This is a genomic window from Novipirellula caenicola, from assembly GCF_039545035.1.
In the GTDB taxonomy this organism is placed as follows: Bacteria; Planctomycetota; Planctomycetia; order Pirellulales; family Pirellulaceae; genus Novipirellula; species Novipirellula caenicola.
In genome coordinates, this window is sequence record NZ_BAABRO010000009.1 from 230,687 (window position 1) to 288,357 (window position 57,671).

At 56.2% G+C, this 57,671-nt stretch carries 43 protein-coding genes (2 of these 43 running past the window's edge); 21 read left to right on the top strand and 22 right to left on the bottom strand.

What is annotated here, in order from left to right; genetic code table 11:
* From ABEA92_RS18050 to ABEA92_RS18060, 3 genes are all read left to right on the top strand, one after another.
* On the top strand, positions 1-16 hold the 3' end of the coding sequence (locus ABEA92_RS18050; protein ID WP_345685241.1) for a transglutaminase family protein. Its footprint begins 3,320 nt before the window's first position; the window shows 16 of its 3,336 coding nt (coding positions 3,321-3,336); its start codon lies beyond the left edge, outside the window; it ends in the stop codon at positions 14-16.
* A gap of 369 nt (positions 17-385) precedes the next feature.
* Positions 386-2,944: a circularly permuted type 2 ATP-grasp protein gene (locus ABEA92_RS18055; protein ID WP_345685242.1), complete on the top strand. Its 2,559-nt coding sequence runs from the start codon at positions 386-388 to the stop codon at positions 2,942-2,944.
* Positions 2,945-3,038: 94 nt separating this feature from the next.
* Entirely contained in the window at positions 3,039-3,944 is a 906-nt protein-coding gene (locus tag ABEA92_RS18060; protein ID WP_345685243.1) for a transglutaminase family protein, read from the top strand.
* 41 nt (positions 3,945-3,985) lie between these two features.
* Here ABEA92_RS18060 and ABEA92_RS18065 read toward each other — a convergent pair whose 3' ends face one another.
* The 4 genes from ABEA92_RS18065 to ABEA92_RS18080 all read right to left on the bottom strand — a co-directional run bounded on the left by ABEA92_RS18065 (position 3,986) and on the right by ABEA92_RS18080 (position 7,355).
* Entirely contained in the window at positions 3,986-5,212 is a 1,227-nt protein-coding gene (locus tag ABEA92_RS18065) for a RimK family alpha-L-glutamate ligase (protein WP_345685244.1), read from the bottom strand.
* 73 nt (positions 5,213-5,285) lie between these two features.
* Positions 5,286-5,807: an ATP-dependent zinc protease family protein gene (locus ABEA92_RS18070; protein WP_345685245.1), complete on the bottom strand. Its 522-nt coding sequence runs from the start codon at positions 5,805-5,807 to the stop codon at positions 5,286-5,288.
* Between the two features lie 153 nt (positions 5,808-5,960).
* On the bottom strand, positions 5,961-6,314 hold the full coding sequence (locus ABEA92_RS18075) for a hypothetical protein (protein ID WP_345685246.1): 354 nt from the start codon (positions 6,312-6,314) through the stop codon (positions 5,961-5,963).
* Between the two features lie 117 nt (positions 6,315-6,431).
* Complete coding sequence (locus tag ABEA92_RS18080; protein WP_345685247.1) at positions 6,432-7,355, bottom strand: DUF1571 domain-containing protein; 924 nt, start codon at positions 7,353-7,355, stop codon at positions 6,432-6,434.
* 591 nt (positions 7,356-7,946) lie between these two features.
* Between ABEA92_RS18080 and ABEA92_RS18085 the strand changes: the two genes are divergently transcribed.
* Both ABEA92_RS18085 and ABEA92_RS18090 read left to right on the top strand, forming a co-directional pair.
* Positions 7,947-8,282, top strand: a complete 336-nt coding sequence (locus ABEA92_RS18085) for a DciA family protein (RefSeq protein WP_345685248.1) — start codon at positions 7,947-7,949, stop codon at positions 8,280-8,282.
* A gap of 205 nt (positions 8,283-8,487) precedes the next feature.
* On the top strand, positions 8,488-9,789 hold the full coding sequence (locus tag ABEA92_RS18090; protein ID WP_345685249.1) for a glycosyltransferase family 4 protein: 1,302 nt from the start codon (positions 8,488-8,490) through the stop codon (positions 9,787-9,789).
* Between the two features lie 15 nt (positions 9,790-9,804).
* Here the strand turns inward: ABEA92_RS18090 and ABEA92_RS18095 are convergent, their stop codons facing one another.
* The 4 genes from ABEA92_RS18095 to ABEA92_RS18110 form a co-directional block, all read right to left on the bottom strand.
* Positions 9,805-10,206 (bottom strand): TadE/TadG family type IV pilus assembly protein, encoded by a 402-nt coding sequence (locus tag ABEA92_RS18095; RefSeq protein WP_345685250.1) that lies wholly within the window; start codon positions 10,204-10,206, stop codon positions 9,805-9,807.
* 64 nt (positions 10,207-10,270) lie between these two features.
* On the bottom strand, positions 10,271-11,368 hold the full coding sequence (locus ABEA92_RS18100) for a vWA domain-containing protein (protein WP_345685251.1): 1,098 nt from the start codon (positions 11,366-11,368) through the stop codon (positions 10,271-10,273).
* Between the two features lie 2 nt (positions 11,369-11,370).
* The gene (locus tag ABEA92_RS18105) at positions 11,371-11,850 is read right to left on the bottom strand and encodes a TadE family protein (RefSeq protein ID WP_345685252.1); all 480 of its coding nucleotides are present in this window, start codon (positions 11,848-11,850) and stop codon (positions 11,371-11,373) included.
* Positions 11,851-11,855: 5 nt separating this feature from the next.
* The gene (locus ABEA92_RS18110; RefSeq protein WP_345685253.1) at positions 11,856-12,314 is read right to left on the bottom strand and encodes a hypothetical protein; all 459 of its coding nucleotides are present in this window, start codon (positions 12,312-12,314) and stop codon (positions 11,856-11,858) included.
* A gap of 560 nt (positions 12,315-12,874) precedes the next feature.
* On the opposite strand from ABEA92_RS18110, the gene ABEA92_RS18115 reads away from it, so the two are divergent.
* The 6 genes from ABEA92_RS18115 to ABEA92_RS18140 all read left to right on the top strand — a co-directional run bounded on the left by ABEA92_RS18115 (position 12,875) and on the right by ABEA92_RS18140 (position 22,406).
* On the top strand, positions 12,875-13,783 hold the full coding sequence (locus ABEA92_RS18115; RefSeq protein WP_345685254.1) for a cation diffusion facilitator family transporter: 909 nt from the start codon (positions 12,875-12,877) through the stop codon (positions 13,781-13,783).
* Positions 13,784-14,212: 429 nt separating this feature from the next.
* Entirely contained in the window at positions 14,213-16,642 is a 2,430-nt protein-coding gene (locus tag ABEA92_RS18120; protein WP_345685255.1) for a DUF1592 domain-containing protein, read from the top strand.
* 109 nt (positions 16,643-16,751) lie between these two features.
* On the top strand, positions 16,752-18,041 hold the full coding sequence (locus tag ABEA92_RS18125) for a DUF1552 domain-containing protein (protein WP_345685256.1): 1,290 nt from the start codon (positions 16,752-16,754) through the stop codon (positions 18,039-18,041).
* A gap of 72 nt (positions 18,042-18,113) precedes the next feature.
* A complete protein-coding gene (locus ABEA92_RS18130) occupies positions 18,114-19,568 on the top strand; it encodes a DUF389 domain-containing protein (protein WP_345685257.1) in 1,455 nt (484 codons plus the stop codon).
* A 454-nt stretch (positions 19,569-20,022) separates the two neighbouring features.
* Positions 20,023-21,597 carry a TolC family protein gene (locus tag ABEA92_RS18135; protein ID WP_345685258.1) on the top strand — a complete coding sequence of 525 codons (1,575 nt, stop codon included), beginning with the start codon at positions 20,023-20,025 and terminating at the stop codon, positions 21,595-21,597.
* A gap of 248 nt (positions 21,598-21,845) precedes the next feature.
* A complete protein-coding gene (locus tag ABEA92_RS18140) occupies positions 21,846-22,406 on the top strand; it encodes a hypothetical protein (protein ID WP_345685259.1) in 561 nt (186 codons plus the stop codon).
* A gap of 39 nt (positions 22,407-22,445) precedes the next feature.
* Here ABEA92_RS18140 and ABEA92_RS18145 read toward each other — a convergent pair whose 3' ends face one another.
* Positions 22,446-22,574, bottom strand: a complete 129-nt coding sequence (locus ABEA92_RS18145) for a hypothetical protein (RefSeq protein WP_345685260.1) — start codon at positions 22,572-22,574, stop codon at positions 22,446-22,448.
* Between the two features lie 123 nt (positions 22,575-22,697).
* On the opposite strand from ABEA92_RS18145, the gene ABEA92_RS18150 reads away from it, so the two are divergent.
* From ABEA92_RS18150 to ABEA92_RS18165, 4 genes are all read left to right on the top strand, one after another.
* Positions 22,698-24,197, top strand: a complete 1,500-nt coding sequence (locus ABEA92_RS18150) for an efflux RND transporter periplasmic adaptor subunit (protein ID WP_345685261.1) — start codon at positions 22,698-22,700, stop codon at positions 24,195-24,197.
* Positions 24,198-24,265: 68 nt separating this feature from the next.
* Positions 24,266-27,460, top strand: coding sequence for an efflux RND transporter permease subunit (locus tag ABEA92_RS18155; protein WP_345685262.1), 3,195 nt, complete (start codon positions 24,266-24,268; stop codon positions 27,458-27,460).
* Between the two features lie 156 nt (positions 27,461-27,616).
* On the top strand, positions 27,617-28,168 hold the full coding sequence (locus ABEA92_RS18160) for a hypothetical protein (RefSeq protein ID WP_345685263.1): 552 nt from the start codon (positions 27,617-27,619) through the stop codon (positions 28,166-28,168).
* A gap of 220 nt (positions 28,169-28,388) precedes the next feature.
* Positions 28,389-29,147 carry an anthrax toxin lethal factor-related metalloendopeptidase gene (locus ABEA92_RS18165; protein WP_345685264.1) on the top strand — a complete coding sequence of 253 codons (759 nt, stop codon included), beginning with the start codon at positions 28,389-28,391 and terminating at the stop codon, positions 29,145-29,147.
* 891 nt (positions 29,148-30,038) lie between these two features.
* Here ABEA92_RS18165 and ABEA92_RS18170 read toward each other — a convergent pair.
* Positions 30,039-33,158, bottom strand: a complete 3,120-nt coding sequence (locus ABEA92_RS18170; protein WP_345685265.1) for a PVC-type heme-binding CxxCH protein — start codon at positions 33,156-33,158, stop codon at positions 30,039-30,041.
* 354 nt (positions 33,159-33,512) lie between these two features.
* Between ABEA92_RS18170 and ABEA92_RS18175 the strand changes: the two genes are divergently transcribed.
* Positions 33,513-34,022 (top strand): lactoylglutathione lyase family protein, encoded by a 510-nt coding sequence (locus ABEA92_RS18175; protein ID WP_345685266.1) that lies wholly within the window; start codon positions 33,513-33,515, stop codon positions 34,020-34,022.
* Between the two features lie 87 nt (positions 34,023-34,109).
* Here the strand turns inward: ABEA92_RS18175 and ABEA92_RS18180 are convergent, their stop codons facing one another.
* On the bottom strand, positions 34,110-35,459 hold the full coding sequence (locus ABEA92_RS18180; RefSeq protein WP_425572457.1) for a PQQ-binding-like beta-propeller repeat protein: 1,350 nt from the start codon (positions 35,457-35,459) through the stop codon (positions 34,110-34,112).
* 142 nt (positions 35,460-35,601) lie between these two features.
* Positions 35,602-37,005, bottom strand: a complete 1,404-nt coding sequence (gene sthA, locus ABEA92_RS18185) for a Si-specific NAD(P)(+) transhydrogenase (RefSeq protein ID WP_345685267.1) — start codon at positions 37,003-37,005, stop codon at positions 35,602-35,604.
* A gap of 159 nt (positions 37,006-37,164) precedes the next feature.
* On the opposite strand from sthA, the gene ABEA92_RS18190 reads away from it, so the two are divergent.
* Both ABEA92_RS18190 and ABEA92_RS18195 read left to right on the top strand, forming a co-directional pair.
* Entirely contained in the window at positions 37,165-38,052 is an 888-nt protein-coding gene (locus ABEA92_RS18190) for a carbon-nitrogen hydrolase family protein (protein ID WP_345685268.1), read from the top strand.
* A 243-nt stretch (positions 38,053-38,295) separates the two neighbouring features.
* A complete protein-coding gene (locus ABEA92_RS18195) occupies positions 38,296-40,722 on the top strand; it encodes a TolC family protein (RefSeq protein WP_345685269.1) in 2,427 nt (808 codons plus the stop codon).
* A 24-nt stretch (positions 40,723-40,746) separates the two neighbouring features.
* Here ABEA92_RS18195 and ABEA92_RS18200 read toward each other — a convergent pair whose 3' ends face one another.
* From ABEA92_RS18200 to ABEA92_RS18210, 3 genes are read right to left on the bottom strand one after another with little or no spacing between them, the layout of a single operon-like run.
* Positions 40,747-41,811 carry a hypothetical protein gene (locus tag ABEA92_RS18200; protein ID WP_345685270.1) on the bottom strand — a complete coding sequence of 355 codons (1,065 nt, stop codon included), beginning with the start codon at positions 41,809-41,811 and terminating at the stop codon, positions 40,747-40,749.
* 38 nt (positions 41,812-41,849) lie between these two features.
* Positions 41,850-44,579, bottom strand: a complete 2,730-nt coding sequence (locus ABEA92_RS18205) for a hypothetical protein (RefSeq protein ID WP_345685271.1) — start codon at positions 44,577-44,579, stop codon at positions 41,850-41,852.
* Entirely contained in the window at positions 44,576-44,965 is a 390-nt protein-coding gene (locus tag ABEA92_RS18210) for a fluoride efflux transporter FluC (RefSeq protein WP_345685272.1), read from the bottom strand. Before ABEA92_RS18210 ends, ABEA92_RS18205 begins: the two co-directional genes overlap by 4 nt.
* Positions 44,966-45,257: 292 nt before the next feature.
* On the opposite strand from ABEA92_RS18210, the gene ilvB reads away from it, so the two are divergent.
* Complete coding sequence (gene ilvB, locus ABEA92_RS18215) at positions 45,258-47,033, top strand: biosynthetic-type acetolactate synthase large subunit (RefSeq protein WP_345685273.1); 1,776 nt, start codon at positions 45,258-45,260, stop codon at positions 47,031-47,033.
* A 120-nt stretch (positions 47,034-47,153) separates the two neighbouring features.
* On the opposite strand, the gene ABEA92_RS18220 is transcribed toward ilvB, so the two are convergent.
* Entirely contained in the window at positions 47,154-47,834 is a 681-nt protein-coding gene (locus ABEA92_RS18220; RefSeq protein ID WP_345685274.1) for a DNA-3-methyladenine glycosylase family protein, read from the bottom strand.
* A 359-nt stretch (positions 47,835-48,193) separates the two neighbouring features.
* Between ABEA92_RS18220 and ABEA92_RS18225 the strand changes: the two genes are divergently transcribed.
* Complete coding sequence (locus tag ABEA92_RS18225) at positions 48,194-49,099, top strand: fructose bisphosphate aldolase (protein ID WP_345685275.1); 906 nt, start codon at positions 48,194-48,196, stop codon at positions 49,097-49,099.
* A 325-nt stretch (positions 49,100-49,424) separates the two neighbouring features.
* Here the strand turns inward: ABEA92_RS18225 and ABEA92_RS18230 are convergent, their stop codons facing one another.
* From ABEA92_RS18230 to ABEA92_RS18255, 6 genes are all read right to left on the bottom strand, one after another.
* Positions 49,425-51,782, bottom strand: coding sequence for an FdhF/YdeP family oxidoreductase (locus tag ABEA92_RS18230; protein WP_345685276.1), 2,358 nt, complete (start codon positions 51,780-51,782; stop codon positions 49,425-49,427).
* 69 nt (positions 51,783-51,851) lie between these two features.
* A complete protein-coding gene (gene fdhD / locus ABEA92_RS18235) occupies positions 51,852-52,742 on the bottom strand; it encodes a formate dehydrogenase accessory sulfurtransferase FdhD (protein WP_345685277.1) in 891 nt (296 codons plus the stop codon).
* Between the two features lie 196 nt (positions 52,743-52,938).
* A complete protein-coding gene (locus ABEA92_RS18240) occupies positions 52,939-53,199 on the bottom strand; it encodes a DUF4404 family protein (protein WP_345685278.1) in 261 nt (86 codons plus the stop codon).
* A complete protein-coding gene (locus tag ABEA92_RS18245; protein WP_345685279.1) occupies positions 53,199-54,329 on the bottom strand; it encodes a Gfo/Idh/MocA family protein in 1,131 nt (376 codons plus the stop codon). The genes ABEA92_RS18240 and ABEA92_RS18245 overlap by 1 nt, the downstream gene beginning before the upstream one ends.
* A 64-nt stretch (positions 54,330-54,393) precedes the next feature.
* Complete coding sequence (locus tag ABEA92_RS18250; protein ID WP_345685280.1) at positions 54,394-55,419, bottom strand: sugar phosphate isomerase/epimerase family protein; 1,026 nt, start codon at positions 55,417-55,419, stop codon at positions 54,394-54,396.
* 55 nt (positions 55,420-55,474) lie between these two features.
* Complete coding sequence (locus ABEA92_RS18255) at positions 55,475-56,725, bottom strand: hypothetical protein (RefSeq protein ID WP_345685281.1); 1,251 nt, start codon at positions 56,723-56,725, stop codon at positions 55,475-55,477.
* 272 nt (positions 56,726-56,997) lie between these two features.
* Between ABEA92_RS18255 and ABEA92_RS18260 the strand changes: the two genes are divergently transcribed.
* Positions 56,998-57,671, top strand: partial view of an aldose 1-epimerase family protein gene (locus tag ABEA92_RS18260; RefSeq protein WP_345685282.1) — the 5' portion only. The gene runs 496 nt beyond the window's last position; 674 of the gene's 1,170 nt are visible here — the first part of the coding sequence; the start codon lies at positions 56,998-57,000; its stop codon lies off the right edge, out of view.

Below are 57,671 nucleotides of genomic sequence, written 5' to 3' on the forward strand. Positions count from 1 at the left end.
GCATGTTCGGGCTTGAGTAAACCCGCACAGATTGCCTAATTGCCAAAGGCGGCAGGGGGAATGCGGAAATGAACGATTCGCGTCCCACGCATGCGAACAACCATTCCCACGTCATAGCCGAGCCACGGCAAACCCGACTTTCCCAATGCGGCGGTCTAACCTATTGCTTTGCAACAGGTTAGGTGGGTTTATTTAAACGGCACGCCGAACGGCTCTGTGGCGGGGAAAGCAAGAAAAGCTGGTGGATTTGAGCAAGTCGGGATTGCGGATCAACCGAATGACGACAGGCATCGCTTGATATAGACTGTGGCGACTGAGCGGCGATTCGCGTTTCGCAAGAAAGGCTCGCGTCGCTGGATATTTCTTGCTCCCTACTGCGAGTCTGATGGTTTTGACATCGCCCGTTGCCTCCTCGCCCTCGCTCGGCGATTACGTCGCCACGCCAGAACGTTTTGACGAATGCAAAACGCCAGCGGGGAAGTTGCGCCCCCACTGGCAGCCAGTTGCCGATTACCTGCAATCGCTCGGCAACCAGGGGATGAATGAGCGGGTGGCCACCATTGATGAACTGGTTCACGAAAACGGAACCACGTTCAACGTCGACAGCGAAGAGGGGCGGTTGGTGCGTCCGTGGCGATTGTCTTCGATCCCGCTTGTGATCGATTCGGCGTCCTGGTCCAAGCTCGAAGCCGGGCTCGCGCAGCGAACAATGGTCTTGGAAGCCGTGTTGAACGATCTGCTTGGCGATCAGCGGTTAGTCAAAGAGAAGATCGTTCCGCCGGACGTGCTGTGGGCGAACCCTTATTTTCAGCGTGCCTATCATCAGATGCCTAGCTGTGGCGGCAAGCGGTTGCATATCACCGCCACCGACATCGCCCGCGCTACCGATGGAACATGGTGGGTGACAAGTGACCGTACGCGAGCGCCAAGCGGGTTGGGTTATTTGCTCGAAAACCGTATCGTCACCACGCGTGTGTTCCCGCAAGTGGTACGCCAGTGCAACACGCGGCGACTGGCTTCCTTTTTTGATTCGCTGCGGAACCATCTTCGTTCGCTTGCACCCCGAATGCGTGATAACCCGCGAGTCGCATTGTTGACGCCGGGGCATGACAGTTACCGTGAATTTGAAGACGCCTACTTGGCTCGTTATCTTGGTTTGACCCTGGTCGAAGGCACTGACCTTGCCGCTCGGGGTGGCCAATTGAATCTGAAAACCTTGGGTGGTTTGCTTCCGATCGAAGTGCTTTGGCGACACGTGTCCGATCGTAAAAGTGATCCATTGGAATTGGATCCTGATTCGACCGAAGGGGTGACCGGATTGTTGCGATCGGTTCGCGAGCAAAACGTTGCGGTGGTCAATTCGGTCGGCAGCGTGATGGCGCAAACGCCGGCGCTGTTGCCGTTCCTGCCGGCCGCCAGCCAATTGTTGTTGGGGCAGTCGTTAAGTTTGCCCAATGTGGCCACGTATTGGTGTGGTGGCAAAAAAGAGTGCGATTACGTTCTCAACAATCTTGAATCGTTGGTCATTCGGCCGGCGTTTGTGGTCTCGGGCGTTCCTCCGGTTGCTCCGTCGACATTGTCGGCTTCGGCGCGTGACGAGTTGGTCGCGGCGATCAAGGCCAAGCCACGCGAATTTGTCGCTCAACAGAAATTGGCGCATAGCACGACGCCGGTTTGGACCAACAACCAGCTCGAGCCTTGGTATTTGGCGCTGCGTTGTTTTCAGTTGCAAACCGCCAATGGGGTCGAGGTTTTGCCAGGGGCGCTTGCGCGAGTCAGCCCGCGCGAACAGGAGCTCGATCGATCACACGCCAGCGGTCATTTGACGATGGATTGTTGGGTTTCGAGCACCCAGCCGATCGATACCGAAACCACGCTGCTGCCACCGCCCGACGCCGAAATTGCACTCAAACGAAGCGGCGACGAGCTGCCCAGCCGGGTGGCAGAGCATTTGTTTTGGCTGGGCCGTTATGCTGAACGCGCCGAAGCGATCACGCGGTTGCTGCGGACGACGATCGTTCGCGTCGCAGGCGAAAACGAGCTACGCGATATGCCCGAGATTCCTCGCTTGTTGGCCGCGTTGGCGGCGATCGGGCAGATCGAACCGGGTTATGCGGTGACAGGGCTCGATGGCAACTTGCCTCGCGTCGAAGACATGTTGCCCAGTTCGATCATGGACCGCAACCAACCTCGCGGATTGCAGGCCACGATTGGATCGATGGTGATGAACGCACGCTCGGTTCGCGACCGGATCTCCATCGATGCGTACCGGATCATCCAGCGTATCGGTAGCGATTCAACCGAGAAAACATCGCATCCCGGCGAGAATATGGGACGGGTCATCGAGCGGCTGAACCTGCTGATCACCGATCTGTTGGCGTTTGCCGGGGTTGCAAGCGAAAGCACCACGCGGACGCATGCTTGGCGATTTTTGCAGCTCGGGCGACGCATCGAACGGGCGGACCAAACCGCCGAATTGCTAAACGCCATGTTGGTCAATCCGGTCGACCCTGAAGTGTCGGTATGCGAAGGGGTGTTGGACGCGCTGGACAGCATGATGACTTATCGCTCGCGATACCTGAACTTGGTTCGTCCCGCACCGACCATCGATTTGTTGGTTACCGACGAAACGAATCCTCGATCATTAAGTTTTCAGTTGCACGAGATTGCGACGCTGATTAGCCAATTGCCCACCGGGGCAAAAGTGGTCGGTTTGGGAGCCGATGAGAAAATCGCCAGCCGGATGTTGCACGCATTGCGGATCGCCGATCCGATACAATTAAGCGAAATTGGCGCAAATAAAAGTCGTCCTCATCTCGAACGTTTGCTTGAACAATTGATTCGCGGATTGCCGAGTTTGTCGGATGCGATCGCAGCACGCTACTTGATCCATACGGGAACGACGCAAATCTTAACCGGAGTCAGCGTGGCGGAGGCGGATTAGCGAGGTGGTTCCCGATACCGGCCTCTTGTGAGAAAATGCGGTGTCATGTGAAAGTTGTGAATCTGTGTCGTCCATGATCCAATGGCTTTGAACCGTGCCTGAGTCATCCATTCGTTATCGCATCATCCATCGAACTCACTATCGCTACAGCGATTCGGTGGCGGTTTGCCAGAATCAATTGCGGATGCAGCCGAGCACGCGGCCCGGCGTGACTTGCCACCGTTCCGAGATTGCCGTGTTGCCCGAGCCGATGACGGTGACCGAGCACACGGATTATTTTGGCAATTGCGTTTACTCGTTCGCAATCGAAACGCTGCACAAGGAGTTAACGGCGGTTGCTACCAGCGAAGTCACCGTGGACCCGCCGTCGGTGGTGGGTGAATCCGGCGCGATCCCTTGGAACACAATTGTGGGCCAACCGGGCGACATTCGGCAGAGTCGCTCAGGACGCTATGTCGACGAATTTTGTTTCGACTCGCCGCGTGGTCAGAAGGAATCCAAGTATGCCGATTACGCTCGGGTGTCGTTCACCGATGGACGTGGGATTGTCGAGGCGACGTTGGATTTGACCAAGCGAATCCATCACGATTTCCGTTATGACACCTGTGCAACCGAAGTCAACACGCCGACCGCCGACGCGTTCGCGCTGCGTGCGGGAGTTTGCCAAGACTTTGCCCATATCCAAATCGCTTGTTTGCGTTCGATTGGATTGCCCGCACGGTACGTCAGCGGTTATTTGCGAACGATTCCGCCGCCGGGTGAAGAACGCAAGATCGGCGCAGACGAATCGCACGCTTGGATCAGCGTTTATTGCGGTCCCGAATTGGACTGGATCGATTTCGATCCCACGAACGCTTGCCAATGCACGACCGATCATATCCCGATTTGCATCGGTCGCGATTACGGTGACGTCAGCCCGATGCGGGGCGTGATCTTGGGCGGCGGCCAAACCTGGCTAAAGGTCAGTGTGGATGTCGAGCCGATCCAGCCGCTTGTGTGATCTCTTGTCGGGTTTGCCAACACCGGCAAAGGAGGACGCGCTTATGTCAAATCGCGGTCCTGCGGATTGGCAGGGTGGGAACCGGAAATCTCGGTAGCAAGCTGTTTGACCTTGGGGCGACGTTTGCGGCGGGTTTTATCGGGAATCATCGCCCGCATCGCTTCGAGTTTGCCAAAGCAGAGCAAACGGTCACCGGGTTCCAGTGTTCGTTTCAGCCTTGGGTTCGGGATCACGCTTGCGCCGCGATACAGCGTCAATACGTTGATGTCTTGTTCGGGCAGCCCCGATTGATCGATCGTTTTGCCGCAGAACTCCGAGCCTTCGGGGACATGGATCTCGGTCACTCCGTAGCCTCGGCTGACCGTCAAACGTTGACGAACGTCGATTTCGGCAAAATCAACTTGGGCTGAAACGTAATCGATGATCGCACCGGCGATGTCGAGTTGGGTGCACGATTCGATGCCCTCGAGCCCCGGTGACGAATTGACTTCCATCACTTGGGGGCCGTCGCTGCCTTCGAGCATATCGACGCCAGCCACACGCAGGCCCATGATTTGGGCACAGCGGACGGCGGTTTCGCAATAGGCGTCGTCGAGTTCGACCAATTCGGTGCGGCCGCCGCGATGCACGTTACTGCGAAACTCTTGTCCCTGAGCCACGCGTCGCATGGCTGCAACAACACGGTCACCAACGACGAATGCACGAATGTCGCGGCCGCGGCTTTCCGAAACAAATTTTTGCACTAACACGTTTTGCCGGGTGCTTTGCAGCGTTTCGATGATCGCTTCGGCCGTCTTGACCGATTCAGCCAAGATCACGCCGACGCCCTGTGTGCCTTCGAGCAATTTGATGATGATCGGTACGCCGCCGACACGTTCGATCGCCGGCAACACGTCTCGCTTTTCGCGTACGAAGGCGGTTTCGGGAATCCCGATGTGATGACGACTCAGAATTTGTAAACAACGCAGTTTGTCACGCGCGTTGGTGATCCCCGCCGAGCTGTTGGTGGTGAACACATCCATCTGTTCGAATTGACGAACCACGGCGGTTCCATAGAACGAGATCGACGAACCGATCCGAGGAATCACCGCGTCGTAGTCGCTGAGCAGTTTAGAACGAAAATAGAGATCGGGTTCGCCTTGCTTCAGATCGATCGAAAAGCGGAGCGTATTGAGCACCTTGGCTTGATGGCCACGTGACAATGCCGCCTCTTTTAGACGCTGCGTGCTGTAGCAGTTTGGGCTGCACGAAAGGATCGCCAACTTCATAAAAAGGGTCTCGAGGCAAAAATTTTAAGAGGGCTAGGTGATTTTGGCGTTCCAATGGGGCGGTGGCGGTGTGTCACCAGTGTTTGCGTTTTTTCTTTTTCGGACGTCCCCCAAAGAAGGATTGGCCCGGGTCGACTAGCATGCGTCCGCGAATGGCTTCACGCCCCATCAACATGCGAAACCCCATTTTGTTGCGATTGGCAAGTGTCAATTCGACTTGCCATGTGGTATCGAGCCAATGGACTTCGGTCAAGATAAAGATCCGTTTGGAAGCTTGCCCGCTGGAACTGCGAACGCTACGGACGTCGTGGACCGGAGCTTGGCAAGCGATCGTTTTGGCGTCGGAACGTTGGTGTGGTTGAACGTCAAAGCGAACCATGTCGACGCCATCAACATCAAAGGTTTCGATATTCAACGCATGCAAACTTGACGACCTCGCACCGGTGTCGATTTTCGCCTTGATATGACGTATTCCCAAACTTGGCAACGAAACCCATTCCCGCCATCCAATGATCCATTGGTCCTTGGTGGCGTAGGGATCGGGCGGAGCAGGTGGTTCGTCGAAAAGGTCGTCTGAATCTGTCGGAAATGTCAAAGCTATCGATCCCGATTCGCCAAGGAGGTCGTGGTTTTAGGGGCTTCGGAACAGCACCGGAAGTCAGAAACTCTCGAATATCCAGAGGTTAACCATCCCGGCGTCGCAGTGTCTAGACGGCAACTTTTCACAAATCAAATCGGTTCGCATGCCTCACGAATTGTGTTCGTGCTCCAACGCGTCGAGCAATTTGTCGGCGGCAGCTTCGATTTCGCTGTGGCCGTTCTGCGCCGCACGCTGCTTTGCCGCGATCAGGCCGCTGCGATGCACTCGCCGAAAGTCACCAAAGGGAAAATGGAACCGGCCTTTGGTCTGCTCGCCAGCGTCGGGATCGATCGCTAAGAACCACTTCGCATATTCATCCCAACCGTGCGATTGTAAGAATTTGTTTTCGTCATCGCTGGTGGGTTGTGAGTCGCCCCAGTCGCTATCGAGGACATATTGGTGTGACTCGACAAGAGATTTTGCTTTCTTTGTTGCTGCTGGATTGGGTTGGTACTCAGACATCGCGGTTACCTTTCGCTGGATCAAGCACTTCATCGCATGATGCCATTTTGGATGGCACCATGTTGTAGCAGGCCCTCATTACGAGAAGTGGAAAACGCGATCGCGATGGCGACCGCGTTAGTGAAATTGGTATTCGGGGTTGGATCTGTCGAAATCGGCGTCGGTCAATCCCACGTTCAGTTTCAGATCACAGTACAGATACCGCTCCATCAAAACGGGGTCTTCCGATTCACCCTCGGGCCAATCGAATGCTTCGAATAGGATCGGCAATCGTAGTTCGTTGTCGACATAGACCTTGGCGATGTGAAACGGCAAATGCTCTTGGCGAACCGGATGCACGACTTCGAAGTACTGGCATTTACGTCCATTGATTTCGACGTCTGGGCGGCTTTGCACACGCACGTGTTCGACCGACAACTCGGCATTCCCCACGTCGACTATGCGCTCGAGCAGTCGTCGAATGCCGAATTCGTGAATGGTGTATCGGTTGCCTTGCATCGCTAGCATGCTTGATGGCTCGATCATCGCGGTCATGAACCCGAGAACCTTGCCGCCTTTGCGGACAAGCATTCGCCCATCGTTGGCATGGCTGTCCCATAAAACTTCGCGTCCATGCATCGATTTAGGCGATTGAAATTTGATGTAGATGTTTGTGGACACATCGTCATTTTCGTCTTCGGGATAGATGTGCCGCACTTTGGCTTGGCAGCGTTTCGTAGGCTCGAGTCGGCCGTCGACACGCTCTTGTGCCAAGAATGTGCAGGTGTAGTCGCGGACCTGATGGCGGCATTGATCCAAACTCGCTTGGGCTTGTTGGACGAGTCTTTTGAGTTCCTGATGGTGTGCAGTGAGTTTCTCGGTTTCGGAGATCACCGAGTCGGGGGCGAGCCTCAGCGAGGCGTCGTCGTCGCCAAGCCGCGGGGGGCTCACGCGATCGGCGGTGTTGGCAGAGGCTAGAATTTCATCCGCGACCGAGCGAGTCGATGCGGGAATCAACAGTGCGACGACCAGGGGTACAGCAAGCAGGTAATCTCGTTTCATCGTCATTTTTCCAAGTTGAGTAATCAGCAAGTTGAAGCGATAGAAAAACAAAGCAGTCGCGTTTGACCGCAAACAGCGCGCCCATTGCGGACGAGAAATCGCTCGAAAATGCTCCGGCTTCGAACAGGCACAGACCATCCAGCGAGAGTCGGGGCCGGTGGACACTGGTCGCGGCCCGCCGGGCGACAGCAAAAATGGTTTCCGATGCGATTGCAGACGCCCCCCGTCGGTGCCGCCGCAAAGTCATGGCTTCCGCAGCTTTCCCCGTGATTTGCTGCGTGTTTTCTGCCTCGCTGGCTTTTCGGTGGGCCCGGCCCTTGTGAGTCCGACCCGGTTGCGATCTGTACTGATGGACTCGATTAAGCAATACTGACATCGCCGTGGGGCGGTTGCTGTGGTCTGATGGCATGACCAGCTGCGTCGAATGCCAGCTGCGTCAACGCCAACCCCTTCAAAAGCCCCGAAGCAGGGTTTTCGTTCCCCAACCTCGGTTTTGGTCCGTACTGCGCAGGATTTCGCCGAAAATTTCGTTGCAAAGGAACATTAAAATTGTCCGACGGATTGCCTCGGAAAAGGCCCACTCCAATTAAGATGAAGTCGTCCAAGGCGAACGCGACCGCGCCCGAAGAGAAGCCTCGCGTGCGAAAGATTGGGTCGTTGGTGAACCAATTGATCTCGCGGCGTGGCTATGCGCAAGTGGCGGTGGTCAACGAAATCCATGACGCCGTGATCGCACTGATCGACGAACGGATTCGGTCAAGTGTACGGATTGGCAACTTGAAACGAGGCGTGCTGGAGATCTACGCCTCGGATTCGGTCACGCTTCAAGAATTGAACTTTCAAAAACGAACGATCCTCAAAAAGCTGCAAAAGGCTCATCCTCAATCCAACGTCACGGGATTGAAGTTTCGCATCCAGGCCAATTGATCTGGTTGGTCGCTCGGCGATCCATCGTTCTGATCGCGGAGCGATCAGCGACAATCGGCCAATTTAAAACGAGATCCCTCCTACGCTTTCACGGCCCTATGTATTGCTCTGACGCCCGCTACCGATCGGACTGCTATGGATCGGCCCGCCACCGATCGGCCTGCTACCGATCGGCCCGCCAAGTTCGCGGGAGTTTCGTGTCCCGATGAAAGTGGTGTTCTTAACCGCAGGGGCCGCGGGGATGTACTGTGGCAGCTGCATGCACGACAACGCCACCGCTCGGGTGTTACGGGCATCGGGCATCGACTGTGTGCTGCAGCCGATTTACACGCCGATCCGCACCGACGAAACGAATATCGCCGAGGAACAAGTCTTCTTTGGCGGCATCCACATCTATCTGTTGCAGCAGACGCCGTGGATCCGGTTTGTGCCTCCATCGCTACGGCGGATTTTGGATTGGCCGCCGTTGATCCGGTTGGCGACAAGCCGAGCGATGTCCACCGACGCGGCAAAGCTAGCGGCGCTAGCGATCTCGATGCTAAAGGGGACCGAGGGGCGGCAAGCCGAAGAGGTGGGGCGACTGACCGATTGGCTCGACACGCAGATGCACCCCGATGTCTTGGTGCTTAGCAATCTATTGATCGGCGGAGCGTTGCCGACGATTCGCAAACGATTGCCCAACACAAAGATCGTCGTATTGCTGCAAGGCGATGATATTTTCTTGGATCATCTGCCCGATGCGGCGCGGGCCGAGGCGGTGGAGCTATGCCGAAAATTGGTGGCGTCGGTCGATCGATTCGTTGTCAACAGTCGTTTCTATGGCGACAAGATGGCAGCGATGCTCGAGATCCCGCCGTCAAAATTGACGACGATTCCGTTGTCGATTGATCTGCAGCATTTTTCGCCTCGAGAGGCATCGTCATCGCAATCCGAGACGTTTCGCTTGGGGTACATGGCGCGGGTGGCACCCGAGAAAGGGCTGCACCGGTTGGTCGATGCGTTTATCGAATTGGCGACACAGCAATCGCATTCGCAGCTGACGTTGGAGGTGGCCGGATGGCTAGGCGAAAACAATCACGCCTACCTTGAATCGCTTCGTCAACGAATCAGTAAAGCGAATTTGAGCGAGCGTTTCACGTATCACGGTAGCCCCTCGCTCTCGCAGAAAGCAGAATTTTTGCGGACGCTGGATCTGTTGTGTGTGCCGACCGAGTACGAAGACCCCAAGGGGCTGTTTGTGCTTGAGGCGATTGCATCCGGAGTGCCAGTGGTTTTGCCGGACCATGGCGCGTTCGGCGAACTCGTTGGTTCGACCGGTGGCGGCATCGTCGTGCCTGCCAATGATCATGCGGCATTGATGAACGGCATCGATCGGTTGGCCAAAGATTACTCGCTACGTCAACAGTTGGTCGCGTCGGGGATCGCCAATGTGGTCGAAAAGCATTCGATTGAGATCACAGCGAATCGTTTGAAACAGTTATTCGTCGAGCTGACCTCGGATTCATAACCCTCACTTCGCAACCTACTTCATGCCTTCACGACGCATCGTCAACTCGCGAGCGATCTCGCCTTTGACGTACTTGATGGGGACAAAGCTGTTGCCCTCCATCGGCACTTCGACTCGCACGGTCACTTCGCGAGTGTCACGTTTGATTTTCTTTGGGGTGACCTGAACGCGAACGTTGGTAAGGCCAAGCGAATTGAGAATGCCCAACGCCTTTGACTCCGTTTCCTCGGCGGTCGCACCGGGCAAGATGCCGGTTCGGGCCGCTTCGTAGACCGCGTTGTCCGCGGTATGTCGAATCATCGCCGCACGACAAAATTCAAACGCGGCAAAGAAAAACAGGAACAAGATCGGGACGACGATTGCAAACTCCACCAAGGCTGCGCCTCGTCGTGGGCGTCGTGGTCTTAGGTTGGTCATGGGGTTTTTGCCAAGGAACATTGGGGTGGGGGATATGGGGGATCGGTCGAACCAGACCCCGGCGTTATTCGGTCATCATGGTGGACAGCGTCAAAGCGATCTCGCGATAAATCTCTCGCAATTCATCACCGCTGGCGGCATGGAAAGTTTTGCCGTTGCCGATCGTTGCCACTTCTCGCATGCGTGCGGTGTCGGCGCCGGCACCAAACGTGATGGTATGAATCGTGATCCCATCGCGAGCAATTTCGTCCGCCGATTCACGCGGTTCACGTCCACGATTGTGCTTGCCATCGGTCATGACAATCATGGTCTTTTCGACAAAGTTGGCATCACGGCTGCGGTTCATGATGGCATGCCCCGCATCCATGCCCCGCGAAATGCTGGTGAATCCGCCGACCGGCATTGCTGCCATCGCGCGGGTGATCAAATTCAAGTCCTCGTTCAATTGAACGTCCTCTCGGGCGCGGTCGTTGTACGACGCCAAACCGACTTGTTCTTTGACCGGGGTGCCTTCGAGTGTGCTGGTAAAGATGTTGATGGCGTCTCGCAGATCGGCAATCTTGTCACCGGCCATCGATCCACTGCGGTCGACCACCAGCACAACGTCGCGCTCGATATAGGTCGCCGTTGACAACGCTTGTGGTTCAAAAAATTCAAACCCAACCATGTTGCCAAAGAACATCGGTACGGCACCGGCGGTCGAACCGTGAGTCCGTTTGCCATTGACCTTGACGCTGTTGATCGGGCGCTGGCCGGCAGTGAACTCGAATTTTCCCGATGCTGCTTCACGACTGGCTCCAAACGAAAAATCACTCGCATCGACGATCAGGGGATCGCCGTTGACGGTGTTGCGGAGTGCGATCTGTTGACCGCGGCGAATCGCGAGCCCTTCGTTGAACGTCTGCGATAATTCGAGTGCGGCTGCTTTGGCGGCTGCATCGGTGGCGCTGCGAAGTTCGGTTCTAGCCAGATGCATCTGGGCGATATCGACCGAGAAGGTGACCGCCATCATAAAGGCGACCATCATGATCACGATCAAAATCAGCATCGCACCTCGGCGACGCGATGCACCTCGACGACACGCTGCGGAACGGCGACACGCTGCGGAACGACGCAAGGTGGCTGGACGCAAAGTCGATTCAGGGGGGAATTGGTTCATCATCGTTATTCTTTCAGCATCACAACGCGTGCAATTAAGTCTCGGTTGGCAATGAACTGGCCTGCCAGCGGGCTGTTGGGTTGGGTGGGAGCAACGATTTCGACCGTAATCTCTTCGCCCCGACTGGCTCGCTCGGGATTGCGATCGGGAAAACGGACGGCGAAACCACGCACGTTGCGGGCGTTCAGGATGTTAATGGCGCGATCTTCAGCAGCGCTGGCGGTCGAAGTGCTCAGTGCTGCTTCGCGAGCTCCCTCGTACGCCGCCACACTGAGGGCTTGTTTCAAGAAGATAAAGCTGCTCGCTTCGATCGAACCGAACACCAACAACACCAAGATCGGCAAACAGACGGCAAATTCGACCGCAGCAACCGCGCGTCGCGAACGTCGGCTTGGACGCCGGCCGCTGGTGCGAACGAGTGAATGTGTTTCGTTAACCGGTCGCGGTTCGATCGTGCAACGGTCACAAGGATTTGTGGCTGTCATCGATTTCATGCCTCCCCTTCAGCGGCCGAAGGCGAAGGGGCGGCGGGCATCGCGGTTGGAACTCGCTCGATTACCGCGTTGAAATCCGCAGCGATGTGTTGCCAAAAATCGTCGTTGCGAAATTGCAGCGGCGTCACTGCGCGACCGTTGCGGACGTCGGCCAAGGCGTTTCGCAGTCGCAAAATCGGGCCGGCAAAACGATTCGTCAACTTCAGCGTGTCCCAGACAAAGGCGGGGATCAACGCCATCGTGATCACGAAAAATGGCATGAACCGCTGCATCGTATCGACAAACGTTTGTCCCCAATCGGCATCGGGTTGCTCGAACAAGCGAATCCAAATGGTCAAGGCAATCGCGTTGCACACAAAAAATGCGATCCAGTGAATCGCGATCTTGCGAAGCAAACTTCCTTGGACCTCGCGATCAACAAGCGTACGGCTGCGGCGTGATTTGGTCTGGCTCATGGTTTCGTCTACGACAATCGTGGGTGAAATGACTCGCGAACAGTCAAGTGGCTTAAGGGGGAGCAGGTGGTTTCGGTTGGACCAACTGGCGCCTCCTAGGGAACCGTAGGTCAGAGTTCTGCGAATCAATTCGCCCACGCACAAACTTGCCTCACCCCACCGTGATGAAATGCCGATTGCAGCGGCTGTAGCGATAAGTGCGTTTCGGTGCCCCCCGGATGAGACGAGTTGCGGTGCCGGCGTGAGTTTTGAAGTTGCGAGTTTTTCACAACCCGAAGCTTAAGCGAGGGAATCTCGATATTTTCTCGGTCCCTCGCTAAGGCGTCGGGTCAGGATTTGCCGGGAGAAACGACAGTAGCGCAACTTCAAAACGCGTGAGCGCGGATCGATCGCGAGCGACGCGCAATCTTGGGGACGCTTGCTGAGCCTGTATAGAATAGGCGACGTGAAATCCGGGGATGACCCAAAGTTCACTGCTAACAAAGTTTTCCGTTTGCCTATAAAGTCGCAATAAGCAAAACCTGCTCGTTCACGCGAGAACCTGAGATTAAGGAATGACGATGCATCAGTGTGCTCACCATCACACCGAAAATCAGAATTACGGATCGGCCTTTGCCATCGGCGTGGTGCTCAATGTGGTGTTTGTCGTGGTCGAGGCGGGGTACGGTTTCTACAGCCATTCGCTGGCCTTGTTGGCGGATGCCGGACACAATTTGTCGGACGTCTTGGGACTGCTGATCGCGTGGGGCGGCTATGCGTTGGCCAAAGTGCCGCCGTGCAACAAACGCACCTATGGATGGCGGAGCACGACCATTTTGGCGGCGTTATTAAATGCGTTGATCTTGTTGGTCGCGATCGGAGGGATCGCTTGGGAAGCGATTCACCGGTTTCAAGATCCTGCGGAAGTTGCCGCGCCGACGGTGATCATCGTGGCGCTAATCGGAGTGGTGATCAACACGATCACGGCGTTGTTGTTTATGAAGGGCCGACACGGCGATTTGAATATCCGCGGCGCGTTTTTACACATGGCGGCGGATGCATTGTTGTCCTTGGGGGTCGCGGTCGCAGGTGTCTTGATTCTGTATACCCAGTGGAATTGGATCGATCCCGCTACCAGTTTGTTGATCGCCGTGGTGATCTTTATCGCCACGACCGACCTGCTTCGCGAATCGATGAACTATGCATTGCAGGCGGTCCCCAAAAAGATCGACCTCGATGACGTCAATGCATACCTGCTGAGGCTGCCCGGAGTGACGGCTGTTCATGATTTGCATGTCTGGGCCATGAGCACCACCGAGATTGCCTTGACGGCTCATCTGGTCAAACCGCAGTTGGAAAACAACGATGCGCTGCTGAAAAAAATCGCTCATGATTTGGATCACGAGTTCCAAATCAGCCACGCGACGGTGCAAATCGAATCGAGTGTCGATGCTGCGAATTGCCGGCAAGCTGAGGCCGGATCGCTGTAAATTCACAGGGAAAAATAGAGACAGCTCCGTCATTGGCCACGCGTCATCTTTCCCGGGTCGCCAACCGCGAGGGCGATTGGCAGAGAATTCCGCCAAGGATTGAGCGTCTCTTTCAGCAGTTACTCCAAAACCGATGTCCCCTTTCGGTGATACTGAAATAACGTGTTCACGAAGTCGTTTTCGCACACAAAGCAGCGATATCCGAGGCGAAAAGGACTCGCAAAATCCTTGACGTGTTGATTAAAATAGTGTGTGTCCCGCCCCCCACCATTCCTTCCCACCCGCTGCCCCGCCAATTCGATGTCGGCAATTTTGATGCCGGCAAATTCGATGCCCGGCCATCGTTGTGGGCAATGTCACCCTAGCTAGTTGTCTCCCTCTGCCATGCCGAACCCTTCGTTTCTGTACGCGCCAATCCGAATGCTTGCAATGGTGATCGTTCTTGCACCGTATGCGGTAAGTGCGGAAACCCCTTCCGCGAAGTCGCCGATTCCGGCAGCAGCCACCGAGATGCTCGAGAACTCGTGTGTCGATTGTCATGCGGACGAGTCGGGCGAAGGTGGATTTGATGCGGCCGCATTGGGCTCCGATCTGGCCGACCCGAAAACGCTCGCAACATGGCAACGCGTTTTCGATCGCGTGGAATCGGGCGAGATGCCGCCGAGCGATGCCGAGGAATTGGACCCCGTCGACCGCAAGCGATTTCTCGACGCGACGGATCAGTGGATCACCTCGACTCAGTTGTCCGAATTTGCGAAGTTCGGCCGCGTGCAAGCACGGCGATTAACCACGTTGCAGCTCGAACGAACGCTGCACGAGTTGTTGTCAATCGATATCCCGTTGGCGTCGCTGGCTCCGGAGGATCCGCGTGTCGACGGATTCACCAATATCGCCTCGGCTCAAGCGATGTCGCATTTCCAGATCGAATCGCATCTGAACATTGTCGATGCCGCGTTGGATGAAGCATTTGATCGTGCTCTGAGCGATGATTCGCCTTTCGTCAAATCATTGACCGCAAAACAAATCGCGCGGACGAATCCCAACCGACGATGTCGCGAACCCGAGATGCTTGATGGAAAGGCCGTGGTGTGGGCATCCCGGTTGATCTTCTACGGACGCATCCAATCCACGACCGTACCCAAAGATGGTTGGTACCGCATGACCGTGACCGCATCGGCGATGAACAAGCCAAAGGATCATGGCGTGTGGTGCAGCGTGCGTACTGGATTTTGCACCTCGGGCGCTCCGCTGATGTCGTGGGTGGGCTCGTTCGAGGCGACCGACGAACCGATCGAGCGAACATTCGAGGCTTGGGTTCCCAAAGGACAGATGTTCGAAATTCGTCCCGGCGATTTAACCTTGAAACAAGGGCGATTCGCCGGAGGCCAGGTCGGGGCTGGCGAGGGAACACCGCAGAATCTTGCCGGAGTCGCCTTTCACCAAATGAAGGTGGAAGAGATTCATCCCGGGGGTGATGTCGACTCGGTTCGCAATCATTTGCTTGGAAGCTTGAAGCTCAGCAAGCAGGCTGATTCCAAACAGGCTGATTCAAAGAACAGCAAATCAAAACGTTTGCAGTTGTACAAACAGGTGACCGAGGCGGAATTGCGTGAGCAATTGAATCGTTTCGCTCATCGTGCTTTCCGTCGTCCCGTTTCCAAGTCGGAATTGCAGCCGTACACCACGATTTTGTCGCAAGTGCTTCGAGACGTCGGTGACCCACTCGAAGCATTGCGGGCGAGCTACCGTGCGATTCTATGTTCGGCTCGATTCATGTACCTGGTCGAACCTAAACCAACGGATTCGCCAAGCAACCTCGCTTCGCGAACTCCGCTGGATGATTTTGCAATTGCATCGCGTCTGAGCTACTTCTTGACTGGATCGATGCCGGATGCCGAATTGTTCAAGCTCGCTCGACAACAGAAACTTCGCGATCCCGAGGTGCTGATCTCTCAAGTCGATCGATTGTTCGATGGCGATGGGCAGCGTCAATTTGTTGCTGATTTCACATCGCAGTGGCTCGATTTAGTCGATATCAACTTTACCGAACCCGATCCCAAACTATACCCGCGTTACGATTCGGTGGTCGAGAATGCGATGTTGGCCGAGACGCATCGATACATCGACACGCTGCTCAGTCAGAACGCCAGCATCGACAAGTTGGTCCGTTCGGACTTTACGTTTTTGAACAGCCGTTTGGCACGCTTTTATGGCATCGACGGCATCGAAGGAGACGAGATTCGGCTTGTCAAACTGGATGAAACCTCGGCACGCGGAGGATTGCTGTCGCAAGGCGCGATTCTAAAAGTCACCGCAAACGGGACGACGACGTCACCGGTGCTGCGAGGCGTTTGGGTTTGTGATCGCATTTTGGGACAACCCGTTCCTCCGCCGCCTGAAAGTGTGCCTGCGATTGAACCGGATATTCGTGGTGCGAAAACGATTCGCGACCAATTGGAACTGCACCGCAATCACACCGAGTGTGCCAGTTGTCACTCGAAGATCGATCCGCCCGGTTTTGCACTGGAAAGCTTTGATGCGGCCGGCCAGTGGCGAGATTTTTATGCCATCTCGGGTAGGGGCAATCGCAAAGGTCCCAAGGTCGACCCCAGCTACCAACTTGCGGACGGCCGTGCGTTTGCAGGGTTCAACGAATTTCGTGACCTGATCGCCAGTGAGCGAGAAACGCTGGCTCGTAACTTTGTGGAAAAACTATTGGTCTACGGTACCGGAGCCCCGATTGCGTTCGCAGACCGTGCGGAAATCGAGCAGATAGTGAAATCCACTGCCGATGACCAATATGGAATGCGATCACTGTTGAACGCGGTGGTGCTGAGTCCGATCTTTTTGTCCAAGTAGCGTTTTCGTCCGAGCAACTGCCGAAACGATCAAACAACCGTCCTTTAGCTCGCCGTTGCATCCAAGAATTCGAATCAAAGCCCCGTTCATTTAACGAACTGGAAAAATCATGAACAAGAACGTTTATTTTAATCTCAAATCGCGTCTGAATCGCCGCACGGTATTGCGTGGTGCTGGGATCTCGATGGCGTTGCCATGGTTAAGTGCGATGCAGCCGACGTTCGCCAACGGCAAGAGCGAAAGCAAGCCGAAGCGACTTGTCACGATGACGCTTGGCTTGGGATTGGTCGCGGACAACTTGTTCCCCAACACCGGCGGACGCGACTATCAAGCGACGCCGTACCTTCGTCAATTGCAAGACCTTCGCGATCAATTGACGGTGGTTTCGGGAACCTCGCATCCTGGAGTCAAAGGGGGGCACCGCGCCGAAGCCAGCATTTTGACCGCCACACCGATGGGGTCCGCCGGTAAAGCGAAGAACTCGATCTCGATCGATCAACTGCTGGCCAAACACTTTGGCGATGCCACTCGATTTCCTTCGCTGGTGCTCAGCAACGGCGGATCGACCAGTCCGTCGTACACCGAAAATGGATCGATGATCCCACCGGAATCGTCGCCATCGCGTTTGTTCGCCAAGTTGTTTATCAACGATCCGCCTCAGCAGCGAAAGATCCAAGCTCAACGCGTTCACGAGGGACGCAGTATCATGGACCTGGTGGGCGAGGATGTGAAATCGCTCGAGCGGCAACTCGGTGCGGGGGACCGTAATCGTTTGGACGCCTATTTCACCAGCGTCCGGCAGCTTGAAAAACGAATGGAGTTGTCCGAGCGATGGGCCAAACTTCCCAAGCCGGTGGTCGATGCCAAGAAACCGGTCGACGTGGGGAACCCGAATGATTTGATCGCTCGCCAAAAAACAATGTGCGAAGTGATCAAGCTCGCTTTGCAAACCGATTCGACTCGCTACATCTCGTTTCATGTTCCCGGCAGCGGCGGGGTATTGCCGATTGAGGGCGTCGATGAAGGTTACCACTCGCTGAGCCATCATGGCCAAGATGAAGAGAAACTGGCTCAGCTTGCGATCGTCGAAGAAGCGTTTCTAGCTCAATGGGGCGAGTTTCTGAGGGATCTGAAAGAGACGGATGATTCCGGCACCTCGCTGTTGGATTTGACGACGGTCTTTTTGACAAGCAATTTGGGGAACGCGTCGAATCACGACAATCGCAATATGCCGGTGTTGTTGGCGGGCGGAGGGTTTCGCCATGGTCAACACCTCGCGTTTGATCGAAAAAACAATTACCCTCTGCCGAACTTGTATGTTTCGATGCTGCAGAATCTGGGCATGGAAATCGATCAATTTGCCACCAGCACCGGAACGATGAGCGGGTTGTCGAGCTAAACACCAGACTCGCGGTGTTTCCAGTCTCGCTGTTACCAGACTCGCGATGTTCTCAAGTGAGCCGCCGTCAACATGTCGCTCTATTTCTTTGTGAGTTCGCAGCGTCATTTGACTGAGGGGCTCCCTTGGGCCGAGACGATTGCCGATTCGATCGATACCCAAATCGTCTTGGTCGTGCTTGGCCAGGACCGAAACACACTAGCCGAGCAGGCTCGAAAAACGCTGCAGGCGTCGCAATCGATCAAGACAATCGAGGTGGTCGATGAAGATATCGATTCGGTGCTGAATCATATTCGAGTCAAGAAGTCGTCCTTGGTTCTGATTGTCAAAGATGCACATGACGAACCGTTTCAGCGATCGCTGTTCGAGCGTTCGCCGGTCCAAACGCTGTGGCTTCGCATCAACGGGGCGCCGCCGACGTCGGCATCGCGTGTCTATGATTTTGATGTTTCAACGCAATTGGAAACACAGCGGATCTCGAAGCGATTGCTCGGGCGTCCCGCTCATTCGGTACTATTGGAAAATGATCCCCCGGGCGATATAGATGTCCCAAAGTGGCTGGAACAGGAAAGCGTGCGGGTGGAGGGCGAACGCTGCGAATCAGGCGATTTAGTCTGGATTGTTTACGGCCGGACCCCCGCCGAGGAAAAACGGTACGTCGCGGCTCGTGCACTGCTAAAGGAATCGAGCAAGGCGTCGATTGCCTTGATCAGCAAAGGGGAGTCGTTCTCGGAATCGCTTGCGTCGCGACTGCGTTACTGGGCCACTCATGTTGCCGAACCGCTGACAAGAGAACAGCGGGTCGAGTTATCACAGTCGTTGACCGAAGGCTCGCATCCGAGCTGGGAGTTCTTGGGCTTGATCTCGGCTTCCGCCATGCTGGCTGCCTTTGGGTTGCTGCAAGATTCCGCGGCGGTGATTATCGGAGCAATGTTGATTGCGCCGTTGATGACACCGATTTTGGGTGCCGGTCTTGCGCTGACCCTTGGCAACCGTCCGCTTTTTCAGACCGCATCCAATGCGATTGTGATCGGTTTTCTGGGCGCGTTGAGTTCGAGTTTTTTGTTTGGTTGTCTCGTCGTGCTGCTGCAGACGCCTGAGGTCACTCCCGAGATGTGGGCTCGATGCAAACCGTCGGCCCTCGATTTTTGTGTCGGACTGGTTGGCGGAATGGCGGCATCTTACGCACGAACACGCAGTCATCTCTCTTCGGCACTGGCCGGCGCTGCGATCGCCGCAGCATTGGTACCGCCGATTTCGACCGCGGGGCTGCAAATCGCGTTTCGTATCACGCAAGGGGCCGATAGTTCGATTTGGAGTAGCGGACAAGGGACACCCATCTTTGGTCCGGTGTTGCTGGTGTCGGTGAACGTGTTGACGATCATGATTGGATCATCGTTTGTGTTGTACGCGCGAGGCATGCGAGTGGATCGCGCGTTCACGATTGGCCAGCGATGGGCCGGGCGGATGACGATCCTGTTGGTCACGCTGATGCTGTTGGTCCTGGTTTGGACGCTCGGGCACTAGCTGTTTTTGTAGCGGTGTGGCTTCATGAGCATGGACGTGACCCGTGTGATCATGCGACGAAGCACTCACCGCTTGGTCGTTAGGCACCTTCGATCACCACAAGATTGCCGCGTCGCCACTCAGGCACTTTGCTACCACTGCTGCGGATCAAGAGCGTCGGTCGTGCCAGCGGTAACCTATCGAAATCCTCGATTTGAGTGTGCGTATTGAGCCGTTTTTAGCTGCCATCGCTTATTTGCATCGAGATCCAAGCGGACTTTGCCGGTTACGCGGATCATTTGCGTTTGCTCACGCTGCTGAACGTGTGCAACAGGTTTATTCCCAACGATAGCTACCCGTGTTATCCGATGAATAACAGTAACAATCGGTTCCATAGGAACGCGAGATCGCGAGCCTGTTTCCAACGCAAACGAGTTTCACGACAACGAACTCGGCTTGAATATTGGTGTCTTTCATGTCCAAACGACGAATCTATTTTGCTCAGTTGCTGCTCGCAGCCTCGGCTGCCAGTATGGTCGGATGCGCATCACCGGGGATGTTTTCTTCGTTGGTCGATTCGAGCCCGACGTCGTCGTTTGACGTTTCACTGATTGATGCTCCACAGCAGGTGGCGACACCGGCAGCGGGCCAGTCGGAAACCGCGACTGCGGCGGAACAGGACCAATCCAGTAGCGACGTCGCCCAAGTGGTCTTTGATGACTTTGACTACACAAGCGACGGTCAAGTGACGTATCCCGAGACGATGGTTCAGGTCGCAATTCCGTTTGATGGTGCAGCGGAAACCTCGACTGCGGTGGCCGATGCAAACCTATCATCCGCGATGACGTTGGCGGATTTCGAAGCGCTCGCGCTTGCCAACAATCCCACCATCGAAGGCTTGGTTGCCACGACCCAAAAGGCAGCAGGTTATCGCACTCAGGTCGGTTTGCGGGCCAATCCAACGGTCGGCTATCAAGGCATGCAGTTGGCCGATGAGGGAACCGATCAACACACCGTCTATATCTCTCAAACGCTGATCACAGCGGACAAATTAGAGCTGAATCGCCGTGTCCAAAACGAGGCGTTGCGGGCGCAGTTGTTCCAACTGGAAGCACAGAAATACCGAATTGCGACCGACATTCGGGTTAAGTTTTATGATGCCTTGGCCGCTCAGCAGCGGATGAAATTGATCCGTGATTTTCAATCCGTTGCCGACAAAGGATTGGAGCTAGCCGAGCTTCGCAAGGAAGCCCTCGAAGGATCTCAGTTGGATGTAGTGCAAGCCAAAGTGCAAAAGAACGAGATCGATTTGTCACTGCAGCAAGCCGAGATTCGCTATGCCGCCGCGTCGCGCGAGCTCGTTGCTTTGGCGGGGACTCCGCACCTGCAGCCGGTCTCGCTGCAAGGCGATTTGCCTCAGACCGAAGACATGCTTGATTGGTCCGAGGTCGCCGCGACCATGGTTGCTTCGAGCCCCGAGTATCAAGCTGCCCAGACACGAATCAGTCAAGCACGAGCAAACATTACCCGTCAATGTGTCCAGCCCATCCCGAACCTCGATTTCCAATTGGCGGCCGGGCACGACAACGCAACTGATTCAGGTATGATCAACGTCCAAGTGGGCGCCCCCATCCCGGTATTCAATCGCAACCAAGGCAACATTGCCGCGGCGCGTGCCGAGTTGGTTCGTGCTTGCCAAGATGCACTGCGGATCGAAAACGCAATCAAGGCGAGGCTGGCAGCGGTGTCTCGCGAATACGATTCGTCGCTTGCCGCCGTCTCGAAATACAGCAATGATATCCTTCCCAATGCGGCCGAGGGACTGAAATTAGCAGAAACCGCCTACAAGGCTGGGGAGACCAGTTTTGTCCAAGTTTTGGTGGCGCGGCGCACCTATTTTGATACCAACCTGCAGTTCATTGCCTCGCAGGCCCAATTGGCTCAGGCACGGGCCCGAGTGGACGGATACGTGCTCAGCGGTGCCTTGGAAGCGATGGTGGACAATAGCGGAGACGATAGTTTGCGTGGGCTGACGTTTAGCCAGCAATAAAAACCAGCCAGCAATAAAAAGCTGCCCGCCCCTGTAGCGGGGCGCCGCGGTTCGTTTTCCAGCTAGGAAAATCAGTTTCGAATGACGACCTCCGGCAAGGAAATTCGATGGCGGATACCCCCGAAAACCGCGTGATTTATTGAGTTGGCCAAATCGAATCAAGATTTGTTCCTCTTGACCCGATTCAGCTACCTAGGAAAGATAAATTCATCGCAAGTCGGTATTTTCCTCCTAACTCCGTGTGAAACGTGTTTGCCAAAATTACCCCTCTATTGACGCTAATCGCGTTCGCGGTGCATGCCGTGTTGGGGTGTTGTTGGCATCACTCGCACCCACTCGGAAACGCTTGCTGTGTGGAACACGTCGAGTCGATTGCCTCGGCAAAGCATTGTGTTGATGCGGATTTGGGGCATCGTCACACCGCCGCGGTGCGTTGTAATCATGCGGGACATTCGCACTCACACTCGCATGCAAATTCGCATGCTCACGCCGCCCCCGATGCATCGCAGAATCCCGTAACGGCAGAGCTTGCCGCGAGCGATGTTGCCGAGGTGGCGTTAACTGATGCCGATTCGCCCTGTGGCCATTCGCATCAATGCGATGAAGCTCATTGCCACTTTGTCGGCATGTTCTCGAAATGGATCGACTTCGAGCTGCAAGCGGCCTCGGTTCCGCTTGTGTTTTCGACGGTTGGCGTGTTGCCACCCAAGCCGCTCGATACGGCGTTTGGTGAGCTTCACCGATCATGTCCAGACCAAATTCTATCTGCCTCAGAGCACTGTGTTCGTCTGCAATCTTGGCAGATTTGAGCCGTTCTTGTCTCGCTTTGTTGGCTGCCTGAGCCATCGCTAGCGGAAACGTCGTGATGACGTTCGTTTGCGGTCAGATTCAGCTGCGTTGTTTCGCATGATTGCGGCCACGTTGTCGTGACGCTGCATCCGCAATTCGCAGAAACGCCCGCGGGAATGTTTTGACATTCTTCGAGCTCGGTTTGGATCTTGGCCTGCTTTTTGAAGTGTTTGCTTCTTGACGCGGCATGCTGCGCTGGTGTTGCCGTTCTGATCTATCCATCATTTTGTCTCAACCGAGATACGTTTGTCATGCGACCGAAACTCTCAAAATTGCCTTTGCCTGTCATCCAAGTTGCGATGGGTTTGATCGTCATTGTGGCGGCGGGGGTCACTTATTCGGCGTGGTGGCCGCCGCTATCGACATGGATCGATGCCACGCTTTCATCACAGCGAGGCGGTGAGGTGGCGGGCAGCGAGGTCGCCGGCGATCACGGGCACGCGTCTCATTCCGCCGGTGGTGCCGCCGAGGTCACGTCATTGGAATTGACGCCACAAGCACGAATGAACCTCGGTTTGACGCCAAAATTCCTACGTCCAGTGGAATTGTCGAACTATCGCCGTTCGATCACGGTGCCGGCCGTGGTGGTCGCCAAACCCGGGCGATCGTCCATCGTGGTCTCGTCGCCGCTGAACGGTGTTGTCACGCACGTGCATGCGGTCACAGGCGAAGCGGTGACCCCCGGCGATCTATTGTTCGAGGTGCGGTTGACCTACGAAGACTTGGTGGAAACGCAGACGGCCTACTTGAAAACGATCAGCGAATTGGAGGTCGAGAATCGTGAGATCGCTCGCTTGGAAGATGCAACACGATCGGGTGCGATTTCAGGAAAACAGCTGCTGGAACGACGCTACGCCAAAGAAAAACTCGAGGCGTTTGCCAAGTCACAGCGAGAAGCACTTCGATTGCATGGGCTATCGGATCGTCAAATCGATGCCATTGCTCGAGATGGCAAACTGATGGGCGATCTGCAAATCATGGCTCCTGATGTGGACAGCCATAGCGAGGATGAAGAGTTGCATCTGAGTCAAGTTTCGCTGCGTCCGGTTTCGTATACGAAGCCTTTGTTGATGCCTCAGGATGTCGGTGGCAATCGCAGCAACAAAAAATTGTTGGTGGTCGATGACCTTAGCGTTCACAAGGGGCAAGCGATCACAGCAGGCGACAAGCTTTGTTCGCTTTCGGATTACACCCAACTGTTTATCGAAGGTAAAGCGTTTGAAAATGACATCGCGGCGATTTCCAACGCGGCCCAGCAGGGCTGGAAAGTCGACGCAGTGTTCAGCGGGTCGATGGGGCAAGAGGTCGTCCGTGGATTGAAGTTGGTGTTTGTTTCCAATTCGATTGACAGTGATTCGCGAACGCTATCGCTGTTCGTGGAATTGCCCAATCAGATGATGCGAGATGTCACCAATGACGAAGGCCAGCGGTTTGTGTCGTGGAAGTATCGCATCGGCCAACGACTCGAACTGCGTGTGCCTGTCGAACAGTGGGAGAACCAAATCGTGTTGCCGGTCGAGGCGGTGGTCAAAGAGGGCGCGGATTGGTTTGTGTTCCAGCAAAACGGCAAAACCTTTACTCGCGTGCCGGTGCATGTTCGCCATCGTGGGCAAGACGTCGTGGTGATCGCCAACGATGGATCGATCTTTCCCGGCGATGTGATTGCCCAGAAAGCGGCGCATCAAATGCAAATGGCAATCAAGAACAAATCAGGCGGTGGCGCCGATCCCCATGCCGGGCATTCACATTGATCAAGCAATCGGGACTGACTCACCTGCTCGATTCTTCCGTTTTCCATTCTCGATTGCTTCATTGATTCATGCTCAACGCCGTCATTCGCTTTGCCCTTCATCAACGACTGCTTGTCATCGCAGTCGCCCTGTTTCTGCTTGTCTATGGAACATGGCAAACCATGGTGATGCCCATCGATGTGTTTCCCGATTTGAACCGGCCGCGGGTCGTGATCATGACGGAAACGCCAGGCATGGCACCGGAGGAAGTGGAGTCGTTGGTCACGTTCCCGATCGAAACAGCGATGAATGGTGCCAACGGTGTCGAGGCGGTCCGTAGTTCTTCGGGCGTCGGGATTTCGGTCATCTACGTCGAGTTTGCCTATGGTACCGACGTCTATACCGACCGCCAAATCGTGGCCGAGCGGATGCAGATGGTTCAGGACCGATTGCCACCCGGGATCACGCCTCAACTCGCGCCGATCTCGTCGATCATGGGCCAAGTGTTGATGTTGGGGATGTGGAGTGATAATCCCGATGTCGACCCCATGCAGCTTCGCACCACCGCGGATTGGGTTGTCCGCCAACGATTGTTGACGATTCCTGGTGTCTCGCAAGTCTTTACGATGGGCGGTGAGCGTAAGCAGTTTCAGGTCCTGGTCGACCCCGACGCGATGCTTCGTTTCGGTGTCACATTGCCAGAGATCGAATCGGCCGTGACCGAAAGCAATGAAAATGGAACGGGGGGCTATTTGGATAAACAAGGCCCCGAAGAATTGCTGGTCCGTTCGCTCGGTCGAATTCAATCACTGGAGGATCTGAAAAAGGTGCCGGTGAAGATTCGCGAAGGTCGCCCGGTGTTGCTTTCCCAGGTCGCCGAGGTGGTCGAGGGAGCGCAAGTCAAACGCGGTGACAGTTCGGCCTTTGTGCGTTCGCAGGATACGGATCCCAATGGCACCGGCGATGCGGCGTCGAATTGGCGTGGTGGGCCTGCGGTCGTGCTGACGATCAACAAGCAGCCCGGTGCGGACACTCGGCGTGTGACCGAGGACGTGATGGCTGCGATCGAAGAATTAAAACCAACGCTGCCGGCGGGAACTCAGCTTACGACTGTCTATTCGCAAAAATCGTTCATTGACCGCGCGATCGACAATGTCGTCGAAGCACTCCGTGACGGCGGCATCTTGGTTGTCATCGTGCTGTTTCTGTTTCTGCTGAATTTGCGGACGACGTTCATCACGCTAACCGCCATCCCGCTGTCATTGGTCGTCACGGCGATCGTGTTCGCAGTGTTTGGATTGTCGATCAACACGATGACGCTGGGGGGGATCGCGGTGGCGATGGGCGAATTGGTTGATGATGCCATCGTGGATGTCGAGAATATCTATCGACGTTTGAAAGAGAACCGTGCTGCCGGTAATCCGTTGAACTCATTGCTGGTGGTGTTTCGGGCTAGTGCCGAGGTGCGACGCAGTATCGTCTTCGGCACGATGATCGTGATTTTGGTGTTCATTCCACTGTTTGCACTCGGCGGAATGGAAGGCAAATTGTTCGCCCCCCTGGGCATCGCCTATATCGTCTCGATCCTTGCTTCGTTATTCGTTTCGCTGACCGTGACTCCTGTGTTGTCGTACTGGTTGCTCGGGCGAGGCACCCGGCGTGGCGATGAGAAAGACGGCTTTGTCTTGCGAGGTTTGAAGTGGGGCGCGGACAAGGTGATCCGGTTCAGTTTGGCGTTTCCATACCTGAATCTCGGTGTGTCGCTGATGATGGTCGCGATCGCGGCAATCTTTGTCATGCGACTCGAGAAAGATTTTTTGCCTCCGTTTAACGAAGGGACGATCCAATTGAACGTCGTGCTGCCACCGGGAACCTCGTTGGCCGCATCGAACGAGATCGCGGAATCCGTCGAGCAGTCGCTGAAGAAGATCGATGACGTACAGCGGTTTGCTCGACGCACCGGACGTGCCGAATTGGACGAGCATGCCGAAGGCGTCAATATGTCCGAAATGATCATCGAGCTCGATCCCGACTCGCCGCGTTCACGTGAAGAACAGTTGACCGAAATCCGCGACGCGATGGAAGAGTTTCCACACGTGGTCACCGCGGTCGAACAGCCGATCGCCCACTTGATCTCGCACATGTTGTCTGGGGTGAAAGCCCAGGTTGGGATCAAGATCTACGGCGACGACTTGGATGTACTGCGTCAGAAGGCGGAACAGATCAAAGCCGAAATCGAATTGGTGCCAGGCGTCACGGACGCGTTGGTCGAACCGCAAGTCATCATCCCGCAGCTCCGCATCGAACTGGATCGCGACCGGTTGCTGCAATACGGGCTGAGTGCCGCGTCGGTCAACGAATACATCGAAACCGCGATGAACGGCAAAGTCGTTTCGGAGGTTCTCGATGGCATGCGAACCTTTGACTTGCTGGTGCGAATGAAAGAGGAATATCGCGAGGATATTGAAGAGCTGAAGCGATTGTCCATTCAATTGCCCGACGGTGGCATGATTCCGCTGTCGGGGCTTGCGAAAGTCTACGAATCGGGCGGCCCGAACGTGGTCAATCGCGAAAACGTTCGACGCCGTATTGTGGTCCAGTGTAATGTCGCCGACCGCGGAGTCGTGGATGTCGTGGCCGATATCCAAACGTCGATCAAACCCATCATTGCACAATTACCCGCAGGATACTTCGTTGAATACGGAGGCCAATTCCAAAGTCAGCAATCGGCAAGCCGAATGATTTCGGTGTTGTTTGTGATTTCGATGATGGGCGTGTTCCTGGTGCTGTACACACTGTTCCGTAGCATGAACTTGGCGCTGCAAGTGATGGCGGCGCTGCCGATGGCATTTATCGGGTCGGTCGCTGCCTTGGTGATCACCGGTCAAACGTTGACCATCGCTGCGATGGTCGGATTTATCTCGTTGGCTGGGATCGCGTCGCGAAATGGCATTTTGTTGCTGCAGCACTATTTGCACCTGGTTCAACACGAAGGCGAACAGTTCACTCGGGCGATGATCGTTCGCGCAGGACTTGAGCGACTGGCACCGGTTTTAATGACCGCATTGACCTCGGGAATCGGGCTGGTGCCACTGGTGTTGTCCGCTGGTGAAGCCGGTAAGGAAATCTTGTATCCCGTTGCCACCGTGATCTTGGGCGGATTGGTCAGTTCGACAATGTTGGACTTCTTTGTGCATCCGGCGCTGTTTTGGTTGTTTGGTATGAAGTCTGCCGAGCGAGTGGTCACCGCCACCGCCAGCGAAATTGAATTGAATGAAGTTTAGCACTCGCACTGATGTCGTAGCGGGGTAATTCGAACGATCCCCCCGCAGTCGCCTCGTAATTTCGATTGCGAGGTTTTTCCAATCATGTACCGCTTCGCGATCTTTTCTCGCGAGATGTTTCCTTGTTTGCCCCCCCTGATTACAGAGATTTTTGCAATGCGAAAGACAAAATTTACAACGCTTGCCGCTGGGCTGATTCTTTTCACCACCGGATGTGGCGATAAAGCTGCGACCCATCCCGAAGCCGACAACAGCGTTTCTGGTAGCGACGTGACCGCCGACGGGCTTCCGCCTGCGACTGTCGATGTGCATGCCCACCCCAGTGAAGGGCCTCACCATGGTTCGTTAGTCGAGCTTGGCAACGAAGAGTTTCATGCCGAAATTGTTCATGATGCCAAGTCGGTAACGGTTTATATTCTCGACTCGTCGGCCACCAAGGCGGTTCCCATTGACGCAACGGACGTGACAATCAATTTGGTGCATGACGGATCGCCCGAACAGTTTAAACTAACCGCCAATCCCGATGCTGGTGATCTCGACGGCACATCGTCACGCTTTACCCTTGCCAATGCCGAATTGGTCGGGCATATCGATGACGAAGCTTCGGCGCCTAAGTTGAGTGTGACGATCAACGGAACACCCTATCGGGGCGAAATCAAGCATGATCACGATCACGAAGGCCATGATCATGCCGGACACGCCCACTAGGATTCCGAAAGCGTTGCCAGCCATCACGAAAGTCGCAAAGGCTTTCGGCGGATTATACTGACGCGCAGGGGGCGAAGCGAAGCAGAGTGGTCGGCGCTATTGTGAACGTTTCCTCCGCGGACGGCGTCCGCAGGATCGATCATGTCGATACACCGCTTTGGTTCCCCTGCTTGTATCCAATTCGCATTTCACTGTTTTGTACTAGGAAGAACTTTTCCCGATGTCCATGTGTTCTGATTGCCAGGTGTGGATTCGAAGTATCGCCGTTGCTGTAGGGTTGGCCAGCGGAATGATGGTCCACTCGATTGCCGCCAACGATCGCAGTGCAACTCACCAAACACGGGTCATTGCGGGTTGGACGGTTCACGTCAACCAGCAATTGGAATCGCAAAACAAGCAAGCGACTGCGACGGCACTCGAGCTGCTGGAAAAACAGCTCGACGAGATCATTCGTGTGGTGCCCGAGCCTGCGGTGGCAGAGCTGCAAAAAGTGCCGCTTTGGTTTTCGCCCGAATACCCCAACACACAGCCTCGGGCGGAGTACCACCCCAGTAAAGATTGGTTGGTCAAAAACGGCCGAGACGCGGAAATGGCAAAGGGCGTCGAGTTCACTAACGTCCGTATTTTCGAGGCCGAGACGCGGCGGATGCCGAATTTTGCGCTGCATGAACTGGCCCACGCCTACCACGACCGCGTGTTGGAGCGAGGCTTTGACAATCAGCCGCTGAAGAAGGCCTACCAGAAAGCCAAGGCGAGTGGCAAGTACGATGATGTCGAGCGGCAAGACGCCAACGGCAACAAACGCCGCGACCGTGCGTATGCAATGACCACGCCGCAAGAGTACTTTGCCGAAACCAGCGAAGCCTACTTCAGCCGCAACGATTTTTTCCCCTTCACCCGCGACGAGTTAAAGTCGCACGACCCCGAGATGTTGTCGCTGTTGGTCAAGTTATGGGGCGTTGACAGTCAAGAACAGTAGCGGTGTGCCGTCTCGATATCATCGGTGGCAACTCTTCAAGTAGTCACCTCTCTCAAACGCAGTTTGGGAGAGGCAGAGCAGAGCCTTTAGCGATTGCTCGGGTGAGGGCGACCGAGCAAGTTGAAGTCACAGTGCGCTAAGTTGCGCGGTTGGCCCTCACCCGGACGAGTCCTGTGGGGCCCGTCCGACCTCTCCCCAGCTGCGCTCGGGCGAGGTGGCTTGCTGAGATCGCCCCGTCGCTTTTTGCGTAAATACGCAAGAAGACGTCTGCTGCCGCCGCTATCGCGGCTATGCGGTGTTTGGGGCTCTCCGGCTGCGGGTTTGCACCCGCAGCTAGGTGCTGCCGCAGCTTTCGCTGCTTTCAAGAGCCGGCATGCAACAAGTGGTCACCTCTCCCAAACTCCGTTTGGGAGAGGTCGAGCAGAGCCTTCAGCGATTGCTCGGGTGAGGGCGACCGAGCAAGGGGAAGTGACAGTGCGCTAAGTTGCGCGGTTGGCCCTCACCCGGACGAGGCCTGAGGGGCCCGTCCGACCTCTCCCCAGCTGCGCTCGGGCGAGGTAGCTTGCGGAGATTGCACAGTCGCTCTTTGCGAAAATGCGCAAGAAGACGTCTGCTGCCGCCGCTATCGCGGCTTTCACGAGCCGGCATGCAACAAGTCGTCACCTCTCCCAAACGGAGTTTGGGAGAGGTCGAGCAGAGCCTTCAGCGATTGCTCGGGTGAGGGCGACCGAGCACGTTGAGGGCACAGTGCGCTAAGTTGCGCGGTTGGCCCTCACCCGGACGAGGCCTGTGGGGCCCGTCCGACCTCTCCCTAGCTGCGCTCGGGAGAGGTGACTTGCGCTGACCTCGCAGTTGCTCTCTGCGTCAAGACGCGAACGACGCAATGGTTGGCTACTTGGCTCCGAGCGAGAGGTAGGCGTAGAGGTCGCGGATCTGTGTGTCGCTCATCTCTTTGAGTAAATCCGATGGCATCAGCGAGGTCGGTAATGCCTTGAGCGTTTCGATCTCCTCTCGCGGAATTGTCGTCGTTTGATTGTCGGCGTTTCGCAGCGTGACCGTGGTCGGCGTCTGCTCGGCAATGATCCCGTTGATCACGCGGCCGTCGTCGGTCAGTACTAAGTACGACTGATAGCCTTCGCGAATCTCTAAGTTTGGCAATACGATCGAATCGACCCAGAAACCGATTTTGCCGCGTTCGTAACCATCCAGCGGCGGTCCCGTCTTGCCCCCTTCGCCAAACAATTGGTGACAACTACCGCACGTCTTGGTAAAAATCGACTTGCCCGCTTCCGCATCCCCGGGCTCGGCGGCAAGCATCTCACGGAGCCGTTTGGTTTGCTCGATTTGCTCGGGCGTCGCGGTAGCTGAGATCGGACCAAACACCGCTTCGACCTGTTTGACGATTTCCGGATCATCGTAACTGCGAAGCTGTTGGACAACGTCGTAGGGAATGTGCTCGCGTTGCACTCGCCACTGCGTCAATTCCGTCAACAATTGTTTCGCCCACGTCGGCCGCGATGCAAGCGTCCGGCACGCGGCGGCCCGCAATCCATGCTCTGCCGAAATCCGGTTGCCAAAGGACGATAATAAGACGCCTGCAATCGAATCGGTGTCATATTGGCGAAGCGAGGCGATTGCAACTCGCTGTAGCGCCGGTTCGGACGTTCTGCTTCCTGTTGCCAACGCAAGTAAACTCTTCGCGGCCGCCGCGTGATGGACTTCGCCAAACACGTTCGCCACCTCGATCGCCAACGGCAAATCCGCTAGCGGACTTGAAAGCAGTTTGATCGCTTCGTCGATCGCTGCGGCGTCCCCACGACGCAGTGACAGGATCAAATCCGACTGGCCAATCGACGCCTTGTAGTCCGCCAATGCCTTGTCGAGTGATTCAGGCAACTTGGGAATCGCACGGCCTTGGAACGCCAAATCGATCCCCTGGATCAATTCGCCACGCGACGCATCATCCGGCGCCATCGCGATCAATTGACTGCAATGCTCAAAGTCCGCCGCACCGCCGGCCGACGCATAACGCTGGACGAGCCGTTTCAAGATCGTTTGTTTCACCATCGTCGTGCCCCACAACGATTCATCGGCGAACATCGACTCGATCGCAGGCCATGAATCGGCGTGCGCTTCGATCGCCCACCAATTCATTAGCGGCATGTGTCGATCGTTGGCATCGTCGTCATGTCGCAACAGTGCCGAAACGATGCTCAGTCCCACATCGGGAGAGAGCCGTTTTGCGGTCGCCGCCAATTGGCTGCGAACTTGCACATCCGTCTCAGTTGCCGCCATTGCCGCAAGTCCATTGTGATCTTCGTGTCGATCGCCCAACAGACGCACGACCCAGCGACGAATGTCGGCGTCGGAGTGCGAGAGCCAACGAGTAGCCAACGCGTGGTCCAATTTGCCAAGCAGGTTCAATGCCCACAACGCCTCAAGCGACGCCGAGTCGTCGACAAGTTTGACGAGGGCATCGGCGACCGACGCATCTGCACGCCAGCCCAATTCCAACACGGCACGCTGCCGTACCCATTTGTTTTCGTGCGAGAAAAGCTTGATCAGCGTTTGGTTGTCGGCGCGGCTGAGATCGCCCTGTTGATAGCTGGCCGTTTTTCCTTCGGGGACGACTCGGTAAACCCGTCCGCTTTCCTTGTGCCAATCGTCCACCGGGCTGACGTGGCTGAGTCGGCTGTCGTACCAATCGGCCATGTAGACGGCGCCATCGGGACCCACGCCAGCGTACACGGGGCGAAACCAACGGTCGGGCGTTTCGATCAGATTCGGCTCGTCCACGGTTCGGTAAGTCGATCCGTCGGGGATCCGCTTGCTCCGCCACACCAAGTTGTGTAGCGAATTCGGAGCAATGATGTTTTTGCTAAAATCCTTCGGGAACAGCCCTCCTTCGTAGATACAGAAGGCTTGCGGGAACCGTCGTCCGTCTCCTTCGAACTTCATCGCGGTGAAATATCCAAAGGCATAAGGATTGGTCAGCGGTCCGTGTTTACCCCAGTTCTTTTCGCTATAGCTGCCTTGGGGAAAATAGTAGCCACGAGTGTTGCCACCGTTGGTGCCGGTGAACACTCGGCCTTTGGAATCAATATCGAGACTGAAGTTATTGCCACCCCCTTCGGCATAGATTTCAAACGCTTTGCTGTCGGGATGGTACCGCCAAACGCATTGGCCTTGAAATCGAACGCCCTTGGTCACTGCGGAACTGACGTCGCCGACCGTGGTGCTGCCGTTACAACCGTACAGCCAACCGTCCGGCCCCCACATCATGCTGTTGGCGACCGAGTGGGTGTCTTGTAATCCAAATCCGCTGAGGTGGACTTCAGGTTCGGCGTCCGGCACGTCGTCGCCATCGGCATCGGGATAGAACAACAAGTAGGGGGGATTCAAAACCCAGATTCCGCCGTGTCCGACTTGGACGGCCGAAGCAATGTTCAGTCCGTCGAACACGTCTTTGTGCGTGTCGTAGACGCCGTCTCCGTTGGTGTCTTCGAAGACGGTGATCTTGTCGGCACCGGGCGTGCCATGCGGAGGCGGTTCCGGTACACGGTCAAACACCGCACGCAAGTGCTGGTCATAGCGAACGATTTTCAATCCCGCAGGAAATTGATATTGCCGGTACTGGACGACCCACATCCGGCCGCGAGAATCCCACGACAAAAACAGCGGCTGCGAGACGACCGGTTCGGCAGCGACCGCTTCGATTTTGAATCCGTCCAAAACATCGAACGTGGTCAACGCTTCGTCGACGGGGGTGGGCAGCGAGTCGTCACGCATCACCCCGCGTCCCGGGCGAGTGCGGATGATCTCGGCGACTTGCTCGTTGCCTGCCACATTGATCTCCGCTTGGATCACCGCGTGATCGGTTTCTTGAGCGGCGGAAAATGGAGCCAAGCTTGCGATGATGAACGTCAAGGCGAACCGGGGTCGCAAGCCACTTGTTTGCCAAGACAAACGGGCCTTCGGAAACAAACGGGCCTTCGGAAGGTGAGAACGCATGGATGTTTCCATGTAGGCGGGAAAGGCGAGGTGGGCAGAGAGACGATCGTGGTCGGGGAGAGGCCTCTATCATAACTTCTGGCGGTCGCCGATGGGCAATCGGCATTGATACGTCGAATCAAGTGTCGCTGCGATTGATCACGCCAAGTTCATGAAGTTCGCCGGAAGCACCCTATTGATCGCAGCGATTGCGATTGAATCGGGTAAGATGACGCTTAATCCCCGGTATTAAAACGGAAGCGGAGCTTCGTGGCGATGAACAGCGGTCGACGTCTAATTTTGTCTTCGACGATCCGTTTGCTGCCCAGCCAATGATGGCTTTACCATCCCCATAAACCAAAAGAGAAGAATGAGATGACCTACCCACGAACTTTTTCGCATATCGGCATCTCGGTGACCGATTTAGAGCAAGCGGTCGAATTCTATACGAAAACATTGGGGTGGTACGTCATCATGCCTCCCACCGAAATCGTCTCGGATGATTCCGCGATCGGGGTGATGTGTGACGACGTGTTTGGCAAAGGCTGGGGGCGATTTCGAATTGCTCATTTGGCTACCGGTGATCGCGTCGGCATTGAATTGTTCGAATTCGAGAATGCGGAAAAGCCTGAGAACAATTTTGAATATTGGAAAACAGGCGTGTTCCACTTTTGCGTCCAGGACCCTGACGTGGAGGGGCTGGCGAAGAAGATCGTGCAAAACGGCGGCAAGCAACGGATGCCGATTCGCGAGTATTATCCGGGCGAAAAGCCATACCGAATGGTTTACTGCGAAGACCCCTTTGGAAACTTGATCGAGATCTATTCGCACAGCTACGAGCTGACCTATTCGGCAGGCGCGTACCAAGACGATTCAGAAAGTTGAGCGGCAACGCCTTTTGAGTCCGCTTTGTGCTTTGTCCCAGCCAAAGCGTCGGGGGCCGTCGTGCGTGGACGCAAGACGCAAAGTTGCCTACTTGGCCAAGTCCACCGCGACGACTTCTTTGTCGTTGCGAGCGAACGCGGTTTGACCTGCGTACGCCGGGTGGCTCCACACGACCGGTCGACCGAAAGCTTCGCCGGTCGGCTCGAGCACATGAAAACGTCCCAAGTCTTCGTAGCCATCCGGGGTCAGTTTGGCCATTTGCAGGTCGCCGGTTTCGCTGAAGATCAAATAGCGATCGGAATCGGCTAGGCGAGTCAGGAATGCGGTACCGTGCTTGATGAATCGCTTTTCGTCGGGCTTGGTTGCTTCGAAAGTCTCCCACAATCGCGAGCCATCTTTAGCATCCACGGCGATCAACTGCCCCACGACACAATCGGTTCCGTAAACGACGCCGCCGGTAAAGATCGGTGTCGCGTTGGCGCTGTGCACCGCCTCTTTCGGTTCGCCTCGCCAAAGTTCTTTGGCGGCCGGACGGTCGTTTTCCAATTGAATCATCAGCGACTCGCTACGAATGCCGCTGGCGTACATCAAGTTGCCGTCGACCATCGGACGTGCGATCGACATTTCAAACGAAGGCGTGATCGGGATGCTCCAGTATTGGCTACCGGTAGCCGGATTCAGGCTGGTCACCGCAGTGGGGTGATAGACGATCAATTGGCGTGCGCCGCCATGCTGGATGATCGACGGGGTGCAGTAGCCGGCACTATCATCGATTGCCTTCCATTTGACATCGCCGGTCAACTTATCAAACGCAACGATGCTCTGCCCCTGGCCGCCGACCATCGTGTACAGCGTATCGCCATCGATCAATGGATGAGCCGCGAATCCCCAAATCGGAACCTCGGCGCCAAGGTCCTTTGGCAAGTTGCGCTTCCAAACGACTTCACCGTCGGCGACTCGCAACGCCCGCAGGTCGCCTTCGCTGCCCAGGATGTAGACGAGGTCACCGTCAACGGTGGGTGTGCATCGTGGGCCCGCAGGATACGAGATGCTGTAAGGACAATCGTAGGCGTGTTGCCACAGCGGTTTGCCGGTTTCGGCGTCCAGTGCGGTCAACCGTTCTTGCCCCTTCAAATTGGCTCGCTTGCCAGCGTCATTGAACGCTTCGCCTGCAGTTTTCTTGTAGTCGAAAACGAACACACGACCGTCGGCGACCGCGGGTCCCGCATAGCCGCCCGCGATCGGGGTCCGCCACTTCACCGTCAATCCGCTGTCGGGCACCGCGTCAATGATTCCTGTTTCGCGATAGATTCCATCTCGGGAAGGTCCCATCCAGCCTGGCCAATCGTCGGCCACCGCATGCGTCGACGAGATCCCTGCAAAACAGGCTGCGATCATCGAGAAAATCCGGAATCGATCAAAATATCGCAAAAACATCGTGGTTTTGTCCCCAGAAACAGACAGTGAAGAAAGAGGCGATCCATTATAGGCCTGAGCAAAGCTTTAGATGGCGATCGAAGTAAACTGTCCGCCGCCGAAGACCGTGATCCGCTGGAAAAACGAACACGCGGCATGTTCCTTAGAACAAGCGGTTCATGCCGTTCAGCGCGGCGACGCGGTAGGCTTCGGCCATCGTCGGGTAGTTGAACGTCGTTTCGACGAAGTACTCGACCGTGTTATGGCCGGCGGGTTGATTCATGATCGCTTGACCGATGTGCACGATTTCCGATGCGTTGGCACCAAAACAATGCACGCCCAAGATCTCCAGTGTATCGCGATGAAACAGTAGCTTTAGCATGCCGGTCGTTTCACCGGTGATCTGAGCGCGGGCGAGCGAGCGGAACAGGCTGTGTCCGACTTCGTAAGGAACGCAGGCAGCGGTCAATTCACGCTCGGTCTTGCCCACCGAACTGATCTCGGGGCTGGTGTAGATCCCGGTGGGAATGTCGTTGACCCGCAGATTGCCGTCTTTGCGGCCGAGCATGTGCATCGCGGCGGCGCGGCCTTGCGTGTACGCGGCGCTGGCCAGCGATGGGTAGCCGATCACATCGCCGACGGCGTAAATATGAGGCACCACGGTTTGGAATTGTTCGTCGACGATCAACTGGCCGCGATTGTTCGCTTCGATGGGAATGTTTTCGAGCCCCAGGTCATCGGTATTTCCGGTTCGTCCATTAGCCCACAGGAAGGCGTCGGTTTTGATCTGTTTGCCGCTTTGCAGATGCAAGATCACTCCGTCGTCGGTCGGTTCGACACGCTCCATCGTTTCATTGTGGCGGATGATTACGCCTTGGTCGCGAAGGTGATACGAGAGCGCGTCAATGATCTCGTCGTCAAGGAACTCGAGCAGTTTTTCGCGAGTGTTGATCAAATTGACTTTGATCCCCAGGTTGCGAAACATCGAAGCGTATTCGGTTCCGATCACGCCCGCCCCGTAGACGCAGAACGTGGTCGGTTTGTGAGACATGTCGAGGATGGTGTCGCTGTCGTAGATGCGAGGATGCGTGAAATCGACATCACTGGGACGAAACGGACGCGACCCGGTGGCGATCACAAAGTGTTTGGCGCGAATCGGTTTGTCGCCATCGATCGAAATCGTCTGCGAATCAATAAAACGAGCGGTGCCTTGGAATACGGGGACTCCGTTACGTTCGTAAAACGATTGCCGCATCGTGACTTGCTTGCCGATAATCGTCTGGGTGCCACGTTTAAGCTGCTGGAGCGAGGGGCTAAAATGGACGCCCAGCTCTTGAAAGGTGGGGTTGCGGAGCGTTTTCATTGTCGAGGTGATGGCGTACCGCAGTGCCTTGCTTGGAATCGTTCCCCAATGGGTGCATCCGCCCCCGATTTGGGTGTATCGTTCGGCGACGGCGACTCGCATCCCGCCTTTGACGGCCTGCATCGCGGCCCCCTCGCCACCAGGGCCTGAGCCGATTACGAATAGGTCGTAGTCAAATTTTGCGTTTTCAGTCGTGGCGTTCATCTAGGGATCGTCTTTTCAAGAGAGCGTTCGAGTTCGCGTCAACGCACAAAGTTTGGACGTTGAAGAAGAGAGTTGTCAATGCAACGGTCTACGAGGGGCACCGCTGCTGCGATACGCTAACGGTTTCCTCACCTTCTTTTCATCTACGAGTGTTTCGCGATGCTAATCGCATGCGTCCAATCGGATGTCACCTTTGCCAACGTCGCCGAAAATCGCAAACGGATTGCCGAGCACATTCATGCTGCGGGCAAAATGCAAGCGAAATTGGTTGTCATGCCCGAGTGCATGTTGTGCGGCTATGCGTATCAGAGCCGGCAAGATGCGTGGCAGCATGCCGTGTCGATTGACGACGAGGTGTTTATCGACATCGCCAACTTGGCGGCGACCTATGATTTGCATCTGACGTTTGGATTTTTGGAAAAAAGCGGCGATCAATTGTTCAACGCGGCCGCCTTGGTCGGCCCGAGCGGGGTGGTCGGACGCTATCGCAAAGTCCATTTGCCTGCCTTGGGAGTCGATCGCTATGTCGACCGCGGCGACATTCCTTATCAACCGCTACAGGCCGGAGACGCACGCGTGGGCATGGCGATTTGCTATGACAGCTCGTTTCCCGAACCGATGCGGGTGCTCGCGTTGGGCGGAGCGGACATCATTGCGTTGGGGACGAATTGGCCGGTAACGGCGTACCGAACCGCCGAAATTGTTCCTCCGGCACGTAGCATGGAGAATCATTTGTTCTTCGTCGCCGCCAACCGGGTCGGCAGCGAAGGAGGCTTTAAATTTTGCGGATTGAGTTCGATTTGCGGCCCCGACGGAGTCATTTTGGCCCAGAGCGAAACGGATCAGCCCGAGATCTTGTATGCCGACGTCAATTTGGCCGAGGCTCGCAACAAGCGGATCGAGCGAACGCCGGGAGCCCATGTGATCGACCGTTTCGAAGATCGCTGTCCCGATTTCTATCAGGCAGTCACCGCGGAAAAGCCCACGTCGGTGACCGGCAAATCCGGCAATCACGGGCCAGACGGACCCCCTGCCCAGTCGGGTTAGACAGGTTGTAGCGATGTTCGAGCCGGTGGGGGGGCGGGTCGTGCTAATTTCGGGGCAACGAATCGAGATTTGCCAATCGATCCGCCGAAGTGGAGTGGTAGCCAACCGAGGTGTCAGTCGTGTTCGCAATGAATACCGACGCATCTCGACGCGTGTGGGACGTGCACAGGGCCAGAATAGCCCCGCGTCGCGATTTTCTCACGCGAGCCTCACCTCCCCACCCTGTAGCCGATGGATTGGCAGATGACTAAAAAATCGCACAACCGCACCGAAACCATTTCCCGAAACGCATCTGCATCGCGATCGACCCGTTGGCGCCGTGTTCTGCTTGGGGTGCTGATTGCTACGACCGGAGGCGGTAACCTCGCTCCTGTTTTCGCAGGCAACCCTGGCTCGCCGTTTTTTACTGCCAGCCGGATTCACGGAACGGTCCAAAAGACGACGTTTGCCGACGAAACCGAAAACCGAGGCCCCTATTCGAGCCAACCCGAATCGGTCCAGGCGTTTGCTGCATCCGCGGCCATGGGTGGCAACTCGGTAGTGGATTCGCGGCCAGTCGTCTATCTGTCGCTTGCCGAAGCGCGAGCTCGAGTGATCGATTCCAATCCCGAACTGGATAGCTTGTCCAATGCGCTAGCCGCAGTCGCAGAGGATGTGACGATTGCGGACGCCTTTTTCGACGGGGTCGTCGGCGTCGATATCGAAGGTGGAAAACTGGACCGGCAACTCAGTAACTCGGTTGCGACCTTTGGTCTTCCCACTCGCGATTTGCAAACCGACTATCTTCGTTCGCTTACCGGAAACATGTTGTCCTATAGCAAGCGAACTCGCACCGGGGGTGAGTTCTTGTTGGGGTACGACAGCGGTTACAACTTCTTGTCGCCCGTCGGGTCGGACGTCTTGGTCAACCCAGCCTGGGACGCGGACTTGAATTTCCGCTTCAGCCAACAACTGGCTCAGGGGCGTCGACGTGTCATCAACGAATCCCCGATCCAATTGGCTCGCTACGCCTACATGTCACTCAGTGCGGAACTGCGTGCTGAAATCAACACGGCGTTCCGCGATGTCGAGGTCGCTTATTGGCAGTACGCGGGGTTGTACGCCGAGTATCAAGTCGCACAGGAATCGACCGCGCGGTTCAAAGACCTGGTCGAAAGCGAACGAGCACGGCTGGAACAACGCGAATCCACGATTGTCGATGTGGCTCAGGCAGACGAACTGTATCAAACCGCTCGCTTGACCGAGATCGAACTGCGACGGAGTGCTGATTTGGCCGCAGTCGAACTGTTGCGTCTGATGGGCGATTACCGCGGTCGTACGATCCGATTGGTGCCCACCGACCAGCCGCAAATGGATCTTTCGTTGCACTTCGATGAAGGCATGGTCCAGTCGGGATTCCGGCCCGAGGTGGAAGCACAGCGGACGCTGGTGCGAGCGGCGAGGTTGCAGATTTTGCAAGCTCGTGACTTGTTGCGACCCGATATTCGCGCCAATTTCGGTTACACCCAAAACGGATTGGAAAACAATCTGGATGACGCCCTCGAAACCGCGTTTGACGGTAATTATCAAGATTGGTTTGTTGGATTCGAGTTCCGGCAATCCGTGGGCCAGCGGGCTGCCTACGCACGAGCTCGTCAAGCATGTCGCCAACTCGCGGCACAACAATCACAGCTCGATGCAATTCGCCGCGATATCTATGCCGAAGTCAATGCGGCCGCCGTCGATATCGAGTTGCTGCATGAATCGCTGCAGATCGCCGAAGCTCGTGTCGCTGCGGCGACCGCTCAGAGCGACGGACGCCGCCAGTTGTACGACACGAACAAGGCGACCATCGACTTGTTGCTTCGCAATGACCAAACGCTGGTCGATGCCCAACGAGCTTCGATCCAAGCGATCTACGCTTACCAACAAGCCCAAGCCGAATGGCGTTTCGCCACCGGCACGATCGACCGATCGGCACTGGGATTGGAAACCACGCTGGACGCATCGCTGCAATCGTTCGAAATGATTCCTTCGACGGCCAGCGAAGCCGAGGACGTGGGGTCGGAGTTGCCATCGCCGCCGCGGCCCGCTGACGTTGAGCCAGCCAAATCAGAGCCAGCCAAACCGAAGCCAGTTCAATCGGCGCCAGCCTCGTCGAAGCCGACCGAGGCGGCCCCTGCAGGTGACGTCGATGCGGTACCGACACAGCAAGCACCGCCTGCACCACCTGCGGCGAAACCCAAGTCGGATGATCAAGCGGCGGTTTCATCCGCGCCGTTTGCACCGGTGGTGTCGCAGCCGTATCGCCCAAGTTGGATCGCCGATCCAGCGGGGACCGGCCCCATCGAAAGCTACCCGCAAGTGGTCGTCGGCAAGCCTCCGGTAAAAATCAGCTCGGACGAGTCGCCGTCGGCTCCGCTGCAGCAAGCGGCTGCGTCGCCGCAGTTGATGTTACCGGAGCAAGTCAACGGATGGGACGAAATGTTTTCCGCGGATCCGATCGGATCGGCCGCCGTGGGACGAGCCACCGATGACCCGGTTGGATTCCCAGAGGTGGTGGTCGCCAAGCGTGACGGTTCACCATCCGATGCCCAGAGCGAAGCCGCGGCACGGCAGGCAGAGATCGAGGCGGAGGCAGCCGAGCTGCTTCCCGAGGTTCATGTCTCGCCGCTCAAGTTCCACCAATAATTCGGCAAAGTTACTTCGGCGGCATCAAGTCGGCAGTGTTGGCAGCGGAGCAGCCGCAGGGGGCGTCGGGATCCACAGGTCTTCGACCTGTTGACCGCCCGCGTCAAAGCGGACCAACAGATAGACGCCGCCAATCAATCCCCATGCGAACGCGAACGCGGTCGCCATGGGGATGAGTGAAATGATTTGCAACACAAACACGCGAGTCATGGCGGGAGCTGCGGCCCCGTCCAACACGACCATCGCGATCTCTGCAGCGGCCCCGGCGACTCCGCCAATCAAAAGCAGCACGATCCAAAGCAGGGCCAGCGAAACGAGCCCGTAGAGGATCACGTGAACAGGGCGGCGGTACAGGTACTCGTACCCGCGACTGAGTGCATCCAGCGCATCGGGATCTCGTTCGTTTGCGATCGCAGCCCAAGCAAACGCGATTGCGACGAGCCCACCAAACGCCAAGATGCCGCAGGGGATCGCCAACAGTGTGATCAATACTGCGAGGGGAAACTGAATGATTCCCCACTCCGGTAACCATGCGGCGATCCAACCGAGTGCCCAAAGCATCCCCGCCAATGCGGCAACGCACAACAGCGGTACGATTCCCGCAATCCAAGCGGCAACGAATCGTGACAGCAGCGATTTGCCCATGGTACCGAATCGAATCATCGGACGCCCCGCGGTCAACAAGCCTCCTTGGCGGACAAATACCAACGAGGCAAACGACCACGCAAACAGTGTCCAGAGCAGCCCGCCGACGGCGCGAAGCCCGTTGCTGCCACGATGCCATCCGCTGGCCCACAATGCTTCGTTCACCCACGCCGACGGCCACGAAGGTTGCAATGACGTTGCGGTGGACTCGCTCGGGGCTGCGACTTCGCCAACAATCACGTGGTACACAGGGGACCAAATCGCAAGCGTCAGCAGTGCCATCAAGATCATCGTGGGCGAACCTGCCATTCGCAGCGTTCGCAACAATCGCAGCCATGGGAAAATGTCGATCCATTCTCTCACTCGCGCAAGCACACCGGTTTCCAGTTCATGCCCGGCGTGCACTTCGTGCTGGTTCGATTCCGTGTCTTGCAAGTGACTCATCGCGTTAGTGATTCAGCGTTTCTTTGGAATAGCACAGACTAGCGAAACGTGGTGCGTTTCCATAGTGTCGGATCAGGAATGGGGGGCAGCGACGTCTCGGCATCGGCAGCGACCACCGCAGCACTAACGAACCATGACTGACCGGCTTGCAGCGGCAATTCCGTCAAATCGCGTCGCAAAACGGCCAGCTCAAAATCGAGGCTTTCTGCCGTATCCTGGACCGCCACGTACCACGTGGGTTGCCATCCCGGTTGCCCGTCGATGCTGTCGCGGGTTTTGCCCGAAGGGGTGACCTGTAATTGATAGGCCGTCATCAGGTCTTGGTCGGTGTCGATGGAAATCCACAGCCGGTCGGAATGGCTCAGGTCGTAGTCACGGTTCTTGTTGGTCGGTTTGGTCGTCGGGTCGTGTCGAAACGCGGATCGCCCGCAGCGAACAAAGAAGTAAACGTAGTCGTCATCGTAGGCGATTTGGATGCGAGAAACGCCCGTGTCGTTCGCCGCGTTGGCCTGATTCGCAGACGCCCAGTTCGCAGTGGGCTGATTCGCCGAGGACAATCTCCAGCACGCATCGTCGTTGATCCCATCCAATTTGGGACGTCCCTCAGCCGGGATGGCAACCACATGGCTATCGCTACTTGCAATGGAGTCGTGGTCATCACGATTGCTGCCTACGGCGATCAGCCGGGTCCAAGGGTTGGGCGATTGGCTGGCCAGCAGACGGCGGTAGTTTCCTGACGCTTGACCCATCAATTCAAGTTGTTCGCTATCGCCGCGTTGACGTGCGGCTTCGCCGGCGATCAAGACCAACGGATGAAATTCCCATGCCAAATCGACCTCGGCTTGAGTTTGCTGTACCCGCTTATTGCCAACTTGAATCGTGGTCGCCTCGGGCACGCGGAGCGGTGAAACGGCCGATGCTTGCATCACCCCACTTTGCGGTGTTTCGATTTGAAACGGCGAGACCGCCGTCGGTTGAGCCGCTGGCGGTGCCGTGTTGGACGCCAGCGTCAAGCTACGCGAAACCGATGCATGCAGCGTTTGCCATTCCGAGCTGTTTTTGATCGCCGCCAATCGTAATGCGGACCATTTTCCGAACGAGTGATCGGCAAAGCGTTCGGCCGATTCGGCCAATACAACCTCTGTATACGGAATCGCGTTAGGGAACTCGTTGGCATCAAGCGCTGCAATCCGGCGATACAGGTTCCAAGTCAAACGAAGCTGATCGCGGGCAGCGGTTTGATTGAGCAGTGTTTTGATGCCACGTTCGAAAAAATCGACCGTGGTACTGGAGTGGATGATTTGTTCGACTCGTTTCGACTCGCTCAAACGCGCTTGCACGACTTGCAATTGACGGCGGTTTGCTTTGGTTAACTTGGCCGCCAAACGCTGGTGTTTTGAAAGTGATAATCCGGTCGTGACCGATTCGCCTCGCGGGGGATTTCCCGATGCATCGTACATCACGCGAAGCGATACCGTTTCCTTTGCCACGGTCGCAGGGGATGCGATTTGCAGAGCGTCGTCCCAGATGTCACCGGCCAACACGCCGGCAAAGGGCAGCATCGCGTTGCGGTGTAGCGTGCTGTCGCCCGCCGCATCAAGACCGTAACGCACGACGCGAGAGCCGCCGTTAGCGATGGCGGTTTGCGAAAACGCCGAAGCGGTTTGTGGATCGAGGGCTTCGTCAATCACGACCACGGCGGGACGGTGAATGGCAAGCCAATTGCGTGCTTCGGTCTCGATCGCTTCGGCCGGGTCGATCGTGTCCACCGATGTTGCCCCCAACGCCATCGCCGCTTGGCGAGTGCGATCGAGCCTCTGCTGAGCGAGAGCGGTGCTGTGACCGACCGTTGCAGGCTGCTGCAACACGATGGCCACACGTTGATGCGACTCGAGGGTTTCCGATCCGACCAAGGGCCACGCCAACGACGAAGGGTCTTTGGCGATGACCAGGATCGATGCATGACGATGCTCGCCGCGGATCGCTTGCCATTGTCCGCTAGCACGGTCCCCACGGACGATCACACCGTGATCGCCGACGGCATAGAGTTCGTTTGCGTTCTTTTCCACGACATCGCGAACAACCATTGCGGATTGGGTCGCTTCGACCCACGCCAAGCGAACGGTCGATTTCGATTCGGCTTGGATGGCGGGAATTCCCTCCAATTCACCGGTGCTGCTCCAACTGCGGCCTGCATCGTGGCTCTCGAATTCGCGTGATTCCGCGATCGCCGACCAATCGCCCGTGGCGATGATCGCGTTGTCTTGGGCTCGTCGCGCGAGTCGGCCGAGTCGTGGTAATTCGTTGTCTGCCCCACGTCGCCAGCTCACGCCGGCATCGTCGGACCACAGCGTGACGCCGCGGCTGAGCGAGGTGATTCGGTCGTATTGGCCGCCGACGGCAACGACGTTCTTGTGGTTGATCCAAATCACATCGGCGAGCGAGCACTCCGCAGGGCTCGGTTGTTGTTGCCAAGATTGGCCTCCATCGTCCGATCGCAGGATGACGCCATGGTCGCCCACGGCGATCGCGGTTTGCCCATCGTTTGAAAACGCGATCGATCGAAGTGCCGCGTCTTCGCGAAGCGCTTCGGTTTGGGTATAGGCGGCGGTCGGTTCGAGCGGAGCTTGGGCCCGCAGCGATCCACAAACGACTGTGGTGATGTACACCATTGCCGCAGCGAGACCGATGCGAAGCGTCAGCTGTGCTTGCCGCGGCGTGTGTCGGGCCGTGGGTTGAAAATTCAGCAGCAATGTCCACCCATTCATGCCAACCATCCTTTTACGAGGTTTGCCATCAAATAGAGGGCTGCCCATCCGAGAAACAAATTTGCGGCAACATAAAAAACCGCAGCTGGCCATCGTTGTTCTCCTGCCAACAGCATCGATTCCGCAGTAAAGGTCGAAAACGTGGTGAACGCCCCCAAAAATCCAACTCGCAGCCCCAACAGCAATCTTGGGGGGAAATGGTCATTAAGGAGGCTGTATTCCGCTAAGGCCCCCATTGCGGCGCATCCGGCAACATTAGCGACCGTGGTCCCTAGCATCGAACTGCCGCCGGGGACGGCCGTCATTGCGAGCGTAATCCCGTAACGGGCGATAGATCCTATCGCTCCGCCGACCGCTACGACTGCTAGATTGAGCCAACTAGTCATCAACACCGACCGATTTAACCATTGCCTAAGTTGGGGCACGAACTTAATTTAGATGCGTAGGTTCGGAGTTTCGGCCGTCCGCGTAAACGCCAGTTTTTTAAGCCCCCTCTTCGAGATTGTCAGGTCTCGTCTGGTCAGGGGGTGCTGTTTGGGACGCGACACAGCAAAAAGCCGCAGCAAATCCGCTTGCAGAGTGAACCCGCAAAGCCGGATTGAGCACTTAATCTACGAACCATTGTTCCCCCAACGACTGACTGAACGTTTCCTTTCCTTTCTTGTGTTGACGTAACTGATGAGTACTGCAAAAGCCGCCCCCACTGAATCCAAAGTCATGACCGGAGCCGATATCCTGGTCAAATCGCTAGTGGATCATGGCGTCGAAGTGCTGTTTGCTTATCCCGGCGGTTGCAGCATGCCGCTGCATCAAGCGTTGACCCGTTTCGGCGATTCAATCCGCACAATTCTGCCGCGTCACGAGCAAGGGGGCGCGTTCGCGGCTCAAGGCTATGCACGCAGTACGGGCAAAGTCGGTGTGGTGATGGCGACCAGTGGCCCAGGGGCAACCAATCTTGTCACCGCCATTGCTGACGCAAAGCTTGATAGCATTCCGATGCTCTGTATCACCGGTCAAGTTCCGACCGGGGCGATTGGGTCCGACGCGTTCCAAGAGACGCCGATGGTCGAAATTTGCCGCGGGATCACCAAGCATCATTACTTGGTCACCGATTTGGCCGATCTGCCACGGATCGTAAAAGAGGCCTTTTATATCGCGACCAGCGGTCGGCCGGGGCCCGTTTTGATCGATATGCCCAAAGACATCCAGCTCGGTACCTCCGAGATCGACATGGATCCCGAAATGGATCTGCCTGGATACGATCCAACGCCAACGCCGGTTCCAAGCGAAACGATCCGTCAAATCGCCGCTGCAATCAAACTGGCTCGCCGTCCGATGATCTACGCCGGTGGCGGTGTGGTGATCGGCAGTGCCAGCGAAGAGCTTCGCGAATTCGTGAAAAAGACCGGCATTCCTGTGACCACAACCGTGATGGGGATTGGCACGATCCCGCCTGAACAAGAGCACTCGATGTCATGGCTGGGGATGCACGGAGCCGCCTACGCCAACTACGCCGTTCGCGATTGTGATTTGCTGATCGCGCTGGGCGTTCGCTTTGATGACCGCGTGACGGGCAAAGTCGAAGCGTTTGCTAAAGACGCCAAGATCATCCACGTCGACATCGACGGATCGGAACTGAACAAAAACAAACAAGCTCATATCCCTGTGCGTGGCGATGTGAAGCAAGTGCTGACCGAATTGAACAAGGTTGTTCAAAAGCCAGAGATCGCAGCGTGGCAGAAACACTGTGATGAATTGAAGGCGAAGTATCCGTTTAAGTACGACGAGAACTTCGATGGCATTCTGCAGCAACACGCCATCAAGACGCTCAGCGATATCACAGCGGAAATGGATACCTACATCACCGTCGGCGTTGGCCAGCACCAGATGTGGGCGGCTCAGTTCTATCAATTCCGTCGCCCTCGGACTTGGCACAGCAGCAGCGGACTCGGCACGATGGGCTTTGGTCTGCCCGCGGCGATGGGCGTCCAAGCGGCTCACCCGAATTCGTTGGTCGTCGACATCGATGGGGACGGCAGCTTCCAAATGAACATCCAAGAACTGGCGACTTGTTTCTGTGAAGAATTGCCAGTGAAGGTGTTGCTGTTGAACAACCAGCACCTTGGGATGGTGGTTCAGTGGGAAGACCGTTTCATGGATCGCAACCGAGCCCATACCTACCTAGGCCCGATTCACCACGAAGAGGCTGCCGGAAACAGCAGTGCGGATCGATTCAGTTACGCCGAAGAACGCTATCCCGACTTCGTCAAAATCGCTCAAGGCTACGGCTGTGGTGCTGCAACGATTCGCAAGAAAGCGGACCTCGAAGGAGCACTTCGTGAGATGATCGAGCACAAAGGACCTTACTTGTTGGACGTTCAAGTGCCGTATCAAGAACACGTGTTGCCGATGATCCCCGGCGGTCAAACCGTCGACGACATGATCCTCGAATAAGCCGCAATGCAATCACGATAAATCAACCAATCGCCGACGCTAAAACGTTGGCGATTTTTTTTTGCCTGACAAACTCGCCGTTTGTCTAATTCGCCCACCTAAAGCGTCACGCCGCAAAACTCAGGCAAACACTGTGATCCCTTTTCGCTGGATGTACGCGTGCCACAACATGTACGCGGCGATCGTGCGGTTGGGGGACCACTGTTGGACCCTCGCTTCGAGTTGCGTCACGTCGGCAGAGGGTGGCAGTGTGCGTTTGTTGTCGGATGCGGTTTGCAACGCGAATTCGTGCAGCATGCTGTTGACCAACGCCACGTCGCCAAGCGGGAACAGATCGGTGCGGTTCAGTGCCAACATCAAGTACACCGACGCACTCCAGTGGCCGATGCCGATGACGGCCGTCAATGCCGCGCGAACTTCGTCGTCGGGCATCATCGGCAACGCATCCAACACCAACGTTTTGCTTTGCACCGCACTGGCCAACTCACGCAAGTAGCGTGCTTTTTGACGACTGACGCCGCATCCACGCAACACATCATCCTCGGCCTTTTGGATTGCTTTTGGTGTGACGCTGCCTAGTTGCGCGGTCAAACGCGTGAACGTGGTCTGTGCCGACGCCAAACTGACTTGTTGTTCCAAGATGATGCGGGCGAGCGTCTCAAAGCCGGGGTCGCGTCGCCACATCGGCGGGTAACCATGGCGATCGATGATCTGACCAAACACCGGTTCGATCGCCGCGAGGTCACGACAGTACCGTTTCAGCGTTCGTGACGTGAAGATACGGGGTTTAGTGCGATTCATTTCCGGCGAACTCGATCGTCTAGGTTTTTCGGATAGTGGTCATGGCAAGTCAACGAACTGTCCCCTGCCGCACGCCTTGCATGAATCCGCTGACGCAAAACGGGGGGCAGGGCGAAAATTCTTAGCTGGATTTTCGTCGTTCCAAGGATTCCCTTGTAGCCCAATATGCGGTTCTTTGCATTCGAGCTGCCTCCGGTGGCTCTCGCAGGCATCGCTGGAGAGTGCCGTTTGGCGCGTCATATGCTCGATAGAAAACCGAGCGAATTGTCTCTCAAACAACGCATGCTCATCCACGTGCTCCTGTGCGTCGATGGGCGATCCACTTAAATTCTCGATCACAAGAACTACGAGACGCTTCCATGAGCCCCTTTGAACAACAATTGCACGTCATCCGCACACGCCCTGGTTTCATTGCAGCACTGGACCAAAGCGGCGGCAGCACACCCAAGGCACTCGGGCAATACGGGATCGATGAGTCCGCGTGGAGCAACGATGAAGAAATGTTTGCGATCGTGCATCAGATGCGAACTCGGATTTTGACGAGTGATAGTCTAACGAAGGATCGCATCATCGGAGCGATCTTGTTTGAAGACACCCTGCGGCGACAAGTCGAGGGACGTCCCACAGGCGACTATCTCTGGAATGTCAAACAAATTGTGCCGTTTCTGAAGGTCGACGAAGGGCTTGCCGAACAGAGCGACGGCGTTCAGCTGATGAAGCCGATGCCGAAGCTCGATGCCAAACTCGAGCTTGCTAAACAGCAACCGGTGTTTGGCACCAAAATGCGATCGGTGATTCATACCGCCAACGAATCCGGAGTGGATGCGATCGTAGAGCAACAATTCGAGTACGGCAAGAAAATTGCGGCGGCAGGATTCGTGCCCATCATTGAACCGGAAGTCGACATTCACAGCGAAGAAAAAGCAGCGGCGGAAGATCTTCTCAGCGCCGCGTTGATCAATCAGCTCGACCGGCTCGATGGCAAGACGTTGGTGATGTTGAAACTAACGCTTCCCGAGAAAGACAACCTGTATCTAAACTGCGTCGAGCATCCTGCTGTCGTCAAAGTCGTCGCACTCTCAGGAGGTTACAGTCGTGAGGAAGCGGATAAACGGTTGAGAAAGCAGGCTCACGTGGTGGCCAGTTTCTCTCGAGCCCTGCTGCAAGATTTGCGAGCCGACCAAACGCAGCACGAATTTGACGAGGCACTCGCTCGTGCCGTGCAAAGCATCTTTGATGCATCGATGACACCTCATGCGTTGTAACGGACCGCTTTGAGTAATGCGGCACTGAGGGCGCTGAAGCAGGCGGGAGCCGGGGGGGGCACGCAACGTGCGCGGTCGGCCCTCACCCGGATGCGGCCCTTGTGAGGGGCCTGTCCGACCTCTCCCAAAATGAATTTTGGGAGAGGTAACTGATGCTTGTCGCTACAAGTTTTAGTACCAAACGCCTTAAGTCCAGGCTGTTCTTATGAGCCGACGGCATTAGCCGCGGGCATGGTGAAATCGGCGTTAAAAGGTCCACGACTAGCGCCGTCGGCTCAGTTCATCCGCGTTGACAACCCGATGGAACGGAGCGAGGGCATTGGCTCTAGCACCGCTCGATCGTTACGGCGGTGTGTTTGAACGAGGGGCAATTGCTCGAAGCATCAGTGCTGGTCATCGGGATCAACGGATTGGCTTCGGGGTAATACATCGCCACACAGCCACGCGGAATCGGGTACTCGACGACTTGAAAATCTTGTAGCGTCCGAGTCTCTCCGGCGTGATGGCTGGTCACCGCGACGGGGTCTCGCGATTGCAATCCCTTTGCTCGCATGTCTTCGGCATTCATCATCACCACGCGGCGAGCGTTCAGGATCCCGCGATAGCGATCGTGGTTGCCATAGATCGTCGTGTTGAATTGATCGTGGCTCCGCACCGTGGTCATTGCGAATTGGCCCGGTTGGATCGTGTCGGGCGGAATCGGATTGACGGTGAAATTGGCTTTTCCGGTGTCGGTATTGAACTGTCGCTCGCGAGCCGCGTTGGGCAAGTAGAACCCGCCTGGCTGACGGACTTTTTCGTTGTAGTTTTCGCAGCCATCGATCACGGCGGCGATGCCCTCGCGAATCAAGTCGTAATCGTTTGCCCAGTCGCGCCATGGATTCTTGGCACGGTCCCCCAGCGTGGCGGCGGCCATCTCGCAGACAATCGCCACCTCGTTTCGCAGGTCAGGCGATGCCGGAGTCAATTTGCCTTGCGACGACTGAACCACGCCCATGGAATTCTCGGTGCTGGTGAATTGTTTGCGTGCCGGTTTTCCGTCACTTGATTCACGAACGTCTTCTTCGGTTCGACCCAAACAGGGCAGGATCAGCGATTGACGGCCGGCTACCAAATCGGCTCGATTCAGCTTGGTTCCGATCCGTACATTCAATCGAGTCTTCGCTAACCCTTCGGCGGCATAACGGGTGTCCGGCAGCGCCATCAAGAAGTTGCCTCCGAGCGAAACGAAGACATCGATCTCACCACGATGCAGTGCCAACGCAGTCCGCTGAGAATCAAAACCGTGCTTTCGCGGCGGATCAAAATCAAACACCGATTGCAGGCGATCCAACAGCGCATCCTTCGGCTGTTCCCACACGCCCATCGTGCGATCGCCTTGGACGTTGCTATGTCCGCGGACGCAGCATGGTCCCGCACCCGGTTTGCCGATCGCACCTCGCAACAGCAACAAGTTCAACATCTCCGCAACGTTCTGCGTCCCGTTGGTGTGCTGAGTCACCCCGAGACACCAGCACAGAATGATTTTCTCGGACGAACGAACCCAGTCGGCTGCCTGCCGCATCGATTCGCGATCGATCCCACTGCGGGCCATCAAGGTATCCCAATCCGCACTTCGCAGGTCATTTAGTAATTCATCGAGACCGGCGGCGTGGGTGTTGACGAAACTCCAATCGATCACCGAGCCCGGCGAGGCATCTTCCCACTCGATCATCTGCTTCATGATCCCTTTGAATAGCGGGATGTCGCCATTGATTTTGACCTGCAAAAACAGGTCGGTTAACTCGGTGGCGACGCCCAGCATCCCCAGGGCTTCCTGTGGATTCATGAACCCCATCAACCCGGCTTCGGGAAGCGGATTGATGGCAATGATCTTGGCGCCGTTGCGTTTGGCTTTCTGCAACGCAATCAGTTGTCGCGGATGGTTGGTTCCTGGATTTTGCCCAACGACCAGCACCAATTCTGCTTGTTCGAAGTCATCAAGTTTGACGGTGCCTTTGCCGCTTCCAATCATCTTTGTTAACGCTCGGCCGCTTGATTCGTGGCACATGTTCGAGCAATCGGGAAGATTGTTGGTGCCGAATTGCCGAGCCAACAATTGGTAGGAAAACGCCGCTTCGTTGGTCGCTTTTCCCGAGGTATAGAAGGCGGCTCGATCCGGCGAGGAGAGCGAATTTAATTCGTCGGCGATCATCGCGTAAGCATCCGCCCACGCGATCGGTTCGTAATGCGTTGCGTTCTCGCGCAGCACCATCGGTTCGGTTAGCCGGCCTTGTTGTTCGAGCCAATAATCGGTGTGCGTCGAGAGTTCGCTGACGCTGTGCGAGCGAAAGAAATCGGCGGTCAATTTCCGCGTATCGGCTTCGTGCGCCACCGCCTTGGCGCCGTTTTCACAATAATCAAATGTGGCGCGTTTGCCGTCGTGATCCGGCCAAGCACAACCGGGGCAATCGATCCCCTGTTTTTGGTTCAATTGCAACAGCGGCAGTGTTCCTCGCACCATTCCCGCCTCGCCCCAAGCGTATCGAAAACTATTCAACACCGCCGATACGCCGGTCGATTTTCGTTTGACCGGTTTTAGCTTCAGTTGGTCGTCCGATTTGGCTGGCAACAGCCACACGTCGCCATGGTTGGTCGGAATCGCCGTAGCAACCACGTGGTCGGTTTTCTCTGCGAGTGACATGTCGAAATCTCGGTCAAGCGTTGATGAAAGGGGCGAGGGAAGCAGGCCGGATCGGCACTGCGGCAGGAATCAACCGTTCTCGATTCGCCCGTCGTCATGATAAACATTGTACCGATCATGCTTAGTAAATCCGACCAACGTCATTCCGTGCCGCTGCGCCAATTCGATTGCCAAACTCGATGGCGCTCCCACGGCGACCATGATCGGAATCCCGACGACCAAGGCTTTTTGCACCAATTCAAAACTGATCCGTCCGCTGACGACGAGAATCGAGCGAGTAAAGACGCTGGTGTCCTCCATCCATTGGCCGCCGATCAACTTGTCCAACGCATTGTGGCGTCCGACATCCTCTTCGACTGCTAGCAATTTGGCTTCACCGTCAAACAATCCGCTGGCGTGCAGGCCTCCGGTTTGATCAAACAGTCGCTGGGCATGACGCAGCCGATCGGGAAGTTTACCGATGGCGTCGGCGGCAACCGTGGGGGTGCACGGTTGGAGCGGTGATTGGATCTGCACCGCCACGGATTCAATGGACGCTTTGCCGCAAACCCCGCAGCTGCTGGAGGTAAAAAAGTGACGCTGCAGCCGTTGTAGATCGACCGGCAGCGTGTCTCGCAGTCGCACGCGGACGACCGAACCGCTGCGACACGGGCGAACCGCGAGCACATCGTCGCGCTCGGTCGCGATGCCCTCGGTAACCAAGAATCCGACGGCAAGTTTTTCGTCGGCACCGGGAGTTCGCATGGTGATCGAGATCGAACGGTCTTTCTTTTTACCGTCCTCATCGATCACCACCCGGATCTCGAGCGGCTCTTCGATCGCCACGAGATCCGAAACCACTGCGGCTGATTTAGCGCGTACTTGCCGGACCTCAAACTGACGTGCCCCGTTTTCACCGTCCCCTTTTTCGGCCCGCTCGTCAGTCGCTTGCGAGCGGTTCGGTGGGGGCGGGGCAGTCATGAAATGTCTCGTCGATCCAACAGTGGCGTTTCCAGTTCGCGGCCGTGTCCACTTTCATTCTACGGTGCCGCGATCCTCGTCGCCGCATTCCCTGTAGCGGAAGTCGTCAAGACTTTCGTCCGGTTCACCTGCTCGGCCCGAAAGTCTTGGCGAATTTCGGACGTCGAGCTCAGGCAGTGGAACAGCAGTGCCGAACCTAGATACCCATTTGCTGCAGCATGTCGGCGATGCGGCCGAGCGTGTTGGTCAGCAGCGGGTGCGACTTTTCAAAACGACGCGCCGATTCGCTGATCTGGTCACTCAGCGAACTTTCTTCGTCATCGCTTCGCCCTAGCACCGCTTCGATTTCGGCCATGGTTTGCCGCAAGCGGGCGACATCCTCGTCGGCGAGGTCGTCCGCATTTTCCAGTTCTTGATGAACGGTTTGCAGTGCCAAGAGCAAATCTTCGCGTGTCATTAGACGTCCTTCCAGGCGCGTTGGGCTGCACTATCCAAGACCGCGTCGCAAACCTTTTGCGTTTCGAGTGCATCGCGGAAACTGGGGTGCATTTGTTCGCCGGTTTCCAGTGATTTCAGGAAGTCGGCGACTTGGTGAATGAACGTGTGTTCGTAACCAATGTTCAGTCCAGGAACCCACCAATTTTTCATGTACGGTTGTTCGCCGTCACTGATGTGCACACTTCGCCAACCGCGAACGATCGAATCGTCCGAGTGGTCAAAGTATTCGAGACGATGCAGATCGTGCAGGTCCCAGCGAATCGAGGCGTTTTCGCCATTGATTTCAAACGTGTAAAGCGCCTTGTGTCCACGAGCGTAACGAGTCGATTCGAACAAGCCGAGCGAACCGTTGTCGAAGTGACAGAAGAAGCTGCAAGCATCGTCGATCTTGACCGGCTCTTTCTTGCCCGTTTCGCTGTGCATCCGCTCTTTGACAAACGTTTCGGTCACAGCCGACACATCCTTGATGCTGCCGTTCAGCCAAAGTGCTGTATCGATACAGTGGGCCAACAAGTCACCAGTCACGCCGCTGCCCGCCGCTTCGGCATCCAAACGCCATGTCGCCGCACCACCCTGAGGCACGTCGGCGTTGATCGTCCAGTCTTGCAGGAAGTTAGCTCGGTAATGAAAGATCCGGCCCAAGCGACCTTCGTCGATCAATTGTTTGGCCAGCGTGACGGCGGGGACACGGCGATAGTTGTACCAGACCATGTTTTTCACGCCGGCCTTTTCGACCGCTTGGCACATCTCTTCGCCATCGGCTTGATTCAGTGCCAGCGGTTTTTCGCACAGCACCATCTTGCCCGCTTCGGCGGCAGCAATCGAAATCTCTTTGTGCAAATTGTTAGGCGTACAGACATCGATGGCGTCGATGTCGTCACGCTTGAGCATTTCGCGCCAATCGGTTTCGACCGACTCGTAACCCCAGTTGTCCGCGAACGCTTGTGCCTTTTCCTTGTTGCGAGCACACACCGCCTTCAAGACCGGTTTGTATTCGCATGGGAAAAAGTGGTTCGCTTGGGCATAACCGTTCGAGTGAGTTCGTCCCATGAACCCATATCCAACCATCCCAATATTCAGCGGCTTCATCGTGTGTGTTTCCTTGTTGCGTTTGTTAGCGAGTTCGGTGCGTTCGCGGAAGAACGAAAGGGGGTTATGCTGTTTGTGAAGTGCAATGCGTGTCGCGGACCTTGATCATCGTGTCGAGGATCGTGTTCCATGTATGAGGGTCTTCGAGCGTCGCATTGGGGAACATGCATCCGTCCCAACAAATGTGCTTGATGCCACGCTTCTCGGCGTCCTTGAGCCAATAGCCCGAGCACTTGACGATATCCAATTTGCCATTGGGATCATCCGCCGGGCAGTGTTTCCCGGTCTTGTCGTGCGAGCCGGCACCGTGAACCTCGCCATCATTCTGTGCGACGTGAAAGTCGATCGTCCAGGGGCGAAGTTTGTCGGTCATCTTTTCATAGGCTGCATAGAACTCTTCGTCACTGTAGCCTTCATGCAGCAGTGCATGTTCGGGCGCGTTGTAGCCCATCAAGTACAGATAGGTGTGCGCCAAGTCGGCTTGGAATCCAAGCGATTCGGGCATTCCGACGGCTTCGAGCAGATCGAGGATGTCTTTCCAGCTGTGCATGCCGGCCCAGCAGATTTCGCCTTCGGCCGCCAAACGCTCGCCATGGTCGGCCGCGATCTTGGCCGCTTCTTTGAACGTGTTGGCAATCTTTTGCGTGTTCGCCTTGGGGTCTTCACGCCACTTTTCGACACCAAACTCGGCGCTGTCGATGCGGATCGCTCCGTATTGACGCACGCCGTGGTCGTTAAAGATCCCCGCGATGCGGCAAGCCATCTTCACAGCCGACAGGAACTTGGCTTGTTGCTCGGCATCCCCCATCGCCGAATCACCAACGGTGCCCGGCCAAATCGGCGCGACCAACGAACCGACCGCCAAGCCCTTGCTGGCGATCAAATCCGCAATCTTGCGAATCTCGTCGTCGCTGGCTTCGGGATTGGTGTGCGGCAGGAACAAAAAGTAATCGATGCCATCAAACTTTTGGCCGTCGACTTCAGCTGCCGCGGTCAGGTCGAGCATCCGCTCGAGGCTGATCGGTGGCTCTTGGCCTTCGTCGGTTCCCTTGCCCACCAATCCGGGCCACATTGCATTGTGAAGTTTCATCGCTTTCATTTCCTAAAGGTGTTCGTGTGAGTCGCTGGCGGTTCGTTTAGCCGTGTTAGCTGCCGGCCTTGGGCAGATTCTTGTGCGTGTTTGGCCCAAAGTACCGTAGTCCAACCAACGGTTCGGTGCCAAGGTTTTCAATCTCGACGCCATTCGTCGCTGCGACGTGCGAGATGAAGACTTCGTCTGAAGTGTTTTCACCAAAGCGGATCATGGCGGGCGTCTGCAGATCGAGCGATCCCATCCGGCCGCGGCCTTGAACGGTGATCCAGCTGCTCGCACCTGGATCCTGCAGCGTGCATTTTGCACCGGGCTGGATCGTCAACTCTTTGGCGCTAAACAACTGCTCGCCATCGACGGTACCGTAGACGATCCACAGGTCCTCGTAACCATCGCCGCTGCGTTCTTCGTCGCGAACCGGTTCGAGGTAGTTGCTGTTTTTGAAGTGGGTGTCGACGTTCTTTTCCCAATCCAATTGCCCAACAATGAAGTCGAGGTCTTGGTGTTTCTCTTCGGGCATGTCTTTGACCAACAGCGACCAAGGCACGTAGCGGCCTTCGACGATCGATTGGTACATCCCGAATACGTCGCTGCCCCACTGCGGTTCGTACGTGCAAAGTGATCCCGGAGCGTGCAAGACGCCTGGCGGAATCAACCATCCGGTACCACGCTTGAGTCGGTACGCGCGGCTGAGGTCGAGGATGCCGTTGTCGCCAGCGTTCCAGTTTTCCAAGCAGCGACGCACGTCTTCTTTCTGCGTTCCTGGTTCGAGTCCCATGAACGTGTAGGCAAAGTTGTTGTCGACGTTGTTCAGCTGGGGTGGAAAGTAGTAGCTTTCGGGTTTGCCTTCTTGGCCCACCAATTTGGCGTCTTCGAAACTTTGATGCATGTGATGGGGGATCGGCCCCATGTTGTCAAAGAATTTCGAGTAAACGGGCCAACGATCGTATTTTGAATAGATCGCCTCGCCGACAATATCGTTACCACGCTCGGAGACGGCGTCCTTCAGCATGAACTTTTTGCCTTCGAAAAGGACAAAGCTCAATCCTTCGTGCCAGACTCGACCTTCGTTAGCCGCTTCGGTGGTACTGCCGAACCATCGCTCGTCGATACCGCCGCGGTCGGCACCAAAGCGATAATAGTCGCCGGGGTGCAACTTGATTCGGCGTCCGGGATGCAAAAATGACCGGGGGACCCAGGTGGGGGTCAATCGCAGCAGTCCCTCGCCCGCGTCCATGGCGGAGTCGAGGATTCCCGCAACGGAGTCACCTTTAATTAAGCCTTCATCCAGCTTAACGTTACCCATCGATCGTAGTACCTTTGAATCTCGCAAGGAAAGAGTATGTTCAGGCTGGAAACGTGTTCTTCGGTCACCGAGCGTGTTCAAGTGAAGTCGAAAATGCTCGGTGGGCTGAAATGGACGCCCTAAATTGGTTTCTGAGGAGTTTATGTTTTATTTGCTTCGTAACGAACGGGCAAGAACGTCACCGATTCAGAATTGTTAAAAACACGACCTTACTCGGGCCGATCGCATTCACTGACGCTTAATCGCCCTCGCATTCAAAGATTCAAAAGAACATGGCAGAAATTGTCGCACTTCGAAAATGGGACCGCCGCGAGCCTCAAATCGCCTGGGACAGCGAATCTCCCTTGTCGATGGACGTGGAAACACGCATGGGAGATATCAAAACCCGGCATGGCCGTTTCGTCGGGGGGGCATCGGATAATGTCGAAGTCGTCGAGATCGACACCGGCGTGATGCGGGTCATCGTGCTGCCCACGCGAGGCATGTCGATCTGGAAAATCGAGGCCGAAGGGATCCGGTATGGCTGGGATTCGCCCATCACTGGCCCAGTCCATCCGTCCCAAGTCCCGCTGTTTGACCCCAGCGGGCTCGGTTGGCTCGAAGGGTTCGACGAATTGGTCGTCCGCTGTGGGCTGGAAAGCAACGGGGCCCCCGAATTTGATGACTCAGGCAAGCTGAAGTACCCGCTGCACGGCCGTATCGGAAATCTGGCCGCCGATTCGTTGTCGATCGAATACGACGAGGCGTCCGGTCGGCTCGAATTGATTGGCGAAGTGATCGAATCGCGGCTGTTTTTTAAACGTTTGCGGCTAAAAACGCGGTTGCGAGTCCATGCGGGCAGCTACCGCGTGGATCTGCTGGACGACGTCACCAACGAATTGTCGACTCCAACAACGATGCAGTTGCTGTATCACATCAACGTGGGCTCGCCGATCTTGAAACCCGG

Excerpts from the sequence above, each read along its gene's own strand:
- ABEA92_RS18125 (WP_345685256.1), top strand. The coding sequence starts at position 16,752 with ATGAACAAGAACGTTTATTTTAATCTCAAATCGCGTCTGAATCGCCGC.
- ABEA92_RS18250 (WP_345685280.1), bottom strand. The coding sequence starts at position 55,419 with ATGAAACTTCACAATGCAATGTGGCCCGGATTGGTGGGCAAGGGAACC.
- sthA (WP_345685267.1), bottom strand. The coding sequence starts at position 37,005 with ATGAACGCCACGACTGAAAACGCAAAATTTGACTACGACCTATTCGTA.
- ABEA92_RS18105 (WP_345685252.1), bottom strand. The coding sequence starts at position 11,850 with ATGACAGCCACAAATCCTTGTGACCGTTGCACGATCGAACCGCGACCG.
- ABEA92_RS18085 (WP_345685248.1), top strand. The coding sequence starts at position 7,947 with ATGAAGTCGTCCAAGGCGAACGCGACCGCGCCCGAAGAGAAGCCTCGC.
- ABEA92_RS18165 (WP_345685264.1), top strand. The coding sequence starts at position 28,389 with ATGTCCATGTGTTCTGATTGCCAGGTGTGGATTCGAAGTATCGCCGTT.
- ABEA92_RS18145 (WP_345685260.1), bottom strand. The coding sequence starts at position 22,574 with ATGTCAAAACATTCCCGCGGGCGTTTCTGCGAATTGCGGATGCAGCGT.
- ABEA92_RS18100 (WP_345685251.1), bottom strand. The coding sequence starts at position 11,368 with ATGATGAACCAATTCCCCCCTGAATCGACTTTGCGTCCAGCCACCTTG.
- ABEA92_RS18200 (WP_345685270.1), bottom strand. The coding sequence starts at position 41,811 with ATGAGTCACTTGCAAGACACGGAATCGAACCAGCACGAAGTGCACGCC.
- ABEA92_RS18205 (WP_345685271.1), bottom strand. The coding sequence starts at position 44,579 with ATGAATGGGTGGACATTGCTGCTGAATTTTCAACCCACGGCCCGACAC.
- ABEA92_RS18225 (WP_345685275.1), top strand. The coding sequence starts at position 48,194 with ATGAGCCCCTTTGAACAACAATTGCACGTCATCCGCACACGCCCTGGT.
- ABEA92_RS18150 (WP_345685261.1), top strand. The coding sequence starts at position 22,698 with ATGCGACCGAAACTCTCAAAATTGCCTTTGCCTGTCATCCAAGTTGCG.
- ABEA92_RS18190 (WP_345685268.1), top strand. The coding sequence starts at position 37,165 with ATGCTAATCGCATGCGTCCAATCGGATGTCACCTTTGCCAACGTCGCC.
- ABEA92_RS18175 (WP_345685266.1), top strand. The coding sequence starts at position 33,513 with ATGACCTACCCACGAACTTTTTCGCATATCGGCATCTCGGTGACCGAT.
- ABEA92_RS18160 (WP_345685263.1), top strand. The coding sequence starts at position 27,617 with ATGCGAAAGACAAAATTTACAACGCTTGCCGCTGGGCTGATTCTTTTC.
- ABEA92_RS18115 (WP_345685254.1), top strand. The coding sequence starts at position 12,875 with ATGCATCAGTGTGCTCACCATCACACCGAAAATCAGAATTACGGATCG.
- ABEA92_RS18255 (WP_345685281.1), bottom strand. The coding sequence starts at position 56,725 with ATGGGTAACGTTAAGCTGGATGAAGGCTTAATTAAAGGTGACTCCGTT.
- ABEA92_RS18220 (WP_345685274.1), bottom strand. The coding sequence starts at position 47,834 with ATGAATCGCACTAAACCCCGTATCTTCACGTCACGAACGCTGAAACGG.
- ABEA92_RS18080 (WP_345685247.1), bottom strand. The coding sequence starts at position 7,355 with ATGAAACGAGATTACCTGCTTGCTGTACCCCTGGTCGTCGCACTGTTG.
- ABEA92_RS18095 (WP_345685250.1), bottom strand. The coding sequence starts at position 10,206 with ATGACCAACCTAAGACCACGACGCCCACGACGAGGCGCAGCCTTGGTG.
- ABEA92_RS18130 (WP_345685257.1), top strand. The coding sequence starts at position 18,114 with ATGTCGCTCTATTTCTTTGTGAGTTCGCAGCGTCATTTGACTGAGGGG.
- ABEA92_RS18195 (WP_345685269.1), top strand. The coding sequence starts at position 38,296 with ATGACTAAAAAATCGCACAACCGCACCGAAACCATTTCCCGAAACGCA.
- ABEA92_RS18230 (WP_345685276.1), bottom strand. The coding sequence starts at position 51,782 with ATGTCACTCGCAGAGAAAACCGACCACGTGGTTGCTACGGCGATTCCG.
- ABEA92_RS18210 (WP_345685272.1), bottom strand. The coding sequence starts at position 44,965 with ATGACTAGTTGGCTCAATCTAGCAGTCGTAGCGGTCGGCGGAGCGATA.
- ABEA92_RS18075 (WP_345685246.1), bottom strand. The coding sequence starts at position 6,314 with ATGTCTGAGTACCAACCCAATCCAGCAGCAACAAAGAAAGCAAAATCT.
- ABEA92_RS18120 (WP_345685255.1), top strand. The coding sequence starts at position 14,213 with ATGGTGATCGTTCTTGCACCGTATGCGGTAAGTGCGGAAACCCCTTCC.
- ABEA92_RS18055 (WP_345685242.1), top strand. The coding sequence starts at position 386 with ATGGTTTTGACATCGCCCGTTGCCTCCTCGCCCTCGCTCGGCGATTAC.
- ABEA92_RS18240 (WP_345685278.1), bottom strand. The coding sequence starts at position 53,199 with ATGACACGCGAAGATTTGCTCTTGGCACTGCAAACCGTTCATCAAGAA.
- ABEA92_RS18180 (WP_425572457.1), bottom strand. The coding sequence starts at position 35,459 with ATGTTTTTGCGATATTTTGATCGATTCCGGATTTTCTCGATGATCGCA.
- ABEA92_RS18090 (WP_345685249.1), top strand. The coding sequence starts at position 8,488 with ATGAAAGTGGTGTTCTTAACCGCAGGGGCCGCGGGGATGTACTGTGGC.
- ABEA92_RS18110 (WP_345685253.1), bottom strand. The coding sequence starts at position 12,314 with ATGAGCCAGACCAAATCACGCCGCAGCCGTACGCTTGTTGATCGCGAG.
- fdhD (WP_345685277.1), bottom strand. The coding sequence starts at position 52,742 with ATGACTGCCCCGCCCCCACCGAACCGCTCGCAAGCGACTGACGAGCGG.
- ABEA92_RS18155 (WP_345685262.1), top strand. The coding sequence starts at position 24,266 with ATGCTCAACGCCGTCATTCGCTTTGCCCTTCATCAACGACTGCTTGTC.
- ABEA92_RS18245 (WP_345685279.1), bottom strand. The coding sequence starts at position 54,329 with ATGAAGCCGCTGAATATTGGGATGGTTGGATATGGGTTCATGGGACGA.
- ABEA92_RS18170 (WP_345685265.1), bottom strand. The coding sequence starts at position 33,158 with ATGCGTTCTCACCTTCCGAAGGCCCGTTTGTTTCCGAAGGCCCGTTTG.
- ABEA92_RS18065 (WP_345685244.1), bottom strand. The coding sequence starts at position 5,212 with ATGAAGTTGGCGATCCTTTCGTGCAGCCCAAACTGCTACAGCACGCAG.
- ABEA92_RS18135 (WP_345685258.1), top strand. The coding sequence starts at position 20,023 with ATGTCCAAACGACGAATCTATTTTGCTCAGTTGCTGCTCGCAGCCTCG.
- ilvB (WP_345685273.1), top strand. The coding sequence starts at position 45,258 with ATGAGTACTGCAAAAGCCGCCCCCACTGAATCCAAAGTCATGACCGGA.